Annotated in this window: 53 protein-coding genes (2 of these 53 cut by a window edge); 39 read left to right on the top strand and 14 right to left on the bottom strand. The window is 46.2% G+C overall.

Annotated features, from left to right (window positions below):
* The 3 genes in view from BM049_RS02375 to BM049_RS02365 are tightly spaced (at most 1 nt apart) and all read left to right on the top strand, a layout consistent with a single transcriptional unit that may run on beyond the window.
* Positions 1-99, top strand: the 3' end of a protein-coding gene (locus BM049_RS02375; protein WP_091528385.1) for a metal ABC transporter ATP-binding protein. 654 nt of this gene lie to the left of the window's left edge; 99 of the gene's 753 nt are visible here — the last part of the coding sequence; the start codon falls outside the window, past its left edge; it ends in the stop codon at positions 97-99.
* 1 nt (position 100) lies between these two features.
* Complete coding sequence (locus BM049_RS02370) at positions 101-1,027, top strand: metal ABC transporter permease (RefSeq protein WP_091528383.1); 927 nt, start codon at positions 101-103, stop codon at positions 1,025-1,027.
* Positions 1,024-1,932: a metal ABC transporter permease gene (locus BM049_RS02365; protein WP_091528382.1), complete on the top strand. Its 909-nt coding sequence runs from the start codon at positions 1,024-1,026 to the stop codon at positions 1,930-1,932. Before BM049_RS02370 ends, BM049_RS02365 begins: the two co-directional genes overlap by 4 nt.
* Positions 1,933-1,981: 49 nt before the next feature.
* Here BM049_RS02365 and BM049_RS02360 read toward each other — a convergent pair whose 3' ends face one another.
* The 3 genes from BM049_RS02360 to BM049_RS02350 all read right to left on the bottom strand — a co-directional run bounded on the left by BM049_RS02360 (position 1,982) and on the right by BM049_RS02350 (position 6,791).
* Positions 1,982-2,962, bottom strand: a complete 981-nt coding sequence (locus tag BM049_RS02360; RefSeq protein WP_091528380.1) for a LacI family DNA-binding transcriptional regulator — start codon at positions 2,960-2,962, stop codon at positions 1,982-1,984.
* Between the two features lie 128 nt (positions 2,963-3,090).
* The gene (locus BM049_RS02355) at positions 3,091-5,223 is read right to left on the bottom strand and encodes an RNA degradosome polyphosphate kinase (protein WP_091528379.1); all 2,133 of its coding nucleotides are present in this window, start codon (positions 5,221-5,223) and stop codon (positions 3,091-3,093) included.
* 2 nt (positions 5,224-5,225) lie between these two features.
* Entirely contained in the window at positions 5,226-6,791 is a 1,566-nt protein-coding gene (locus BM049_RS02350) for a Ppx/GppA family phosphatase (RefSeq protein WP_091528377.1), read from the bottom strand.
* A 325-nt stretch (positions 6,792-7,116) separates the two neighbouring features.
* Here BM049_RS02350 and BM049_RS02345 point away from each other — a divergent pair, with 325 nt between their 5' ends.
* From BM049_RS02345 to BM049_RS02335, 3 genes are all read left to right on the top strand, one after another.
* Positions 7,117-8,241 (top strand): 3D domain-containing protein, encoded by a 1,125-nt coding sequence (locus tag BM049_RS02345; RefSeq protein ID WP_091528376.1) that lies wholly within the window; start codon positions 7,117-7,119, stop codon positions 8,239-8,241.
* A 446-nt stretch (positions 8,242-8,687) separates the two neighbouring features.
* Entirely contained in the window at positions 8,688-9,488 is an 801-nt protein-coding gene (locus tag BM049_RS02340; RefSeq protein WP_091528374.1) for an AAC(3) family N-acetyltransferase, read from the top strand.
* Positions 9,489-9,504: 16 nt separating this feature from the next.
* Positions 9,505-10,254 (top strand): alpha/beta fold hydrolase, encoded by a 750-nt coding sequence (locus BM049_RS02335; protein WP_091528372.1) that lies wholly within the window; start codon positions 9,505-9,507, stop codon positions 10,252-10,254.
* 660 nt (positions 10,255-10,914) lie between these two features.
* On the opposite strand, the gene BM049_RS02330 is transcribed toward BM049_RS02335, so the two are convergent.
* The 6 genes from BM049_RS02330 to BM049_RS02305 form a co-directional block, all read right to left on the bottom strand.
* Complete coding sequence (locus tag BM049_RS02330) at positions 10,915-11,325, bottom strand: DUF4430 domain-containing protein (RefSeq protein ID WP_177188566.1); 411 nt, start codon at positions 11,323-11,325, stop codon at positions 10,915-10,917.
* A gap of 31 nt (positions 11,326-11,356) precedes the next feature.
* Entirely contained in the window at positions 11,357-11,911 is a 555-nt protein-coding gene (locus BM049_RS02325; protein WP_245751830.1) for an ECF transporter S component, read from the bottom strand.
* 33 nt (positions 11,912-11,944) lie between these two features.
* Positions 11,945-13,303 carry a glycyl radical enzyme family protein gene (locus BM049_RS02320; RefSeq protein WP_091528369.1) on the bottom strand — a complete coding sequence of 453 codons (1,359 nt, stop codon included), beginning with the start codon at positions 13,301-13,303 and terminating at the stop codon, positions 11,945-11,947.
* A gap of 242 nt (positions 13,304-13,545) precedes the next feature.
* The gene (locus BM049_RS02315; RefSeq protein ID WP_177188565.1) at positions 13,546-14,052 is read right to left on the bottom strand and encodes a glycyl radical enzyme family protein; all 507 of its coding nucleotides are present in this window, start codon (positions 14,050-14,052) and stop codon (positions 13,546-13,548) included.
* A gap of 296 nt (positions 14,053-14,348) precedes the next feature.
* Positions 14,349-14,780 carry a hypothetical protein gene (locus BM049_RS02310; RefSeq protein ID WP_091528367.1) on the bottom strand — a complete coding sequence of 144 codons (432 nt, stop codon included), beginning with the start codon at positions 14,778-14,780 and terminating at the stop codon, positions 14,349-14,351.
* Positions 14,781-14,969: 189 nt separating this feature from the next.
* The gene (locus BM049_RS02305) at positions 14,970-15,953 is read right to left on the bottom strand and encodes an aldo/keto reductase (protein ID WP_091528365.1); all 984 of its coding nucleotides are present in this window, start codon (positions 15,951-15,953) and stop codon (positions 14,970-14,972) included.
* Between the two features lie 185 nt (positions 15,954-16,138).
* Here BM049_RS02305 and BM049_RS02300 point away from each other — a divergent pair, with 185 nt between their 5' ends.
* Together BM049_RS02300 and uvrC are read left to right on the top strand one after the other, a co-directional pair.
* Positions 16,139-16,396, top strand: coding sequence for a hypothetical protein (locus BM049_RS02300; protein WP_091528363.1), 258 nt, complete (start codon positions 16,139-16,141; stop codon positions 16,394-16,396).
* Between the two features lie 18 nt (positions 16,397-16,414).
* The gene (gene uvrC, locus BM049_RS02295; RefSeq protein ID WP_091528361.1) at positions 16,415-18,196 is read left to right on the top strand and encodes an excinuclease ABC subunit UvrC; all 1,782 of its coding nucleotides are present in this window, start codon (positions 16,415-16,417) and stop codon (positions 18,194-18,196) included.
* A gap of 322 nt (positions 18,197-18,518) precedes the next feature.
* Here uvrC and BM049_RS02290 read toward each other — a convergent pair whose 3' ends face one another.
* From BM049_RS02290 to thiD, 3 genes are all read right to left on the bottom strand, one after another.
* Positions 18,519-19,103 (bottom strand): LURP-one-related/scramblase family protein, encoded by a 585-nt coding sequence (locus BM049_RS02290; protein ID WP_091528360.1) that lies wholly within the window; start codon positions 19,101-19,103, stop codon positions 18,519-18,521.
* Positions 19,104-19,237: 134 nt separating this feature from the next.
* Positions 19,238-19,405, bottom strand: a complete 168-nt coding sequence (locus BM049_RS02285; RefSeq protein WP_091528358.1) for a YvrJ family protein — start codon at positions 19,403-19,405, stop codon at positions 19,238-19,240.
* A gap of 57 nt (positions 19,406-19,462) precedes the next feature.
* The gene (thiD, locus tag BM049_RS02280) at positions 19,463-20,287 is read right to left on the bottom strand and encodes a bifunctional hydroxymethylpyrimidine kinase/phosphomethylpyrimidine kinase (protein WP_091528356.1); all 825 of its coding nucleotides are present in this window, start codon (positions 20,285-20,287) and stop codon (positions 19,463-19,465) included.
* 142 nt (positions 20,288-20,429) lie between these two features.
* Here thiD and BM049_RS02275 point away from each other — a divergent pair, with 142 nt between their 5' ends.
* From BM049_RS02275 to BM049_RS02265, 3 genes are all read left to right on the top strand, one after another.
* Positions 20,430-21,188 carry an NAD-dependent protein deacylase gene (locus BM049_RS02275; RefSeq protein WP_091528355.1) on the top strand — a complete coding sequence of 253 codons (759 nt, stop codon included), beginning with the start codon at positions 20,430-20,432 and terminating at the stop codon, positions 21,186-21,188.
* Between the two features lie 70 nt (positions 21,189-21,258).
* Positions 21,259-21,888 carry an NUDIX hydrolase gene (locus BM049_RS02270; protein ID WP_091528353.1) on the top strand — a complete coding sequence of 210 codons (630 nt, stop codon included), beginning with the start codon at positions 21,259-21,261 and terminating at the stop codon, positions 21,886-21,888.
* A gap of 13 nt (positions 21,889-21,901) precedes the next feature.
* The gene (locus BM049_RS02265; RefSeq protein WP_091528351.1) at positions 21,902-22,441 is read left to right on the top strand and encodes an acyl-CoA thioesterase; all 540 of its coding nucleotides are present in this window, start codon (positions 21,902-21,904) and stop codon (positions 22,439-22,441) included.
* A 69-nt stretch (positions 22,442-22,510) separates the two neighbouring features.
* Here BM049_RS02265 and BM049_RS02260 read toward each other — a convergent pair whose 3' ends face one another.
* Positions 22,511-23,395 carry a Cof-type HAD-IIB family hydrolase gene (locus BM049_RS02260; protein WP_091528350.1) on the bottom strand — a complete coding sequence of 295 codons (885 nt, stop codon included), beginning with the start codon at positions 23,393-23,395 and terminating at the stop codon, positions 22,511-22,513.
* Between the two features lie 119 nt (positions 23,396-23,514).
* Here BM049_RS02260 and BM049_RS02255 point away from each other — a divergent pair, with 119 nt between their 5' ends.
* The 4 genes from BM049_RS02255 (at position 23,515) to BM049_RS02240 (ending at position 28,749) form a co-directional block, all read left to right on the top strand.
* Positions 23,515-24,201 (top strand): uracil-DNA glycosylase, encoded by a 687-nt coding sequence (locus BM049_RS02255; RefSeq protein WP_091528348.1) that lies wholly within the window; start codon positions 23,515-23,517, stop codon positions 24,199-24,201.
* Between the two features lie 86 nt (positions 24,202-24,287).
* Entirely contained in the window at positions 24,288-25,268 is a 981-nt protein-coding gene (pta, locus tag BM049_RS02250) for a phosphate acetyltransferase (protein ID WP_091528347.1), read from the top strand.
* Positions 25,269-25,527: 259 nt separating this feature from the next.
* Entirely contained in the window at positions 25,528-27,057 is a 1,530-nt protein-coding gene (gene glpK / locus BM049_RS02245; RefSeq protein WP_091528345.1) for a glycerol kinase GlpK, read from the top strand.
* Between the two features lie 27 nt (positions 27,058-27,084).
* On the top strand, positions 27,085-28,749 hold the full coding sequence (locus BM049_RS02240; protein ID WP_091528343.1) for an FAD-dependent oxidoreductase: 1,665 nt from the start codon (positions 27,085-27,087) through the stop codon (positions 28,747-28,749).
* Positions 28,750-28,846: 97 nt separating this feature from the next.
* On the opposite strand, the gene BM049_RS02235 is transcribed toward BM049_RS02240, so the two are convergent.
* Positions 28,847-29,050: a hypothetical protein gene (locus BM049_RS02235; protein ID WP_091528341.1), complete on the bottom strand. Its 204-nt coding sequence runs from the start codon at positions 29,048-29,050 to the stop codon at positions 28,847-28,849.
* Between the two features lie 129 nt (positions 29,051-29,179).
* Here BM049_RS02235 and BM049_RS02230 point away from each other — a divergent pair, with 129 nt between their 5' ends.
* From BM049_RS02230 to BM049_RS02115, 24 genes are all read left to right on the top strand, one after another.
* Positions 29,180-29,596: an acyl-CoA thioesterase gene (locus BM049_RS02230; RefSeq protein WP_091528340.1), complete on the top strand. Its 417-nt coding sequence runs from the start codon at positions 29,180-29,182 to the stop codon at positions 29,594-29,596.
* A 19-nt stretch (positions 29,597-29,615) separates the two neighbouring features.
* On the top strand, positions 29,616-30,206 hold the full coding sequence (locus tag BM049_RS02225) for a DEAD/DEAH box helicase family protein (protein WP_091528338.1): 591 nt from the start codon (positions 29,616-29,618) through the stop codon (positions 30,204-30,206).
* Between the two features lie 925 nt (positions 30,207-31,131).
* The gene (locus BM049_RS02220) at positions 31,132-31,830 is read left to right on the top strand and encodes an NAD(P)H-dependent oxidoreductase (RefSeq protein ID WP_091528336.1); all 699 of its coding nucleotides are present in this window, start codon (positions 31,132-31,134) and stop codon (positions 31,828-31,830) included.
* Between the two features lie 18 nt (positions 31,831-31,848).
* Entirely contained in the window at positions 31,849-32,031 is a 183-nt protein-coding gene (locus tag BM049_RS02215; protein ID WP_091528334.1) for a hypothetical protein, read from the top strand.
* A gap of 102 nt (positions 32,032-32,133) precedes the next feature.
* On the top strand, positions 32,134-33,843 hold the full coding sequence (locus tag BM049_RS02210; RefSeq protein ID WP_177188563.1) for a DUF2207 domain-containing protein: 1,710 nt from the start codon (positions 32,134-32,136) through the stop codon (positions 33,841-33,843).
* A gap of 175 nt (positions 33,844-34,018) precedes the next feature.
* Entirely contained in the window at positions 34,019-34,921 is a 903-nt protein-coding gene (locus BM049_RS02205; RefSeq protein ID WP_177188562.1) for an AraC family transcriptional regulator, read from the top strand.
* 9 nt (positions 34,922-34,930) lie between these two features.
* Positions 34,931-36,097: a Gfo/Idh/MocA family protein gene (locus BM049_RS02200; RefSeq protein ID WP_091528329.1), complete on the top strand. Its 1,167-nt coding sequence runs from the start codon at positions 34,931-34,933 to the stop codon at positions 36,095-36,097.
* A 35-nt stretch (positions 36,098-36,132) separates the two neighbouring features.
* Complete coding sequence (locus tag BM049_RS02195) at positions 36,133-37,161, top strand: Gfo/Idh/MocA family protein (protein WP_091528327.1); 1,029 nt, start codon at positions 36,133-36,135, stop codon at positions 37,159-37,161.
* Positions 37,148-38,011: a sugar phosphate isomerase/epimerase family protein gene (locus tag BM049_RS02190; protein WP_177188561.1), complete on the top strand. Its 864-nt coding sequence runs from the start codon at positions 37,148-37,150 to the stop codon at positions 38,009-38,011. Before BM049_RS02195 ends, BM049_RS02190 begins: the two co-directional genes overlap by 14 nt.
* 35 nt (positions 38,012-38,046) lie before the next feature.
* Positions 38,047-39,123, top strand: coding sequence for a Gfo/Idh/MocA family protein (locus BM049_RS02185; RefSeq protein WP_091528711.1), 1,077 nt, complete (start codon positions 38,047-38,049; stop codon positions 39,121-39,123).
* 629 nt (positions 39,124-39,752) lie between these two features.
* Entirely contained in the window at positions 39,753-40,463 is a 711-nt protein-coding gene (locus BM049_RS02180) for a GntR family transcriptional regulator (RefSeq protein ID WP_091528326.1), read from the top strand.
* A gap of 262 nt (positions 40,464-40,725) precedes the next feature.
* Positions 40,726-42,237, top strand: coding sequence for an MFS transporter (locus BM049_RS02175; protein ID WP_091528324.1), 1,512 nt, complete (start codon positions 40,726-40,728; stop codon positions 42,235-42,237).
* 180 nt (positions 42,238-42,417) lie between these two features.
* Positions 42,418-43,128, top strand: a complete 711-nt coding sequence (locus BM049_RS02170) for a GntR family transcriptional regulator (RefSeq protein WP_177188559.1) — start codon at positions 42,418-42,420, stop codon at positions 43,126-43,128.
* 277 nt (positions 43,129-43,405) lie between these two features.
* The gene (locus BM049_RS02165; protein WP_091528320.1) at positions 43,406-44,932 is read left to right on the top strand and encodes an MFS transporter; all 1,527 of its coding nucleotides are present in this window, start codon (positions 43,406-43,408) and stop codon (positions 44,930-44,932) included.
* Positions 44,933-44,949: 17 nt separating this feature from the next.
* Complete coding sequence (locus BM049_RS02160) at positions 44,950-46,671, top strand: glycoside hydrolase family 3 protein (protein ID WP_091528318.1); 1,722 nt, start codon at positions 44,950-44,952, stop codon at positions 46,669-46,671.
* Positions 46,672-46,848: 177 nt separating this feature from the next.
* Positions 46,849-47,691 (top strand): HAD family hydrolase, encoded by an 843-nt coding sequence (locus tag BM049_RS02155; RefSeq protein ID WP_091528317.1) that lies wholly within the window; start codon positions 46,849-46,851, stop codon positions 47,689-47,691.
* 35 nt (positions 47,692-47,726) lie between these two features.
* Complete coding sequence (locus tag BM049_RS02150) at positions 47,727-50,021, top strand: glycoside hydrolase family 2 protein (RefSeq protein ID WP_091528315.1); 2,295 nt, start codon at positions 47,727-47,729, stop codon at positions 50,019-50,021.
* Positions 50,022-50,034: 13 nt separating this feature from the next.
* Positions 50,035-51,441: a glucuronate isomerase gene (gene uxaC, locus BM049_RS02145; RefSeq protein WP_091528313.1), complete on the top strand. Its 1,407-nt coding sequence runs from the start codon at positions 50,035-50,037 to the stop codon at positions 51,439-51,441.
* A gap of 50 nt (positions 51,442-51,491) precedes the next feature.
* Positions 51,492-52,535, top strand: coding sequence for a mannonate dehydratase (gene uxuA / locus BM049_RS02140; RefSeq protein WP_091528312.1), 1,044 nt, complete (start codon positions 51,492-51,494; stop codon positions 52,533-52,535).
* Positions 52,536-52,562: 27 nt separating this feature from the next.
* On the top strand, positions 52,563-53,408 hold the full coding sequence (locus BM049_RS02135; protein WP_091528310.1) for an SDR family oxidoreductase: 846 nt from the start codon (positions 52,563-52,565) through the stop codon (positions 53,406-53,408).
* A gap of 156 nt (positions 53,409-53,564) precedes the next feature.
* Entirely contained in the window at positions 53,565-55,526 is a 1,962-nt protein-coding gene (locus BM049_RS02130; RefSeq protein WP_091528309.1) for a fructose-1,6-bisphosphatase, read from the top strand.
* Between the two features lie 71 nt (positions 55,527-55,597).
* Positions 55,598-56,239 carry a bifunctional 2-keto-4-hydroxyglutarate aldolase/2-keto-3-deoxy-6-phosphogluconate aldolase gene (locus tag BM049_RS02125; protein WP_091528307.1) on the top strand — a complete coding sequence of 214 codons (642 nt, stop codon included), beginning with the start codon at positions 55,598-55,600 and terminating at the stop codon, positions 56,237-56,239.
* A 10-nt stretch (positions 56,240-56,249) separates the two neighbouring features.
* Positions 56,250-57,194, top strand: a complete 945-nt coding sequence (locus BM049_RS02120) for a sugar kinase (RefSeq protein WP_091528306.1) — start codon at positions 56,250-56,252, stop codon at positions 57,192-57,194.
* A gap of 426 nt (positions 57,195-57,620) precedes the next feature.
* A protein-coding gene (locus BM049_RS02115; RefSeq protein ID WP_091528304.1) for an MFS transporter crosses the window boundary here: on the top strand, positions 57,621-57,671 show its start. The gene runs 1,461 nt beyond the window's last position; 51 of the gene's 1,512 nt are visible here — the first part of the coding sequence; the start codon lies at positions 57,621-57,623; its stop codon lies off the right edge, out of view.

Below are 57,671 nucleotides of genomic sequence, written 5' to 3'. Positions count from 1 at the left end.
CAGGAAGTGATCGCCGCCGGACGGGTGGAAGATACTTTTGATAAGCAGACGGTCAAAAAAACCTATCACCGCGACCGTAATTTAGGGGAAGGTGAGTAGGATGCTGACTGAAATAGTTTCGGTTTTATCTGATTACACCTTCCAGCTCGTCGCCCTTGGTACGGGGATAATCGGGCTCCTCAGCGGAGTGATCGGTACGTATGCGACCTTACGCAAAGAAAGCCTGCTTGGGGATGCTTTGAGTCATGCCGCCTTACCAGGAATCGGCCTGGCTTTTGTCCTCATCCAGCGGAAAGAACTGCTGTTTCTGATGATGGGAGCCATTGTTTCGGGTCTAATCGCCACAGCGATCGTACAGCTTATTACAAAAAAAACGCTGGTCAAACTTGACAGCGCCTTGTCGCTTGTCCTGTCCAGTTTCTTTGGACTGGGGCTCGTGGTCCTGACAGCTATTCAGAACAATCCGAATGCCCAGCAGGCTGGTTTGAGCAGTTTCATCTTCGGTCAGGCGAGCGCGATGCTGAGTCGAGATGTACAGCTCATCGCTGCTGTGGGAGTAATCCTTTTAGCCCTTGTGGTCTTATTCTGGAAGGAGTTCAAGTGTTACACCTTTGATCCGATGTTCAGCCGGTCTCTGGGGTTTTCAAGCAAACTCATCGAATTTCTGCTATCGATGATGATCGTTTTAACGATCATCATCGGACTGGAATCCGTAGGGGTTATCCTGATCAGTGCCCTGCTGATCGGACCTTCGATAGCTGCCAGACAATGGAGCCACCGGCTGAGCAGTGTGATGGTCCTTTCCGGCCTGACTGGGTTTCTTTCCGGTGTGATCGGGACGCTCGTGAGTTCTATGGGCGAAAATATCCCGACCGGTCCGGTCATTGTGGTCGTCGTCAGCCTTTTTGTTTTTGGCAGTCTTCTGTTCGCACCTAAGCAGGGGTTAGTTGCCAGACGTATCAAGAAACGAAATAAACAGAAACAGTTTCTCAAACGATTGAACGAACTGAAGGAGGGTCATTCATGAGTATGATAACCGAAATCACCATGATCGCTGTCGTCGTGGCCATAGCCTGTGCGCTGCCCGGCGTATTCCTGGTACTCAGAGGTGTGACGATGGTGTCTGACGCTATCACGCATACAGTTTTGCTGGGTATCGTCTTGGCATTCTTTATCACTCAGGATCTGAACTCGCCCCTCCTGATGATCGGAGCGACCCTGGTTGGCGTCGCAACCGTATGGCTCATCGAAACCATACAGCGTTCCGATCTGGTATCCAACGATGCGGCGATCGGGATCGTCTTTCCCCTTTTCTTCAGCATCGCGATCATTTTGATCACGCTCTATGCAGGCGATGTCCATCTTGATGAAGATGCCGTTTTGATGGGAGATCTGGCGTTTGCCCCTTTTCGCCGCTTTGATGCATTCGGATATGATCTGGGACCCCAGTCGCTTTGGGTGATGTCAGTGATCCTGGTCATCAATGCTTTGTTCATTTTCTTTTTCTACAAGGAGCTGAAGATCACGACGTTTGATCCGGCTTTCGCTGCCGCTCTTGGGTTTACGCCATTGATCATCCACTATGCACTCATGACACTGGTATCGCTCACAGCCGTTGGCGCCTATGATTCTGTAGGATCAATCCTTATTGTCGGCTTCATGGTGGGACCGGCGCTTTCTGGCTATCTGCTGACGCATTCGTTAAAGAAAATGATCAGCATCACAGTGCTCATGGCTGTCATCAACAGCATCAGCGGAGTTCAGCTTGCTTTCCTTTTCGATACGACGATCGCCGGCATGATCGCGGTGGTAACAGGAGGTACAACTTTGCTTATCCTTGTCTTTTCTCCAGGAAAAGGCTTGTTCAAACAGCAGCTGAATCAGAAGCGGGCGCATAATAACTTAAATAAACGGATAGAAACTTTAATTTAAAAAAACATCCACCATTCCAGTAAAATCAGAATGGTGGATCTTTTTTATCTCAGCTGTCTTTCGTCGTGCCGCGCTTGATCAGCCGGAAAGTGAGGGGCGTTAAATCCTCGGACTTCTTGTCGAGCTGTTTCAGCAGGGAGCGGCAGGCGTTTCTGCCTTGTTCTTCGATGCCATAGTCTACAGTTGTCATGTTCATGACGTCGCTGACAAACAGATTATCAAAACCGATTATGGAAAGATCATCCGGTACCTTATAGCCTCTTTTCTTAAGTCTCGACACAAGCAGCGCAGCGATGTTATCGGAATGGGCAATGACTGCATCCGGACGGAGAGGCTGTTCTTCGATCCAGTCTACGACCCCGTCGACATCGTCCGGGGAAAGGATGCGCAGGAATGGACCGGAAGGATAGGGGGTGAGGTCCTTTGAGGCGCAGAAGTCAGTGTATGCCTTGATCCGGCGGGCAGTGTTCAGTCCGGCCGGTGTCCCGTAAACATTCAATATCCGCCGGCAACCGGTATTCCAGGCATAGGAGAGAGCCAGCCGGTTTCCTTCATAATGATCGATAAACACACTGGGGATTTCAGGCCTATCGACATTATGTAAGGTGACGATGGGGCCATCCTCGAGATATTTTTCCAGCACATCCCAGTCGTTGGCCCGGTAGACCAGAAAAATACCGTCCAGTTCTTTCGCTCTTAATAAATCAAAGGCTTCGCGCTCGCGTTTTCGATCGCCGTTGGTTATGAACAGTGTCGTCGTATAACCTGCTGTGTGAGCCTCAGCGATAAAAGAATTGATACGTGCCACAGCTGTTTCATTGAATTGTGTGCTGATGATACCGAAGTTTTTTGTTTCGCCGGTACGCAGGAGCTGGGCATGTTTATTGGGCGCATAATTGAGCTCCCTTATAGCCTGTTCTACTTTCCGGCGGGTTTCGTTGCCCACATAGCCGCTGGTATTGATGACGCGTGAAACGGTCGCAGACGAAACACCTGCATGCTTGGCGATATCCAGAATAGTGGTAGCCATTTGAGCACCTCCTTCTTGTTCAGTATAGCAGATTTAAGGGGATTAAAATCAGAAAGAAGGCAGCTGCCGCTAATTTTTCGTCCCGTCAATATTAAACGGTCCGAAAGAGGAGCGGAAAGTCTGCCTTTTTACTGTGTTCTTTTCGTCACGAATGAGCGGATCCGCTGCAGGACGCTGCGTTTCGTCGATGTCACCAGTGACCTTTCAAGATGCATGAGTTCTTTCTGGGCATGGATGGGTTTGCGTCCATCGGGCTCCGTTTTTTCATAAAGTCCGTCGGCCCTAAGGATCCATGCTTTGACGTTATCATACAGGTACATCTTGAGGATGGAAATGATGTGTCGTTTCCATTTTTCATCTAAAACGGGAAAAGCGATCTCCACCCGCTGGATCATATTACGGGTCATCATGTCTGCCGAAGAAAGATAGAGGTTTTCTTCGCCGTTGTGATTGAAGTAATAGACACGACTGTGTTCCAGGAAACGACCGATAACGCTGCGGACGGTGATATTCTCACTCACGCCCGGGATGCCGGGGATCAGACAGCAGATGCCCCGGACGATCAGTTCGATCTTCACACCGGCCTGACTGGCTTCATAAAGTTTCAGCAGCATCATTTTATCTGTCAGTGAATTCATTTTCGCAATGATATGGCCGTTCCCGTAACGTCTATGAAGAGTGATCTCCTTTTCGATATTTTCAATGAACGCATCGCGGATATCGAAAGGTGAGACATGCAGGTAGTGATAAGGCGGCTGTTCGTTATATCCGCTCAGATAATTGAAAAAGTCAAAGACATCCTGTGTGATCTCTTTATCTGCCGTGATCAGTCCCATATCCGTATACAGTTTGGCGGTCTGTTCATTATAGTTGCCGGTCCCAAGATGAGCATACCGTCTGAACCCGCGTTTCTCTTTTTTTATGACGAGTGTGGCCTTGCTGTGCGTTTTCAGCCCTTTGACTCCATAAAGGATATGGGCGCCGGCTTCTTCAAGCTTTCTTGCCCAGTGGACATTGTTCGCCTCGTCGAACCGGGCTTTCAGTTCGACCAGAACGGTGACCTGGATGCCTTTCTTTGCAGCATTTTCCAGTGCCCGGACTAAAGGAGAATCCTGGCTGACACGGTATAAAGTCTGTTTGATGGCCACGGTCCGGTCATCTTCAACCGCCTGTTCAATAAACTGAATGATCGGTTTGAAGGAATCAAACGGATGATGGAAGAACAAATCCTGATCGGCGGCCAGGCTGTAGACCGATTGGTTCTCATAGACTTGCGGATAAAAAGGATCGAAGGCTTCGAAGGAAAGACTCAGACCGGCATCTTCCAGTATGTCCACCGCTTCATGCAGACACGTCAGATCGATGGGACCGTTCAGATAATAGATATCCCGCTGCTTGATGGACAATTCTTTTTTTAAATACGCGATGTCTTTTTCTACGGACTGGCTGGTGCTGCGGTTGTCGACTTCCAGTCTGACGGCCATGCCGTTTTTCCGTTTTTCGAGATAGTCTTCGATAACGGACAGCAGATCCTCCGCCCCTTCTTCCTGTATTTCCAGATCAGCATTCCGCGTGATACGAAACGTAAAGGAGTACGTCACTTTATATCCCTTGAATAAATCTGAAAGAAAGGAATAGATCATGTCTTCAGAAAACAGCAGCAGGATCTCTCCGTCTTTTTTGAGAGAAAAGAGACGGTTCAGCCGCTGAGGCACAGGCACGATGGCGATGAAAGGCTTGCCGGATTTTTCAAGCCGGACGAACAGATGCAGCACACCGTCTGTCAAATGCGGAAAGGGACGGTAGGCATCGATACCGTAGGGTGTGATGGCCGGATCGATCTCATATTTGAAGAGGCCTTTGGCCCGTTCCTTATCGGCTTCTGACAACGCATCGATCGTTGTGAAGGAGATGGCGTAATTCTCAAGCTCCTTTTTCTTTTTTTCAAAAAGAGCATACTGGCGTCTGACTTGCTTTTGATTCTTTCTGGTTATTTCCTGAAGCTGTTTTTTTGGTGTCCATTGTTTCTTCGTATCAGGCTCACTGACGCCCATCTTCAGCTGATCCTGCAGCCCCGCCACCCGGACTTTGTAGAATTCATCCAAATTCGAACTGCCGATCGCCAGAAATTTCAGCTGTTCCAGCAGCGGATTGGTCGGGTCGTCTGCTTCTTCTACCACACGGGCATTGAAATCCAGCCACGACAATTCTCTATTCTGATAGTATTCCGGATTTTCCAGTGAATTATCTTGCCCCTGCATAGCTATACCTCCGTTTGGGGTGAGTCATTTATTTCTTTATTGAACGTGATCTCAAGTGGTTTCCCCAAAACCCGTTCGATATGATTTTTATGGCGATTGGCCCGATACTCTTCAGCGATCGCATCGCCGCTGTAGGTGACCTGAAGCACATAGCCGTCATCATCTGTTTCTTTAAGATCCATCTCCTGGACAAAGTTGACGTGCGAATCACTCAGAGCTTCTGCGAACTTGATGATGCTCCCCATATAAAGCAGCAGATCAAGTTCTTTCTCATCATACCAGTCTTTTACATCACTGGTGTACTGCTTGAACAGTGACCGGTTCTTGTAACTGGCTAATAAGGCAAGGCGCACACGATCGCGGTGATTGAACCCATGCAGATTCGTATTGGAGATGATATAAAAAGTATGCTGTGATTTCGAATCATCTTCGATGTAACTGCCCAGGTAATAGAGAGTAGCCCCGTAGTGCAGCAGATAGAGGTGTTCGTCCGCGACCTCCAGGATCCCTTTCTCTTTTATCAGTTCGATAAGCCGGTCAGCCAGGATGATCCGCTGATGGGCACTGATCGGACGGATATCGTATTGCTTGAACATGCGCTGTACCGTTTGACGTTTGATCCCGAACAGGTCATAAGAATCTTCATATCGCTGATTCAGTTTCTCAAGTATGATACCTTCCCGCAGACCTCGGTTACTGATGGCAAAGGTTTCAGAATCCATGACCTCAAGCAGTTCAGAGAAGACGATGCCAGCCGGAATGATGATATCCCGGCGGTCTTCACTCAGGCCGTCCAGGTCAGCCATGTCGTCCATAGAACTCTCTTCAAATAGTTCGAAGGTCTCATATAGGTCATTTCTGGACATGTAATATTGGTGGATGCCCGCGATCGGGTAGTCGTTCTGACGCTGGTAAACTTCGGCATAGTTGCGTGCTGAACCGCCGATCCCGACTAAAGTGACTTCCAGTCCTTCGAGCCAGTCCAGCGTTTTCAGCTGTTCATTTACCCACTTGCGGGCTTTTTTTATTGCCTTTTCATCATTGTGATCTTTTCCATCAAAAAAATCTTTCTGGAGAGAGACTGTGCCAAAGGGGAAACTGTGCATCTCTTTGACTTCCTTGTTTTTAAAGTAAGTGACTTCCGTACTGCCCCCACCGATATCGACACTGACACCGTCAATGACATCCATGGTGTGTCTTACGGCATAATTCCCGTAATAGGCTTCTTTTTCTTCAGGCAGTATGCCAAGGTCCAGATCCACTTCTTCTTTTACACGGTCGATGATCGCCTCTTTGTTCGTAGACTGTCGGATCGCAGCTGTTGCTATAGAAATGAGATCTTCGATATTATAACGTTCAGCGATATCCGTAAAGCTTTTCAGCACTTTTATCAATACCTTTATGCCGTCTTCGGACATTTTATTTTCACTGTCCAGATACTGAACCAGGCGGGCGGGGGTTTTTATGTTCTGAAGTTCCGTAATACCCTGATAATCATCTTTTTCAAAGATGACTAACCGGATGGTATTCGAACCGACATCTAGTAATCCAAAACGTTCTCTTGACATAATAGTCACTCCTCATAAATTTCAAACTAACGTAAAGGCGGGGTAAGTATCTTTCTCTTTAATCATACTATTTCTTTCTGCATAAAGTCTAAAAAAGCACACTTCATTACAATCATATTACAAAATGACGGAAAACGCTATCATAACTGGTTCTTTTACATAAAACAGCTGTTATCTATGTGAAACGCTCTCAATGTTCAAGTTTTTGTAACAAATTGTAAGAGAACCGAAATGTACAATAAAGGTTTTACCGGTATAATAACTGGGCATTGAATACTGATTGCGTATACAAACCCTTAATTCAGAAAGGATTGTCCGATAAATCATGAAAAAACGACTAGTGAGCTTGGCTGTGATTGGTTTAACATTCTTGCAGTTGAATAATGCTCAACCTGCTTCAGCTGAATCTTTAGATACGATCAAAGACCAGCAGGAACAGACTAAACAGGAGATCCAGTCACTTCAGGAGAATGTCAATACAGTTCTCGAAGAAGTCAACACATTGAACGAGACGCTGGTCACATTGGAAGAGACCATTACTGAAAAAGAGTCTGATATAGAAATGACTGAAAAGGACATCACCAAACAGGAAGCGATCGTATCAGCGCGTCTGGAACAGGCCAGCGAACGCCTGCATTCCCTGCAGGTCAATGAAATATCCCAGAATATCGTGCTGACACTGCTGGAATCTGAAAGCATCTCAGACATGTTCAATCGTGCGCTTGTTCTCATGCGTTTGACCGATGCAGGTAATGAACAGATCGAACTGGCTAAAGAAGAAGCGCAGAAACTTGTCGATCTGAAAGAGCAGCTGGTAGAGGCACGTCAGGAATTGAAGGGGCAGCAGGAAGAAGCTGTAGCGCAGAAAGAGGAGCTGGACGGTAAGGTCGCTTCCCTTCAGACAATGATCATGGATAATCAGTCAGAATTGTCTTCACTTGTGCAACGAGAAGCTGAAGAAGTGGCACGCATCGAAGAAGCACGTCGCGCGGCAAGAGAAGAAGCTGCTCGAGCTGCCGCTGAGAGAGACACAGATGCTCAGGATGTCTCCACTTCATCATCTGATAATCAAACGAGTGCCAGGCAGACAGTTAAGACCTCAGCACCCGAAAAAGTGGAGTCGAAACCTGCCGCTAAAAAAGAATCAAAACCAGCACAAACATCTGGCCGTACATTGAGAGTCGAGGCGACTGGGTATTCAACGAAGCAGCCGGGATTGAGCACACACACGTATATGGGTATCGATTTACGTATCAATCCGCGTGTCATCGCGGTCGACCCTTCAGTCATCCCGCTTGGCTCCATGGTGGAAGTTGAAGGCATGGGCGTCTACATTGCCGGCGATACTGGTGGAGCAATCAATGGAAAAATCATAGATATTCACTTCAAGACAGTAGCTGAAGCGCTGCAATGGGGCCGCCGCCATGTGACTATCCGAGTCCTGAACTAATAAATAATAAAGAGTCGATGGACCAGCGTGTGGGATCTTAACGGATCTCCCGCTGGTTTTTTATTTTTCTATTGTCAGGCTATAGGCTGAGTCACGGTTTGGCTTGTACAAATATGGATGTGTGCTGAACAAGCTGAACTTTCCCAAGTTCGGCTCATTCAGGATAGAATAATATCGGGAAAAGCTGAACTATGGCGAGGTTCGGCTCGTTCAAATCGAAGAGCGCTCCCTGTGCGTCCAAGACTTTCATGTTGGGTTTATTTAAATCTGTTGCATGTGCGAATAAACCGAATGCAGGCAAACTTTGGTCTGTTCTGCCAAGAGTGGAAACTGAACGGGCTGAACGTTGCTGCTGTCTTTAAAAAGAGTCATCCTGATCCGTTTGCATTTTCACCAACTATCCTGTTTAATCAGTAATATAGCGAATAGATAAAAGAGGTGAAAACATGCATACAAAAGAGTCACTGATTCCTGATTTAAAACAGCTGGATATTAATGTGGAAGGCACACTACTGGTTCATTCTTCCTATAAAAGCATTGGAGCAGTTAAAGGAGGTCCGGACGCGGTTCTAGACACCTTGAGTGCGTATATGAAGGCTGGCCTGCTGGTCCTGCCGACACATACATGGGAATACATCAATAAAGAGAATCCAGTTTTTGACGTCAGACGATCCCCCTCGAACGTCGGGATATTGACCGAGAGATTCAGACGGCGACCGAATGTCTTCCGATCTGAACACCCGACGCATTCGGTCGCTGCACTAGGCAAAGAAGCTGAATCATTTACCAAAGAAGAATACAGACACGATACGCCCTGTGCCCGGCAGTCTGTCTGGGGAAAACTTGTGGACAGAGACGCTAAGATTTTGCTGATCGGGGTCGACTTGACGAGAAATACTTTTATTCATGGCATCGAGGAGTGGGTGGACACTCCCGGACGGATGACCGAGTCATATGAAGACTTGTACAGTGTCCTTCGCACAGGAGAAAAAGTCCGTGTTCCGTCCCGCCGCCATTCCGGTTCACATGCGTCCGAGCATTACTGGAAAGTGGAAGAGATCCTGCTGGAAGAAGGGGCCATGAGCAGAGGAACGTTCGGCGATGCAGACGTGCGCGTCGTGGATGCAAGGAAAACGGCAGACCTGCTGACAGAACTGCTTCTGAAAAATTCTGATTTATTTTCAGATAACGAGCCGCTTGCTGATGAGTGGCGCTATTACTTTCAGAATAAACACAGTAAAAGCTGACCCAAGAGGTGAAAAAATGAAGTTGACGATACGCAAACGTACATTAGGAACGATTCCTTTGCTGGAAGTGGTTGAAGAGGCTAAGCGGAACGATATCCTGCCGTTGATCGTTTATTATCACGGCTGGCAGTCCTCGAAGGAACTCGTGCTGACCCAGGGCCGCTATCTGGCCGAGGCAGGATTTCGGGTCCTGCTGCCGGATGCAGCCAATCACGGGGAGCGGAAACAGCCGATCACCAGGATCCCTTCACTGACTTTCTGGCAGAGCATTCACACCAATCTATTCGAATTTGGTTTCATCGTGAACCATTTCAAAAAACTGGGCGTCGTGGATGACCGGCTAGCAGTGGGCGGCGTATCGATGGGTGGGATAACGACCTGCGCGCTGCTTACGCATCATCCCGAGATTAAAGTGGCAGCCTGCATCATGGGTTCGCCTCAGCCGGCAAAATACCGGGACCGGATCATGGATCACGCTTCAAAGCTCGACCGCTTTTTCCCGCATGACTATGAATCCCTGCTGGGCTGGATACCGGCGTATGATTTGTCCTATCATCCCGAAGCGCTGGGTGACAGACCTGTATTATTCTGGCATGGCATTCATGATGTGATCGTGCCCTTTGACCACGTCGAGGAATTCGTCAAAGAGAATCCTGACAGGAATCTGACCTTTATGGAAGAGGACGAAGAACACCTTGTCAAAGTGCCGACGATGAAAGAAATCACGGCCTTTTTCGTGAAAGAAATGCTCACGCTGGATGCTTAAGGGATGTTCATGGAAATATTGCAAGGACATTGTTTTGAATCACAGAGTTGGAGAAAAAAGAGCAGGCCACTGCTGAGTGGTCTGCTCTTTTTGTCACTTTTTATATGTAGAATCGGACCTTAGCGACCAGCTGCAGCATATCCTGTCAGAAATCGTTATTCAGCTTTTAGTAAAGGTCAAAAATGCGGGAATACCTGTAGGTTTTTACTATTAGATTTCCGACTTGTCCTGTTCGGTAGATAGGGTGCTGAGACTGTCACCTAAGTGTCGAAGAAGCGGGTATTCGGTAAGTAGGAGGAAGGGAAGGAGATGTAATGACCGAAACTGGGACAGGTTCGACAGTTTGAAAACCAGTTTCCTGCCCTACTAACCGAATGGACCTGCCATTCGGTTAGTAGGGTAAACCGACAGGGCGGTAAGTACCGAACCCATACCATGTTCGGTACTTAGGAAAGAATGTGACTATCCTAAGTGCCGAATATAGGGCTGTTCGACACTTACATGAAGATGTCGGTTCAGTAACTACCGAACTTGTTAAAAACGGTCATCTTTCAAACTAAATAGACGTTACTGAACACTCTAAACGGCTTTGACAATGAAAAACACCCCGGGAATCAGTAGTCACTGCTGATTCCCGGGGTGTTTCAGTAAGTCATTGAATTAAAAAGCAGTCAGGGCCCAGATAACGACATCTCCATCTTCTGGAATAAATTCGTCTGCAGCTTCTTCAACCATCTCATCATTAGCCTCGAAGATCCACCATAAATTTTCGTCTGGATTCTGTTCGTATCCTTCGATCGCTTCGACAAAGCCTTCATCCGATACAGTAACGTCAAAGTTTTCTTCCATGATCTCCATCAGCGTGGTGTCAGGATCGACTTCGAATGACTCATTCGCGATTTCTTCCTCATCCGCATAGATAACGATATTCACTTCGTTCGTCTCATCAGAAGTTACCGGACCAGCAGGATCGGCAGGGTCATCCGTGAACATACCGTTGAAAACAAGTGCTAAGACGACCAGGATAATACCTACCCCAATAGCAATTAACGACTTCTGTTTATTTTTCATAGTCATCTTCTCCTTTTTTTATATAATCTTCTTAACTGACGTTTGAAGTGTTCTGGTCTGCCCGCTGAAAGACCCGCATGGCTATAGGATAAAGCAGCGCAAAGAATACGATGTTCCCGCCGGCATGCATGATATCATAAGGCAGACCTGACAAGTAGTAGGGAACAAAAATATTCCATCCGAAAAACGGTGCCTGAACGAGCGAGATGATCAGTCCGTATACGATCCCCAGAAAGGCAACAAAGAACTGCATCACTGGCAGCGGGAGCGCTTCATAGGAATCCTCCAGCAGCCAGGTCAGGCCGATCAGTACGGAGTAAGCCGCAAACTGAGCGATCGTCCATGGCCCCATGCCAAGATAAAAGTTGGTGAGCAGAACGGATAAGAGGGAAACGGCCAGACCGTTTTTCCAACCATAATATAACGTGATGCAGACAAGCAGCACGGTCATCGGCTGGACGTTGGGAAGAAAGGAAAAGCTCAATCTTCCCACAGAAACAAGCGTGGTCAGCAGGGCGATACGTGTCAGTGTGTACGTACGGCCTCTCGAGAACGTGGAGTGTTTACTTAATGGTGCAGATTTCACTTTTCATTCTCCTTTCTATCATTTTTTATTTGATTATCTGATTGGGCAGACACCTGACGAACAGGCTTCCATCGTTTCCAGATCAGCTTCTGTTTCACTTTTCTCAAATTGATGAAGCAGTCCGGCGTCAAACGGTCGCATGGACGCTTTGAGTTCTTCATAGGCTTCTTTCGTGCAGGCTTCATAAGGTGCCAGCGTATACGTTCCGCCGTCATGGCTCAGGAAGGAGACTCCGACAAAGTCGTTCCAGCCATCCCAGACGCGTTGTTCGGCCTGGGCCCATTCGCCCGGCTTTACATCGATCGTATTGGATGCGTTGTGTTCCACATAGTTTCTCTGGAAGCGGAAGTAGGTATCAAACTGTTCATCGACTGACGTATCTTCTTTTGTACGTTTGGCACCGCTGGCGACAGGGAAGTCGATAACAACTGTACGGGCCTGTTCGATCACTTCAGGTTTAGCCAGTTCATTCTGGTCGTAAACATTATTCGTTCCGATTTCAGCATGGATCTTCCAGCCAAGTTCTTTCGCCACTTTGACAAGGGGATCTGTTGCATTGATACGGACACGTCGGATGTAGTATGGGCTGTGACTCATGTGGACACCAGGAGAAACGCCGCCGGCCACTTGTGACAGTGTACCTTCAGGTTTGACTGTCGTAGCCAGGAGCGGTGCATTTACACGGAGTGCTTTAGCGTACGCATCTGCAGCATTGCGTGAAGCATCGCGCAGTTCGTTCATCCATTTGATCTCATCTTCTTCCGAAGCACCAACAAGGGCCAGGGCATCTTTCCAGCCGGTGACAGACGTACCGATCAGACGGTCGCGCTGCTGGATCTCGTTCCATGAATCGATTTCGAGCGGTGTCAGGGTCATACGCAGACCGATACGGGCAGACAGCTCCTGTGCACGTTTCAGTCCGTCCAGATCAAGGCTGTGTGTGCCGTCTTCGTTTTCCTGAACAAAGGCTTTCACGTTGATGGTCGTCAGGTTGCAGACGCCTTTGGAATCCAGGATGATCTCGCCGCAGGGGTTAACACCTTCAGCATTCGGACGGCGGCGACGGGCTTCTTCCATGTTGAAGAAACCAGGTTCTCCTTCAAGCTGCATCATTTCAAAGACCAGGTGAAGGAAGTCGCGCTCCGGTTTTTTCTCGAAAGCGATCGAGTTGTTGCTCATACGCCGGTGATCCAGCCCTTCACGGCGGTCACCGACAGCTTTCAAGTTGTCGAACCAGCGCGGTTTCAAGCCGGATTTTTCTAATAGCTTACCGATTTTTTTGTGATGTTCAAGCTGCTCTTCGGTCCAGATGCCGTTCATGCCGTATTTAGCGAACATGGACTCATGATCATCGGCGTCGAACAGGAATATTTCAGCGGTTCTTCTAACCATGATTATATTAGCTTTATGTTGCCATAAAGATTAGACTATCTCTTCAATAAAGGCGTTACCCTTTAAAGCTCCCCGTTTCCACCATAAAGGTGTACTCTACTCGCTTCTTCACTCGTGCCCCACAGGCAGGAGCTATGCTTTCGATAGTCGTTACAGGTTCCCTGAATACTCAAGGCTTCCCTCGGGATCGTCCATTTAGGAGTTCTCCCGATAAAGAGGAGTGTTTTTTTATGTTGGAGGCATTAGAAGATTCGTTTACCACCAACAACGACATTCGCGCCGATAAGGTTTCCGATATCCAGGATATGTACCGGACGGACGTTACCGTAGCCTTTGTCGTCAGTTTCGATCGGAGCCAGATAGGGATCGATCTCGTTTTTCAGCACCTTGTTGATGCCTTCGAACATCTCACGCAGAGGTGAAGGACCAGAAGCTGTTCCGCCAAATGTTTTCAGGCGTTCGCCTTCCGGACGGACACTGTTGTAACTGATTTTGATCGTATGGATATCCTCGTTTTCCTTTTTAGTGAGCAAGTTAAGGTATTCGTTGAGGGATTCTACCCATCCTTCTTTGGAATCCCCAACGTAGATCTTGGCATAGCCGTTCTCCATTTTGACGACTTTCGTATTTTCCAGTCGTTTTTCGACGGGAACAGGCTTGTATTCAGAATGAAGCAAAGTCGTATTCGTTCTGATCTTCGTCAAGTGTTTGATCGTTTTTCTGGTTGCTTTAAATCCTACGCCAGTCAAGCGTATACTTGGACTATATCTTACTTATGAGCGTTACCTCATAAGTCCTTGCGCTTGGCGGCACGAGTTTCACGTGACCGCTACTCTACTCAGTTATCATATGATGTCCTCGCGACAGCGCATGATCTTTTCGATAGTCTCTACACCTTCCATATCCTGTCTGAAGTCTTTCCGTTCGACGATTAAAAAGACAGAACATAGCTTGGCACGATATCAGCTTTAAAGCCTTCATCGTCAGCACACTTCCGTGCACACCCTGTTAGTACAGGTTCACAAGGTTTAAAGTCGGCACTGGGCTATTTTACCTTACCGACCATAAGCAGATAGAAAAGTTCGCCTAAATCTTCCCATGTCTCGATCGACAGGAAGGAACAGTTGAAGTTTCCTAAGGCAAAATCTTTATTGACTTTCTCATTGGCATTTCCCAGCCACAGGGTCCGTCCGGAAGTAAACTGTTTGGTATTGTAGATGTTTTCAAACAGTTCTTTGGCTTCCTTGCGCATCTGTTTCAGGTGGATGGAATAACCAATCTTTTTCAAGTGTTTGTACTCAAGGGCCATATTGTATTCGATCGCACGCTTCACTGTTTCATGCCAGTATTCTCTGCGGCCTTTGTCTTCGAGCCAGCGGGAATAGGTACGACTGTAGACGAATTCTCCGAGTTCGTTGAGCGGGTTGGGACGCGTTGCTACGTATTCTTCTACGTAGGAAGTAGGTAAAAATTCCATGTGTATAACTTCCTCTCAAATGTTTTTTTACACTATATATGGTATCAGATAAGGAACATGCATACAACATATATGTATTTATTAAATTTCTATTACAATGGATGTTCTCTATTGACATGGCTCAATGGCAATGAAAAAAGCCCTTGATCAGAAATTATGACTAAGGGCTTTTGTCAGAAAAATTAAATTTTAGTAAGGACCACGGATATGATCATGAACATTTTCCCAGTAAAAGTCATTCAGGCGTTTCAGTTCATCCTGACTGAAATCTTTGACTTCCAGCGACTTCAGGTTATCGATGACCTGTTTTTCATTCTTGAATCCGGGGATCACACTGGTCACGGCTTCCTGCTGCATGACCCATTTCAGGGCCGCACGCACGCGACTGCCACGGTCATCAGCCATCCAGGCCAGCTCCTCGCTCAATTCCACACCTTTTTCAAATGGCAGACCGCCGAACGTTTCACCGACGTTGAATGCCTGACCATCTTTGTTGAAGTTGCGGTGATCGTCTTCCTCAAAGGTATGGTCTTTAGAGAACTTGCCGGTCAGCAGGCCGCTAGCTAAAGGCACGCGGGCCAGGATACCGACGTTTCTCTCCTGTGCTTCTGGAAACAGCTCCTTGAGCGGTTTCTGTCTCAGCACGTTGAAGATGACCTGCAGCGCACTGGCATCCGTGTTGTTCAAAACGTAAAGGCCTTCTTCGTCCGTCTCGACGCTCACGCCATAGCTTCTGATCTTCCCTTCTTTCTTGAGTTTGTCAAGAATAGGGAAGACGTCTGTTTCTTTCAGCATCTGAAGGGGGGCACAGTGGATCTGGTACAGATCGATCCGCTCGCGGTCCAAACGTCGCAGACTGTCTTCCAGATAAGTCCGGATCTGCTTCTCCGAATAATTCGCCGGATCATTGACATCGCCCTGACGGATGAATTTTGTTGCGATATGGATAGAATCTTCTTTTCCTTTTGTGGCCTTGGCCAGAAGTTCTTCACTGTGTCCGCCGCCGTAGACGTCAGCGGTATCGAAAAAGTTCACGCCCGCTTCCATTGCACGATTCAAGCCTTTTAGAGCTTCTTCATCGTTATGGGAGCCCCAGCTGCCGCCGATAGCCCATGTGCCGAAACCGAGCTCGCTGATCTCCAGGCCTGAATTGCCTAATTTGTTGTATTTCATTCTATCTACTCCTTTTGTCAGTCTATGGGTAGTATACCACACAAAAAGTAAGCGGTTAACTTATTTATCTTTATTCCTGGAAAAACCTTTTCAGTATAGTCGGGCTTTTCCAGAGGCTGACAAATGTTCCCGTTTTTGGTAAAATAACGATGACTATAAGGAATACAGGAATGGGGGAGGGGAACATGGAAGAGGTCATGATAGAGTTTTATAAAGGAAAAGATGAGCAGGACTTTCTGGATAGATGGCAGGAAGAACATGACGCATTGAGTGAAGATCAGATCGATGAGCTGTATGCGGATATCGCTGATGCCATCGATGAAGCAGTGAAAAAAGGTGAACACGAACTGGGGGAGAGCTATACCTACAAAGGCGTACCGGTCGGACGATCGGACTTCAATGCTTTTTATTCCCTGTATCTATTTGAAGCGACAAAAGACTGAATGGAAGGAGGTGTTTTTTTGTCGAACGAACTGATCGAGAACAAGCTGAAACTGCTTCCGGATCTGCCGGGGTGCTATATCATGAAAAATAAACAGGACGACATCATTTATATCGGTAAAGCCAAGAATCTCAAAAACCGGGTACGCTCTTACTTCCGTGGTGAACATGAAGGGAAAACCAAGCGTCTGGTCGAGGATATCGTCGATTATGAAACGATCGTGACAGGTTCAGACAAAGAAGCCCTCCTTTTAGAAGTGACACTGATTCAAAAGCACCAGCCGAAATACAATATCCGCTTGAAACGCGGAACGAGTTATCCTTACCTGAAGATCACGAATGAACGGGATCCTCAGCTGGTTATCACATCAGAAGTGGAAAAGGATGGCGCACATTACTTTGGACCCTATCCCGATGTCTGGGCAGCGTCTGAAACCAAACAGCTGATTCAGAAAATCTATCCGCTGCGTAAGTGTAACGGGCATCAGAAACGGGCGTGTCTGTATTATCACATCGGCCAGTGTATCGGTCCCTGTGACCACGAGGTGCCGGTGGAGGAATATGAAGAGCAGATCAAACGCATCAAATCCTTCTTAAATGGCAATGTCTCGGATATCAAGCGGGATCTGAAACAGAAAATGCAGGAAGCGGCTGAAGAAATGAACTACGAACGGGCAGCTGAATTCCGGGATCAGATCTCTTATATCGAACGGACGGTAGAGAAACAGTCGATCATTTCCAATAATTATACGGCCAGAGACTTCTTCAACTATTATATGGATAAGGGCTGGATCTCCATTCAGGTCTTTTTTGTACGTCAGGCAACCCTGATCAAGCGGGAAGCGACGATGTTCCCGATCATCGATACGCCGGAAGAGGAACTGATGAGTTTCATCCTTCAGTATTATGAAGATAAAAATAATCGGAAGCCTAAAGAGGTCTATGTACCAGAAACGGTCGATACGGATCTTTTAGAAGAAGCTCTGGAAACAAAAGTCATTATTCCTCAGCGCGGACGTAAAAAAGAGCTGCTGGACTTGACGGGGAAAAACAGCGAGATTTCACTGAAGCAGAAGTTCCGTCTGATCGAGATGAAAGAACAGAAAACGACAGGGGCGATCGAAGAGCTTTCTGACGTGCTGGGTCTGCCTTATATCGAACGCATCGAGGCCTTTGACCATTCCAATATTCAGGGGACCAACCCTGTTTCAGCGATGGTCTCGTTTAAAGACGGGGTCCCGGACAAAAACAATTACCGAAAGTATAAAATCCGCACAGTGGTGGGCAGCAATGAGTTCGCGACCACTCAGGAAGTGATCCGAAGACGGTACTCGCGTCTTTTGAAAGAAAGGAAAGATATGCCTGATCTGATCCTCATGGACGGCGGAAAAGTGCAGGTCAATGCGGCGCGTGATGTGCTGGCAAACGAGTTCGGACTGGACATCCCTGTTGCTGGGATGGTCAAGGACAAGAAACACCGTACAGCTGGGCTTATTTTTGGGAACGAACTGGAGCCGGTCGTTCTGGACCCGAGAAGTCAGGCCTTTCACCTTGTCCAGCGCATACAGGAGGAAGTCCACCGGTTCGCGATCACCTTTCACAGAAATGTGAGGGGGAAAAACAGTTTCACGAGTCAGCTTGATGAGGTCGAAGGGGTCGGTCCAAAAACACGGACGAAAGTGCTGCGGCACTTCAAGTCGATGAAACGACTCCAGGATGCAGAACTTGAGGAGATTACAGCTTTAGGTATTCCTGTAAAAGTGGCGGAGCGCATCAAAGATACAGTAAAACAGAACAGCTAGAACGTGTATGGAGAGGACCTGACCTGATCAGAGCGGCACAAAAAGAGGATGCGGAAGCGGTCATCGCGTTACTCAAAATCATACTGAGGGATAGGCAGCTTCCTGTCGTGCTGAAAGTCGCCTGGCAGGATCTGGAGACGACATGCCGGTCGGGGTAGCCCGCGCGCCCAGGCCCTTTCCACATGCATGGGATTCAAAAACGGATGAGGTCGTTCTCGCAGATCACCACGATGACCCCTTGCAGAAACAGCTGTAAAAGAGACCTTCATGACCTGTCGAGGCGTATTGAGCGCTCCAGCAGTAGTCATGAGGGTCTCTGTGTTTAATCCAGCTTCTCTTTTTGAAGCAGCTTCTGTTTTAATCGCATCCAGATCGGGTGCATGAACCCGAGGCTGTATTTCTGCTGCTGTCTGCGCTTCCACACAAGTTCTCTGTTTTCGGCGTAATGATCGAGCAGAACAGTCACAGCACAAGCAACGGGCACTTCCTCTTCTTTAAGAAAGTTGACGGTATAGAATTCACCCAAATATGAAATGTTCTTGTCTATTGTCCCTATCTTTTTACCCAGATGTCTGACAGTAAAGCGTTTCTTTTCGTAATCACCAGTGATCACCCAGTTCAGTCCTGTGAGAGTGAAAAAAGGATTTTTAATCCCTCTGATCCCGGGCCGTTTTTTCAGGCTTCCGATTTTTTTGGCCTCGACATAGAAGTGAAACTTCGGAAAAACGGATAATGCCACCTGTCTGACATCGAGTAACCGCGAACCATCTATGGCAAAGACAGACAGTTTGTCAGCTACGCGTCCCCATTTGCCGACGATCAGATAAACCTCTTTTCCCGTGGGATCTGAGACGACCAGTCGGTCCTGTTTCGACATGAATTCCTGCTTTATAAATAAACGAACCATTTCTAATCACCTCGAGTACGTTTAGAATCATCCAGCTTTTTCTTTATTATAACACTAGTTGCTCAAATTATGAAAGAAGTGTGAGGACCGAAAAAGAGTGCAGCGGTTATGATACGCTGCACTCTTTTTCTTTGTTATTCGCTGCTGTGAGACATGACGGTCGTCAGTTCTTTCAGGGCAACGACGATCGCATCGATCTTGTTTTCCATCCGGTGGAGCAGAAACAGCGAAATGAAGATTGGAAAGCCGACATTCGCTATCATGTCCAGCGCCGTTGTGAACAAAGTCAATTGAGTGTCCATCGTCTTCCTCCTCTCTAACTACAATAACGGAAAAAGAGGAGCAAGTGTTACCTCCGTTTAAATGGACGACTGTCTGTTTAAACGGTAGCCGCTGTGGAAAACAGGGCCCACAAACTGATTGTATTCAAAGCCGGCTTTAATAGCTTCTGTAACGAAGTCTTTTGCTTTTCTGATAGCCTCGATCGGCTCGAGCCCCTGAGCGATACCTGCCGTGATCGCTGCGGCAAAGGTACAGCCGGCGCCGTGGTTATGGGCATTTTCAACTTTTCGGGATGTGAGCGTGACATACTCATTTCCGTCATAGACGAGATCGATCGCTTCATCGCCGGCAAGGGCCTTGCCGCCTTTGATCACGACAATTTCCGCGCCTTTCTCATGAATGATCTTGGCGGCTTTTTTCATATCATCAAGATCGAAAAGAAGCCCCAGATCGGCCAGCTGACCGGCTTCAAACAAGTTAGGGGTCGTAACGGTTGCCAATGGGATAAGCCTGTTCTTGATCGCTTCCACATTCTGCGGGTTAAGGACTTCGTCTTCGCCTTTGCAGACCATCACTGGATCAACGATTAATGGTGTCTCCGGGTGCTGTTCCATTTTATCAGCGATAACATTGACGACATCTGCATCAGGCAGCATGCCCGTCTTGGCTGCACCGATTGTCGGACCGGCAAAAGCAGTGATCAGCTGGTCTTGGACCACCTGTGCACTCATCGCGGTCACCCCGTGGCTCCAGTTGTTTTCAGGGTCCATTATAGCAATCGTCGTTAAAGCAGCGATACCATAGGTGCCGTATTCGGCAAAGGTCTTCAGGTCAGCGGCGATCCCTGCGCCCCCGCTTGCATCGTTCCCGGCAATAGTCAATGTTAAGTTTGGTTTGTTCATGATTTAACCTCCAAAATTTGATGGTAAGATACTAAATAGTAGTCAGTAATCGTATGATTACTTTACACTATAAGTATAAGGCTTATAGTGAGGATCCGCAAAACATTCAGGAAGTTTCTGCTTAAGAACAGGAGAGGATAGTATGGATGCAGTTGAATGCGCAGCAAAGTGGTTCCAAACCAGTCAGAAAGTCGCAGTGATCACCGGTGCAGGAATATCCACAGAGAGCGGGATCCCGGATTTCAGATCTGGGGAGGGATTGTACAATGAAGAAACGGAACAAGGGATTCCCATGGAAGACGTCCTCAGCTGGTCATTTTTTTCGGAGCACCCCAGAGAATTTTATCGTCTGTTCAATGAAAAACTGCTGTTTCCGGATGCCAGACCCAACACCGGTCACTTTTTTCTGAAACGGCTGGAAGACGCGGGGCATGACGTGACGATCATCACGCAGAACATCGATGGCCTCCATCAGAAAGCCGGCAGTACACGGGTGCTGGAACTGCATGGCAATGCCGGGAAAATCATAACAGAATACGGCAGCGAAAAATCCCTGGATGAAGCCGTGAGAGATGAGAAAGAAATGCGTGTGGATGGCGAATGGGCCCGTCCGGCTATTACGCTTTACGGGGAGGCATTAGACCGAAAAGTCCTGCAGGAAAGTGTGCAGGCCATAAGCGAAGCAGATATTCTGCTGGTCATGGGGACGAGTTTAAACGTGTATCCGGCGGCAGGTCTGATTTTCGAGTATAATGGAAACAGAAGTGTTTTGGTCAATAGAGAGGGTACACCGTTGAGTGATGGCTTTGCGTGCGTGTTCAGCAGACCGATCGGCGAATGGGTCGAAGAGGTGCAGCAGTACTTGGATGCTGATCAGCATACGAGTGATCGGAATGAGTAGAATATGATTGAGAGGAACAGCTGGACTGATATAATAGACTCTTAAGAAAGCTGATTAGGCAGGTGAGAATGTGATAGAAAAAATCAGTAACATTATGGCCGGGCACGTCCCGGATGCCATTACCAAACAGAGTAAATATGCTGTTTTATTACCCCTCGTACGGGTGAATGATGAGATCCATATTTTATATGAAGTGAGGAGCCACCGTGTGTCTCAGCCTGGAGAAACATCTTTTCCCGGCGGGGCTCTGGAGGCTGGAGAAACTTTCAGGGAAGCAGCGCTGAGAGAGACGGAAGAGGAGCTCGTCCTGGACCGGAAAGCCATAACCGTGCTTGGAGAAATGGACTATATAGTGAAGCAGAACCACATCATCAAGTGTTTCGTCGGATGGCTGCCAGAAGTGGATGTAGATAAACTTGAACCGAATGAAGAAGTGGAAGGGGTGTTCACGATTCCACTGACGTACTTTTTGACAATAGAGCCCAAGTACTATGAGGCACGGATGAAAATGGAACAGGATGCTGACTTTCCGGTCGAACTGATCTCCGGCGGTCAGAAATATAAATGGCGGAATGTCAACCAGCAGATTCCTTTTTATCATCTGTCAGACCATTATCTCTGGGGCTATACTGCTCACCTGACACACCGGTTCAGTGAACTGATAAAAGATGAAACAAACGAGTCAGACAATTATATATAGAAGGATGATAAAAATGACAAATGACAACCGGAAAGTATTGACCTGCAATGAGACCAGAGTCGTCCAGACCCACCGGATCCTGCCCCCTGATCTGAATGACCATCAGACCCTGTTCGGAGGTAAACTGATGAGCATGGTCGATAATACGGCCTCGATATCAGTTTCACGCCTCGCACGCACTAACGATATCGTAACGGCATCGATGGATGAACTTCATTTTATACATCCGATCAGATCGGGACATTCTGTTTGTGTGGAGTCTTACGTCACAGGAACAGGACGCACATCAGTTGAGGTCTTTGCCAAAGTTCTCGGAGAGGACTTGATAACGGGGAAACGCTACATAGCGGCGACCAGTTTCATCACATTTGTCGTTGCTGGCCTGAGTCAGGATGAGGCATTGCCGCTCATCCAGCCAGTAGATAAGGAAGAACAGATGATCTGCGGCAATTATCAGGACCGCCGGCAGAGACGTCTGGCAGACCGTCAGGCCAATGAAAAACTAGTCGAAGCCATTTCGATTTTACCACCCTGGATCAAAGAAAAAAGTTAGTGACTCGAGCAAACAAAAAAGGCCACGATAAGAAGTGGCCTTACGTCAATATTTTCTCCGATAAGGATATTACTCTGTAGACATTTTTCCGCTCAATACACGTGAGATGGCTTCAGCCACCCCGTTCTGACGATTGCTGGACGTCTCGAAGCGGGCTGCTTCTTTCGCTTCAGGTTCAGCATTCGCGACAGCAACTGAATAGCCGGCCCATTCAAGCATGGAGAGGTCATTGAGGTTGTCGCCGATCGTCATGACTTCATCGGCTTTGATGCCGAGCTGTTTAGCCAGCTGCGCCACAGCAATACCTTTTTGAGCCGCTGCGTGATTGATTTCCAGGTTACGTTTACTGGATGCAGTAATGGCCAGATCTGGTATCTCGCGATGCAGCTCTTCTCTGAGCGGACCTAACACCTCTCGCCCCTTGCTGGAATGAACGGAGACCTTGAGAATGATGGCACTGTTGTCACTGATGATCTCCTGATAATCATCGACAAAATTTATCTGCAGTTTTTCTGCATAACCAGCTGCATTTTCCAAGGCTTCTTCATAAGTCGTGTCCGGGTTCATGTCATAAATCATCATGGCAAGCATTTCCAGCCGTTTGTCTTTATTATCAGAAAAGATCCCTTTGTTTGTCATGAGTTCTTCATGTATATCGTTATAGTCGGAAAAAATCGACAGCATCTTTCTGACGGTACTTTTTTCCAGTCCCCGATTGTAGCGGTTATTGCCGTCTGCATCAAAGTACTGAGCCCCGTTCTGGGCGATCAGGGGACACTTTATCCCATTTTCTTCCAGCACAGGAGAGGCAAGCGGATAATCCCGTCCGGTCGCAATGGCAAAGTGGATGCCCTGGCTTTGTACCCGTTTGATGGCCGAGACATTGGCCTGGCTGATTTCCATTTCTTCATCAAGTAAGGTACCGTCCATATCTGAAACGATCAATTTTATCATGTGTGTGCTCCTTTTCTTCTTCATAATCATCTAAGACTAGCATACCAAAAAAAGAGCGGCAGGGCATGAAGATTATCTATTATTTGAACAGAATAATGAAAAAAGAAAGGAGAATGACAATGGCGATACCTGTAGAAAATGACTGGAAACCCATTCTGGAAAGAGCGGCAGAAAAGGAATCATATCGGGCGCTGAGAGCGTTCCTGAAAGAAGAATTTGAAACGACATCGGTCTATCCGAAAAAAGAAAACATCTGGCAGGCCTTTCAGTGGACGCCTTACCACAAAGTAAAAGTCGTCCTGCTGGGGCAGGATCCTTATCATGGTGAAAATCAGGCTCACGGTCTCAGTTTTTCCGTCAATCCGGAGGCAGCCATTCCACCGTCCCTGCGCAATATGTATAAGGAACTGGAAAGTGATCTGGGTATTCCGCCGGCTCCGCATGGGTATCTGAAGAAGTGGGCAGAAGAAGGGGTGCTGCTCTTAAACACAGTCTTGACTGTCCGAAAAGGCGAAGCGCATTCGCATCAGAAAAAGGGCTGGGAAGATTTGACAGATGAGGTGATCCGGGCGTTGAATGAACGTGAAAAACCGGTCGTCTTCCTGTTATGGGGCAACGCGGCCAAAGCGAAACAAAAGATGATCGATGAAGATAAACATGCCGTCATCACTTCAGCCCACCCCAGTCCCTTGTCCGCCTACAGGGGGTTCTTTGGGTCAGAACCCTTTTCTAAAACGAACGAAGCTCTGAAAGAAATGGGAGAAGAACCGATCGACTGGAGACTTCCTGAAAAAGCGGAGCTATAAGTAAAACTTCAAGGAGTATACTGTAAATTATTGACTGAAAGTGGTAAGATTGAATATGTAGAAAAACAACAATGGAGGGAAAACCCGTGGAATTATTTGACAGTTTAAAAAGCAAGATCAAAGGAAAAGACCTGAAGATCGTCTTTCCTGAAGCAACGGATGAACGTATTTTAGGAGCAGTCGTTCGTTTGTACCACGATGAATTACTCACACCTATTCTGATTGGAGACAGGGATGAAGTATTAGGCGTAGCTAAAGAACACGGCTTCGACTTGACCGGTATCGATATCGTGAACCCGCATGCCTATGATGAATACGATGAAATGGTCAATGCCTTTGTCGAACGCCGCAAAGGCAAGGCAACAGAAGAGCAGGCAAGAGAGCAGCTTCGCGATGTCAACTATTTTGGAACGATGCTTGTTTATATGGATAAAGCAGACGGTCTTGTCAGTGGAGCGATCCATTCGACCGGTGATACAGTCAGACCTGCCCTCCAGATCATCAAAACTCGTCCAGGCGTCAGCCGTACCTCCGGCGCATTCATTATGCTGCGTGGCCGCGGCCAGGAAAAATATGTCTTCTCTGACTGCGCGATCAATCCGAACCCGGATGCTCAGGTGTTGGCAGAAATCGCTGTGGAGAGTGCCCGTACAGCTAAGATGTTCGATATCGATCCAAAAGTCGCATTATTGAGCTTCTCTTCTAAAGGGTCTGCCCAAGCTCCGGAAGTTGAAAAAGTACAGGAAGCCACACGTATCGCTAAAGAAATGGCTCCTGAATTCGAGATCGACGGTGAACTTCAGTTTGATGCTGCCTTTGTTTCTTCAGTCGCTAAGCAGAAAGCTCCTGATTCAAACGTCGCCGGCCAGGCAACTGTCTTTGTTTTCCCTGAATTGCAGTCAGGAAACATTGGCTATAAAATCGCTCAGCGTTTCGGTAACTTTGAAGCCGTCGGACCTATCTTGCAGGGTCTGAACAAGCCGATCTCCGACTTGTCCCGTGGTTCTGTAGAAGAAGATGTTTATAAAACAGCCATCATCACTGCCAACCAGGCGATCCAGGACTAAGCTGTCTCAGTAGAATGAAAATTTAACAGATATAAAATCACAAGTGCCCCTTTATCATTATTGGTGATGGGGCACTTGTGGTTTTATATATAGGCCGTTTAAGAAGTCGTTCAATAAAACAGCAACAGTTGGCGGTCTAAGGTCTCTTGTGTAGGGGGAAAAATCTGTGTGTGCAGGCCAAATAAATAGCTTGTCTTTTTTTTATAGTGTTATACTGAGTTTAAACTAACGTTTCTCATAAAAAGGAGTCGATAGCACAGTGGCCGATTATATTATGGCAATAGATCAGGGAACGACCAGTACACGCGCAATTATTTTTGATAAAGAGGGAGATCCGAGATGGACCTCTCAGAAAGAGATCACGCAGCACTTCCCAGAGCCCGGCTGGGTGGAACACGATGCGAATGAGATCTGGCTGAAAACGCTTCAAGTCATCGCCAGCGTTATGATCGAAGCAGAGCTGGAACCTGAAGAACTGGACAGTATCGGGATCACGAACCAGCGGGAGACCACCATCATCTGGGACAAGGAAACAGGCGAGCCGATCTATCATGCAGTAGTCTGGCAATCCAAACAGACCTCAGGGATAGCTCAACAGCTGATCAAAGACGGACATAAAGAGATGATCCATAAAAAAACAGGGCTGATCGTCGATTCCTATTTCTCGGCCACAAAAATCAAATGGATACTGGATAAAGTGGAGGGGTCAAGAGAACGGGCTGAAAAAGGTGAACTGTTATTTGGAACGGTCGATACCTGGCTGCTCTGGAAACTGACAGGCGGTGAAGTCCATGCGACCGACTACTCGAATGCCAGCCGGACCATGCTCTATAACATCTACGAGATGCAGTGGGACAGAGATATTCTGAAGCTCCTGGACATCCCGGAGAAAATGCTGCCTGAAGTAAGGGAGTCTTCGGGGATATTCGGTAAAACGATGGAAGCCGTCTTTAAAGGCCACCGGGTGATTATTGCCGGAATGGCCGGGGACCAGCAGGCTGCCTTGTTTGGACAGACAGCTTTTGAAAAAGGGATGGTCAAAAATACGTATGGCACCGGCGCGTTTATCATCATGAATACCGGCAAGGAGCCGATTCAATCGGAGAATGGGCTTTTGACGACGTTAGCGTATGGGCTGGATGGGGAGATCACGTATGCCCTGGAAGGGGCTATCTTCGTGGCCGGTTCGGCGATCCAGTGGCTGAGGGATGGTCTGCGTATGTTCAGGGAGGCCCCTAAATCAGAAAAGTATGCCATGCGCGTAGCCGGCACAGATAACGTTTATGTGGTCCCGGCATTCACTGGACTCGGTGCACCCCACTGGGATCAGGATGCACGGGGGGCTGTCTTTGGTCTGACGAGAGGCACATCGAAGGAACACTTTGTCAGGGCTACACTGGAGTCGCTCGCTTATCAGACACGAGATGTCGTTGATGCAATGAATGAAGATGCCGGGCTTAAAACGAAGACCATGCGTGTGGATGGCGGGGCCAGCATGAACGAGTTTCTCATGCAGTTCCAGGCAGATATCCTTGATGTCACCATCGAACGCTCGAAAATCATGGAAACGACAGCCCTTGGCGCCATTTACCTGGCGGGGCTGGCTACCGGTTTCTTTAAAGATCTGGATGAGATCAAGGAGAAATGGGAAAAGGCCGGAACCTACGAGCCGCATATGTCAGAAGAGGAGCGGGAAGATCTTTATGAAGGCTGGCAGGCTGCCGTAAAAGCGACCCGTGCCTTCAAGTTCAAACCGAAAAAATTCGATAAGAAAGATGACGCGCAATAAAATTTGAGAGAAAGGGCTGACAGCCATATGACTTTTTCAGCTCAGACAAGAAAATCGACGATCGAACAATTAAAAAAACAAACGCTGGACCTGCTGATCATCGGAGGCGGAATCACAGGCGCAGGCCTGGCTTTACAGGGGGCCGCACGGGGAAGCCAAGTAGGCCTTGTTGAAATGCAGGACTTTGCCGGAGGAACGAGCAGCCGGTCAACAAAACTGGTCCACGGCGGTCTGCGTTATCTGAAGAAGTTTGAAGTGGAGCTGGTAGCGGATGTCGCAAAGGAACGGGCGGTCATTGCCAGGAATGCCCCGCATATCGTTCAGCCGGATTATATGCTGATGCCTGTGTATGATGAACCCGGGGCCTCGTTCAATACCTTCTCTGCCGAAGTCGCTTTGCACTTGTATGATTATTTGGCTGAAGTGGACGAGACATGGCGGCATTATCTAACTGAGAAAGCAGAAGTGATGGAAGATGAACCGTCACTGAAAGCAGAAAACCTCTTGGCCGGCGGCTATTATCTGGATTACATAAATGATGATGCCCGCCTGACGATAGAGACAGTCAAGAAAGCCCATGAATCGGGGGCCTGGCTGGCAAACTATGTCAAAGCGGTGGGGTTTGTGTATGATGATAAAGGTCAGATCAAAGGGATCAAAGCCATGGACACCTTGAGTGATGAGAGTTTTGACATCAAAGCTTCCGTGGTGGTCAATGCAACGGGGCCCTGGTCAGACGAACTCCGAAAAAAACAGAGGGATGAGAACGAAAAGAAAATGTACCCGACTAAAGGGGTGCACTTTGTCGTGGACCATGAGAAACTGCCTGTGAAACGGGCGATCTACACGGACACGGGGCTGGGTGACAATCGGATGATCTTCGTGATCCCCAGAGGGAATAAAACGTATTTTGGGACGACGGATACCCCTTTTGAGGGTCCGTATGAAGATCCTGAGATCACACAGGAAGACATCGATTATCTGCTCAAAGCTGTCAATCACCGGTTTAATGTGGCTGATCTGTCCCTTGCCGACATTGAATCGAGCTGGGCAGGGCTGCGGCCGCTGATCAGGGATGAAGATAACAGTGACCCTTCCGGTATATCCAGAGGCCATGAGGTCTTTTTATCAGATGACGGTCTGATCACCATCGCGGGAGGGAAGTTGACTGATTATCGTGGAATGGCAGAAGATACCTTTACACTGATCGACCAGCAGTGGCAAAAGGAGGGGATAAGCTATCCGGCTAAAGATACAAAAGAGATCCGGCTTTCGGGTGGAGACGTGGAAGGAACGGTGCCCGACTTTATTTCTGCAAAACGGGCTCGTGGGGTGTTTCTGGGTCTGGATGAGGCAGAAGCGGATTACCTCGCTGACTGGTATGGGTCGAATATCGACAAGGTGTATGACTTGGCGGATAAAGCAAAAGCCATGGACATACCGCTCCTGGATGCCCTCCAGTTAGCATACGGACTGGCGTATGAAATGGTCATGACGCCCGAAGACTTTTTTGGGAGACGAACGGATTCTCTGCTGTTCAATATCGACAAACTGGAACGTCTGAAAAGACCGGTCCTGTTATACATGGAAAGTGAATTGGGCTGGAGCCGTCAGGAGAGAGAAAGCTGGTCAAGTCATTTGACTGAACAAGTCGCAGCAAAAAAACTGGTGCACTTAAAAAATAATAAGTGAGAAAGTATGCCAAAAACCGTTTTAAATAACCTTTTTCTTACCTGAACATAAAAATAACGGCAGAGTCAGTTTAGAGACTGTGCCGTTTGTATATGAATTAATAAGAAACACTGTCGAAAAGCAGTGCAATAATTGCCAATCCCACCGCAGTGATGTTCATTTGCTTGGTGTCTGCTTTCAAGAAGAAACCGATAATACCTAACACGATAGCGACGATCGACATGATCGTTGCCTGCCAGAAAAAACCGACGATGGCAGCAAGGATCGCTACCCAGCCTATAATTGTTCCCATTGTATTCATTCTTTTCGCCTCCTTACCTTTTGATAGTGATAAGTTACACAAATCATTCTCACTGTAAATTTTACCATAAAAGACCCGTTTTGTGCTACACTAGGATGCAATAATATATAAAAGTTAGGGGATGCTGTAATGGATATTTACAGGCATAAAGTACATTATTACGAAACAGATCAGATGCAGATCGTGCATCATTCCAATTACATAAGATGGTTTGAAGAAGCCCGTACGCATTTGATGGACAAGATCGGCTTCAGCTATCAGCGGATGGAAGATGAGGGTATTGTCATTCCTGTGCTGGGCGTGAATGCAGAATACAAGACCATGTCGCGCTACGGTGAAACGGTAGAGATCGAAGCCACAGTCAAGCAGTTCAGCGGTGTCAAGCTGATCGTGGCTTATGTGGTAAGAGATCAGAAAACTCAGGCTGTCCGTGCTTTGGGAGAAACAAAGCATGCGTTTCTGGACAAGGCGACCTATCGCCCGCTGTCACTGAAACGCAAACATAAGGAACTCTACAACTTGTTCAACGGGATGGTCAGAGAATAAAAGAGAAGGGGGGCGGGAGATGGAACTGATTTTGATCGTAGGACCACAAGCAGTAGGGAAAATGACAGTCGGACTGGAGCTGGAGAAACTGATCGATGCGGAGCTCTTATTCAATCACCAGACCATAGATTTATTTGCCCGGTTTTTAGGCTACACATCAGACACCTTTCAGTTGTCCGAAAAGGTCCGGCTCGATTTGTTCAAGGCGTTCACCTCTAATGAAGAGACGAATGCAGCCAAAGGGATCATCTTTACGGTCGTGGCCGGCTTTGATCTGGACAATGACTGGAAAGTGATGGAAAGCTGGATCGAGCTGTTCAAACACGCCCAGGGTCGTGTTTATTTTATCGAATTAGAGGCTGATCTGGAAGAACGACTGAAACGCAACACGCATGAAGAACGGCTGTCTGCCAAACCATCCAAACGGGATATTGCCTTCTCAAGAAACGAACTCCTGGAAAGTTCCAGGAGTCACCGCTTGAATTCTTATGAGGGGGAAGTTGAAAAGCGACTCCCGTTCGTCAACTATATAAAAATAAATAACACCTCACTGAAAGCTTCCCAAACAGCAAAAGTGATCCACGAGTGGATGCTAAGTGTGGGCTACTGATTCTTAAGAGGTACTGTGCTGACTGAGACGGATCATCCTGTCAGCAGGAACAGAACTGTATTGCTTTATTTTTCTGATTGTTTAAAGCGCAGAGAACAAACGCACCTCTTTCTATGCCGAGATTATGTTTTCTCAGAGTGAAAAAGACAAAGTCACGATAAGAAACCAGCTGAGCTTGTCATTCCAGAAAGAAAACGACGAGGCCGCATAAGGAAAGTACGCGGGGCCTGTCTTACGGAGAAAAAGTACTTAATTTTTATATGTAGAATGCGTGAATCAGTCGGTTTGGGAACAGAAATGTCGCACTCAGGCAAGCGGAGACTCGCGAGTGAACAGTTTGAGAACAGAAATGTCGCACTCAGGCAGGCGGAGACTCGCGAGTGAACAGTTTGAGAACAGAAATGTCGTACTCAGGCAAGCGGAGACTCGCGAGTGAACAGTTTGAGAACAGAAATATCGCACTCAGGCAAGCGGAGTTTCGCGAGTGAACAGTTTGAGAACAGAAATGTCGTACTCAGGCAAGCGGAGACTCGCGAGTGAACAGTTTGGAAACAGAAATGTCGCACTCAGGGAAGCGGAGACTCGCGAGTGAACAGTTTGAGAACAGAAATGTCGCACTCAGGCAAGCGGAGTTTCGCGAGTGAACATTTCTGGGCCGAGGATGTCATACCCACTCATACTGACCTTCCTGAGTCGACATTTTTCCATAAAAAATCGATTCTAAAGCAGTAAATTTACGAAAAATCAAAATGACGTATCAAAAGGAACAAACCGGAAAGTCCTGTTCATTTATGGGGCCTTCCGGTTTGGTCTGTTTATAAATCTCTTTTGCCAGGCGACTTCTAATGATTCACTTCTCTAATATAGATTTGGTATACTTAAGTTGCTTAATAAAAGACTAATCAGATATACAAGGAGAATTACTTTGAAAACTTTGATTATTGTCTCTCACCCGACGGTTGAAGAATCGGGCAGTCAGCAATTCCTGATTCAGTCATTGCCGGACGATGGAGAGATCACTCTACACGTACTTGAACAAACCTATCCTGAAGGTGAAATCGACCTGGAAAAAGAACAGGCACTCCTTCGCGAACATGATCGGATCCTTTTTCAGTTTCCGTTTTACTGGTACTCCTCGCCGCCGCTGTTAAAGAAATGGCAGGATGACGTCTTGACGGATCATTTTGCGTTCGGCTATCGCGGGACCAAACTTCACGGCAAAGAATTCGGTCTTGTCCTGATCATTGGCCTGCCTGAGAAAGAATACCAGACAGGTGGGGAGGAAGGTTTCTCTATCAGTGAACTCACCAAACCCTACCAGGCCATGGCTAAAAAGACTGGGATGACATATCTGAAACCTTTGACGATTTTTCAATTTCCTTATTTGACGGAGCCAGAGAAAAAAGCACTGCTTATCGCCTATCAGCAGTATATCAGTCTGCCTCAGCCCATATCATTGAAGAGAAAGGAAGACTGGGTGCTCGACCAGCTGGCAAAGACATCGAAAGAAACCTTGCCGACTGAAGGTGCCGCATTCGTTCTTGAAGCGGCTGCGGAGGCGATTGAAGACAACCGGATGGAACTGGACGAGCTGCGTCTGCATATCGACAACTACGATGTATAAAGGAAGAAGAGGGATAGCATGCAAGAGAATCAGTGGCTGATAAAACAGCTGGAACAGCTGGAAAGTGACAGTCGGGACTACAAGCAGAAAGCGCTGCTTCAGGCGACGATCGCTTTGCTCGAAGAACAGGAAAAACGGAGAGGACAGCTCCAGGGAGAACTGGACGGAACACTCTGGAGCCCTGGAAACTGGAATATTTAAGCATTTATAACTGACAAAATGAAAAATCAGTCCTAAGACCGTTATCATTCAGACCTGTCTTTTATATACTGGTAACAAGAGTAAAAAATGGAGGACGTACTAATGAAAAAAAGTTGGGTAGGTTGGTTGCTGGTTGTATTATTCAGCTCAGTAATTGTCAGTGGGACTGTTCATGCTCAGGAAAATGAAATGACTGAGATGCGTGTATCGGTCGAGCTGCTTGAGAACGGGACCGGTATCATCACGGAACAGAGAGACATTGTCCTGGAAAGCGGCACGGAACTTTATATCGTCATCAATGAGGAAGATGGACTGGAAGTTCTTGATTTTCAAGTGGATGGTTTGAGGGAAGTCGAGGACTGGGATTCTGATTTATCTCGAGAAGAAAAGGCCGGCACTTATGGAGTGATCCAAACCAGAGAAGGTGTCGAACTTGTCTGGGGAATAGAAGCATACGGCGAGCAGTCGTATACACTGTCTTATACTGTCGCTAATGTAGTGAGACAGTTGAATGATGGGCAGGCTCTGTTCTGGGATTTCAACACTTTTGGTGACCTTGAACCGGAAAATCTTTTTATTGAAATAGGTGGGCCACAGCCTTTTTCTGAAGAAGATACCCGCCTCTATGGTTTTGGATATGAAGGACAAGTGGATCTGGTGGACGGCGTCCTGCGCTCAACTTCAGAAGGCGGGGTCGAAGAAGACCGGCCGGTAGCAATCTTGATGCAGTTTTTAAATGATCCGTTCATACCTTCTTATTATGTCGATGAAACGCTGGAAGAACAGATCGAACGCGCTGAGGCGGAAACCAGCCGGGGCGGCGAGGGGACTTTTGACAGTTCCGTGCTTGTGACAGCCCTCGCTTTTATCGTTGCCGGTTTTCTCGCTTTTGTCTTTGCTTTGTATAAAATCGATGCCAAGAAAAAAGAACAGGGAAAAGTCCCGTCAGCCCATGCACAGCGCAAGCGCAACAAGGGGCTGATGTTCACTGCGATCCCTTACAAAGACGGGGAACTGACGGATATTGCCTTCTTCCTGCAGCAGCTTCAAAAAGGGACCTATGAACAGTATATCTTTGCCTATTTACTTAAATGGTCAAAAGAGAAACTTGTGTCAATTCAAACAGAAGCAGATGAGTCAGCTGATGCAGAAACAACAGTCTTGACCTTCGCTCCACACACTTTCCGGAAAAAAAGAGAGAACAGTCTGAATACGTCCCATTTCGAACTGGAACTGTGGGAGATTTTCATGAAAGCAGCGGATGACAAGAATCAGCTGACGAATGAAGAAATGACGAGCTGGGCAGAAAAGAATGGGAAAGACCTTCAGGCGCTTCAGCAAAGCCTGATGGATGAATCGCAGGCTGTACTGGTTAAAGAAGGCTATCTGAAAGAGAAAACGCTGAGATTCATGACAATGAAGCTGCCCTTTCTGGGTATCACTAAAAAAGGGCAGAAGTTGTACGATCGGTTGACCCAGTTTGAAAATCATATCAATGCGCTGAAAAAGGACCCCTCTCTTTCTTACCGTCAGCTTATTGAAGAAAAAGATTTTCTGATTTGGGCAAGCCTCTACGGTAAAGAAGAGGACCTGATCAGCCAGTTGGAAGAGGTTGTACCTGAATGGCAGACTCAAGAAATCGATGGTCTTCCTTATTTTTACACAGGCTATTATGGGCTTCATATGATGTCGACCAGCGTGCATACCGGATTGTCCAATGGCGGCTATACTCATACAAGCGGCACGGTTGGTCCGACGTCGATCGGCGGTGGCGGCGGCGCGATCGGAGGCGGAGGCGGAGGTGTCCGCTAAGCGGGCACCTGTCCGTTTGATCAGTAGAAAAAAAGAGCAGAAAGGAAGTTGAACGATCTAAGTTCACCTCCTTTTCTGCTCTTTTTCCTTGCACCCATTCAGTGCTTCCCGTATGATAAAAGCAGTTTCAGTCAATTTTACATAGAAATGTTTACAGAAAGAGGCAATGATAATCATGAAGAAAAACTCTATAATGAAAGGGTATCCAAAAAAGGAGGAGCATTTCAGTTTCGCCCCTGACCTTATTGCACAGGCAAATGTAAAGGGTTTAGCGATTCCGTATGAGTTTCACTCCCATCAGCAGTTCGAAGTTTACGTTCTTCAGGAAGGAAAAGGACAGTATCTTATCAATAACCAGATAGTCGAACTTCATCCTGGGATGGTCATCCTGCTTGATGGGACGGAGCTGCATAAAGTTCAAGTGACCGGGAACGAGAAAGAGTACGTCAGAAGTCATATTCACTTTGACCCGAAGTGGCTCGAGGATTTAATAGCCGGCAGTAACTCTTCGTATCTTCTCGATTATTTTAAAGCGTTTCACCACAGGATATTCACCTTCGACAAGCAGGAAGACTTGAATGAAGTCATCTCCCTGATCGAAAAGCTGAGCCATATCACTCAGAGCGAACAGTCCGGGGTGGATGAAGCTGATGGCAGGATCACCCTGCTTTATCTGCTGATGAAAGTTTATCGTTCAGAGAAGTCGGATGTGATGAAAGACAGTTTCGCCAAGACAGACAAAGCCATAATGGCGGAAGAGATCGCTTCTTATGTCCAGCAGCATTTTAATCAGAAGATGACCATAAAGGGCATAGCCCAAGCACTTAATTTAAGCGAGTCATACGTTTCGCACCTGTTCAAAGAGGTCACAGGCTATACGGTGATGGAATATCTGATGAACTATCGGCTGATTCAGGCTAAAGCCTACATGGGTCTGGCTCCGCTTGAGTCGACGATCAAGGAATGCGCGCTGGAATGCGGATTTGAAAGCGATGCCCATTTTAATCGCTTTTTCAAGAAAAGAACGGGAATGACTCCAAAACAATACAAAAAAAAGATCATAACTGAAAGGGAATAGGTGAATGGAATGAGTAAAAAAGTAAGATTAGGTATTATCGGTTTAGGCGCACAAGGAGGTATGTATGCCAAGTTCATCAAGGACGGTATGGTACCGAACATGGAGATCGGTGCGATCTGCGACATCGACACGTCTAAGAAAGACGTCGTTGAATCAGACTACCCAGATGTTCCATTTTATGAAGACTATATCGAAATGATGGAGAGCGGCGATGTTGATGCCGTTGTAACAACAGTCCCACACTACCTGCATCCGGAAATGGGTATCGAAGCACTGAAACGCGACATTCATGCATTAGTAGAGAAACCAGCCGGCGTTTACACCAAACAGGTCAAAGAGCTGAACGAATTCGCTCAGACCAAGCCGGAAGTCACATTCGGGATCATGTTCAACCAGCGTAACAATCCATTATACAAGAAAATCAAAGAGATCGTCGACAGCGGCGACATCGGCAAGATCCGCCGTACCAACTGGATCATTACGACCTGGTGGAGACCTCAGCCTTATTACGATCAAAGTGCATGGCGTGCAACTTGGGGCGGCGAAGGCGGAGGCGTCTTAGTCAACCAGGCACCGCATCAGCTGGACTTATGGCAGTGGATCTGCGGTGTGCCGGAATCTGTGTATTCTAAAGTGTCTTATGGCTTCCGTCGCAATATTGCTGTTGAAGATGAAGTGACAGCAGTTGTCGATTACGGTGATGGCGCTACAGGCACATTCATTACGGCTACGCACGACCTGGTCGGGACAGACCGTTTCGAGATCCTTGGAGATAAAGGTAAGATCGTCGTAGACGGCAGTCAAGTGGCTACAGTGACTCGACTGAAGAAACCTGAACAGGAACTCAGTGAAGAAATGGACTTTGAAGACGTTAAGAAGCTCTTCATGGGTCAAATGGACACCGATGAGTTATACACTCAGGAAAAAATCGAATTTGAAAGTTCCTGGGGCGAACAGCACTCTGGCGTACTGGAGAACTTTGCAGCTAATATCCTGGACGGCACACCGCTTCTTGCCCCCGGTTCTGATGGGATCAACGGCGTACGACTGGCCAATGCCATCCACTTGTCAAGCTGGACTGGCGAAGAAGTCAGCCTGAAAGACCTGAATGAAGAGGTTTATCTGGAAGAATTGAACAAGCACATCAAAGAAGAAGGAAAGTTCGAAACTAAATAGTCAATAAGCCAAACGAAACGGGAAGTGAGTGTTTTATGTTAAGAGTAGGATTGATCGGTCTGGGCGATGTGTCGCCGGTACATGTTCATGCGATTCATGCCAGTGACTATGGTGAATTAGTGGCAGTCTGTGATACGAATATGGAACTCAGTTCAAATTTTCCTGAGATACCTTTTTTTGCCAATGTCGACCGAATGCTTGAAAAAATGAATCTGGACGTTGTGCATCTCTGCCTTCCTCATGACTTGCATTATCCTATCACACAAAAATGTGTGTCACACGATGTCCATGTTTATCTGGAAAAACCTGTGGCGATGACTTATGAAGAGGCACTCAAACAGCTGGAAGTTATGAAGCAGACTGACAAAAAGATCTGTGTCAGTTTTCAGAACCGCTATAATGCCAGCTTTATCCGCCTGATGGAAATACTTGAAAATGAAGATGTCGGAGAAGTGACCTCCATCAAAGGACTGGTCACCTGGTTCCGGCCGGAATCTTACTATACGTCCAAGCCTTGGCGCGGTCAGAAAGACAGAGCAGGCTATGGTTCGATCATCAATCAGTCGATCCATACACTGGACCTCATCCAGCTGATCGGCGGCGATCTGAAGAGCTGTAAAGCCGTCCTGTCTAACCTGACTGACTATGATATCGAAGTAGAAGATACGGCCAGCGCGACCTTTACCTTTACATCCGGAGTCAAAGCCTTTTTCCATGCGACGAATGCCTATACGGAGAATTCGTCTGTGGAGATCCAGGTCATTACTGAAAAAGAAAAATTCACGATCAAAGACAGCCGGTTGTACATCACCAATGATGAAGGCAGAAAAGAAGTGATCATTGAAGACGACAAGCTGCCGGGCTCCAAGTTCTATTACGGTGCCGGCCACATGCATCTGATCGACCGCTTCTATGAAAGTATCCTGAACGATACAGATGATTATGTAACGATCGAAGACTCGATACCTTCTATGCAGATGATCAAGCTGATGGATCTGTCTTCCAATAATACGAAACGACCTGAACGAATCGAACTGGAGGAGATAAACTATGTCACAAGCTAAAATTGGCGTGCAAGCCATGATGTTGAAAGAAAAATTTGAAGAACTCGGTGCGTACGATACGCTGAAGAAAGTCAGCGAACTGGGGTACCATTCGATCGAGATTTCTCAAATCCCGATGACACCTGAAAATGTTGAAGCGATCAGAAAGGCTTCGACGGACTTCGGTATGGAGATCGCGTCCATGTCAGCCGGTCTGAAGCCGATGACAGAAGGACAGGAGTCATTGAGCACACACTTTGATAAAATCGTTGAAGACTGTAAGGCTGTTGGCGCAGACATCCTGCGTATCGGTATCCTGCCGTTTGACGCTATGGCTTCTTTAGACAAAGTCATCGAATTTGCCCGCGAAGCAAACAGCTATGCCGAAAAGCTGGCTGAACATGGAATCAAGCTTTACTACCATAACCATCATATCGAATTTACAAAATATGACGGCAAGTTCCTTTTGGATATCATCCGTGAAGAAGCACCGCTGTTAGGATTCGAACTGGATGTTCACTGGATCCAGCGCGGCGGCCGCAACCCGATCGAAGTCCTGAAAGAATATGAAGGCAAAGTCGATCTGGTCCATCTGAAAGACTACCGCATCTCACAGCTTCCGGACGAAGCGTTTGAGGCACTTAACAATGGAGACATGAAAGCCTTCATGCAGGCCTTCACGAATATTATCCAGTTTGCTGAACTCGGCGAAGGGACACTGGATCTTCCAGGTATCATCGAGCAGAGCATCAAGAGCGGTGCCCGCTATCTGCTAGTCGAACAAGACGACCAGTACGGCAGAGATCCGTTTGACTGCCTGGCAACTTCACGCGACTACTTGTACGAAAACGGCTATAAGCATCTCTTTTAAAACAGCTGAAATAATTTTGAGAAGGTGAAATGGATTTGAGTAAACAAGATGGAATGAATTATGCACCGAAAGGGAAAGTGAACCGTGTCGTCGATGAAGGCGAATTTACCTTCGGCGTGGCGGCTTTGGACCATGGACATATCAACGGGATGACAAATGGTTTGGTTGAAGCGGGTGCGACGTTGAAATGGGTCTATGATCCTGATCCTGAAAAGGTCAAAGAATACAGAGAACAGTTCCCTCAGGCAGAAGTCGCTGAATCGATCGACCAGATCCTGGATGATCCGGAAGTGAAATTAGTCGCTGCTGCTGCGATCCCGAATGAGCGCAGTGCGTTAGGAAACCGCGTGATGAAAGCTGGGAAAGATTACTTCTCAGACAAGACAGCTTTCACGACCATGGAACAACTTGATGAAACGAAAAAAGTCGTCAAAGAAACCGGCCAGAAGTTCTGGGTCTATTTCAGTGAACGTCTGCACGTGGAAGGCGCAATCTTTGCCGGACAGCTTATCGAAGACGGTATGATCGGTGATGTCATTCAGATCACAGGATTCGGTCCGCACCGCTTGAACAAGGAAAGCCGTCCAGACTGGTTCTTTAATAAAGAACAGTACGGCGGTATCCTCTGTGATATCGGCAGCCACCAGATCGAGCAGTTCCTGACTTTCACAGGTAATAAAGATGCAGAGATCCTTCACAGTAAAGTAGGGAACTACGCCAATCCGGACAAGCCGGAACTGGAAGACTACGGCGATGCGACGCTTGTCGGCGAAAACGGTGCGACCTTTATCTTTAAAGTGGACTGGTTCACACCGGACGGCCTGAGCACCTGGGGCGATGGCCGTATGTTCATCACAGGAACTAAAGGGACGATCGAAGTGAGAAAATATGTGGACGTGGCTAAAGAAGAGAGCGGCGACCATGTTTATCTCGTCAATGAAGAAGGTGAAAAGCATTATCATGTCAGCGGAGAAGTCGGTTTCCCATTCTTCGGGGAAATGATCAAAGACTGTATCGACCGCACAGAAAATGCGATGACGCAGGAGCATATCTTCAAAGCACAGGAACTGTGTATCCTGGCTCAGGAAAAAGCTATCCGCGTCAAAAACTAAAAGATTTATTAGGAAACGAGATAACGATGCCGTTATCTCGTTTTTTCTATACAATGAAGGACAGTGTTAGTTATCAGAAGAGATCGCAGAAAAAGAGATGAGTGGGCCGGAGACACATCGAATAGGGCTTATAGCTGTGTATTTGCTTAAATTAGTTTTGTTCTTTTGACTTTTTTGCTCAAGTTCAGTGTACAATCTATGGAAGATGAATGAATAGACCTATGGCGGATCGATTTCGATTTAATGAAATATGTGGAAGGAGCGAACAAGCCGAACCCGGGGAGACTTCGGGTTATTAGATACAGGTCGTCTTATGAATAGACTGAACAGTGCTAGATTCGGTTCATAGAAACTCATGTACAGACTTGAATAAACTGAATATCCCAAACTTCGGCTTATAGAAACGATAGATGAAAATGAATGAACCGATGCTGACTGAATCAAGCATTCCCATATATTTTCTTAGACAGGAAGAAGGGAACAACTATTCAATAAGAAAAAATGCCGATAAAACCCATCGATTTACGCTAAATTTCGATAAAGTCTAACATTTCCCTCTCTTTTGTGTTATATTTTAAGATATTAGTATATAAGACAGCGATTACATAAAAAAAGAAGGAAGATAAAAAATGATGCAGAATATTACCCTACAAGATCAGACGTACGAAAAGTTACGTGAAATGATCATAAAAACAGAACTCTATCCCGGACAGAAAATTTCGGAATCCAGCCTGATGGAAATGCTGGAGGTCGGCCGTACGCCGATCAGAGAATCTCTGAAACAGCTGAAAAAACAAGGCCTGGTCTATACCTTCCCGCAATCCGGGACTTATGTTTCCAAAATCGATATGGAGCAGGCGATCCACTCACGCTTCGTCAGAGAATGCGTGGAAAAAGAAGTGATGGTCGAGTTGAGTGCCAATATGGACAAAAAAGCCGAACAACGACTCCAGACTATTCTGGATGAACAGAAAGTGCAATTTGAGAAAGGTAATATTTCAGGTTATCATGATCTGGATAACGAATTTCACCGCACCTGTTATGAGATCGTCGGGAAAGGTCAAATCTGGAGCTGGATCAAAGAGTTCAGTGTCCATTTGGATCGTTTCAGATGGCTGCACCTGAAAAACATCACGTTTGATTACAATCAGATCCTGGAAGAGCATAAAGATATCCTGGCAGCAATAAAAGCCAGGAAAACAGAAGAAGTAAAATACCTTGTCGTTAATCATATCCACTTTATGGTGAAATCTCAGACAAATATTATTGACAAGTATCCTGAGTTCTTTTTAAAAGAAAAGGTACAACCGCTAAATGAAGCTGAAGATGCCATATTGTGATAAAAAGTACAGATGGACATTACTTCAAATTCTCGTCAAAATTAAATGATTAAACAAACCTATAACAACAGCCTTGAAACTGATTTCTTCAAGGAATAGTTGTTGTAGGTTTTTTTATTTGAAAAGGGTGTAGACTTATCAAAACATGTATGCTAGTATACTAGTATACATGTTAGCGGAAACGGTTTTTTAGAAATAGCACTTATTTTTTAAACGTTTATGTAAGCATATACAAATAATGAAAATAGAAGGAGTTTTAGTCATGGATATAGCACAAGAAAATAACAGGGCTCAAGCCGAAGCAAAAGTGAAATCGGTATCAGGAAAGAAAAGAGAATTCAATAGAGCGAAGGTCTGGCAGATCGGATTTTTTGCGGCTAACAATACGGCTACGAACGCTTATATGTTTTTAATGATGAATGTGGCTTATTTTGCAACCGGTGTCGTTGGCTTAGGAACAGTACTTGTCTCAACGATTATTACAGGGAGCCGAATCTTTGATGGTATCACAGATCCGATCATCGGAATGTGGATCGACAAGACAAACGGCAAGTTCGGTAAATTCAGACCTTTTATGGCTGGGGGCTATTTGCTAATGACTGCAGTCATGCTGCTGCTCTTCTTTACGAACCAGTTGGTGCCTGATCCATTGAAAATGCCGTATTTTATTGCGCTTTACGCGTTGTACATTATAGGTTACACCTTCCAGACAGCCGTAACGAAATCAGGCCAGTCAGTTATTACAAGTGATCCGGAACAGCGTCCGCTTTTCTCTACATTTGATATTTCAATGACGTCGATCTTTTTTGCCGGCGCAGGCATCTACTTGTCAAACTACCTGGTACCTAAATACGGTGGATGGAACAGTGAAGGCTTGTTTCGCGAGTTTGCTTTGACTTTTATCATCTTCTCAGGCGTACTGACGACTTTGGCTGTGATCGGGATTTGGACGAAAGACCGTCCGGAATTCTTTGGGACGGGAGAAGTCAAGAAAATCACGTTCAAAGACATGTGGCAGATCCTCAAAGGAAACCGACCACTGCAGATGCTGGTCATCACCGCTTCCACAACGAAATTAGGTCAGCAGGTCGCAACAAACTCCATCGTTATGGTCATGCTTTTTGGGATCATCATCGGTGACTACGGTATGTTCGGTATCCTTTCGGCAATCATGCTCGTACCTAACGTGGTTATTGCGTTCTTTGGTACACGTATTGCCGGAAAATATGGTACGAAACAAGGGTACGTCCTGTCGACCTGGGCTGCGATCGCCACATTCGGCGGCATGTTCCTGCTGTTAGTTCTAGGCGATCCAAAAGCGATCGCGATGGACAACTGGGGCTTCATGACGATTGCCTTCGTTACGCTTTATGTCATCGGTAACGGTGTGCGTACACTATCAGGCGGACTGGTTATTCCAATGATCCCGGATGTCACCGACTATGAAACGTATAAGACAGGACGCTACGCACCAGGCGTGATGGGGACGATCTTCTCATTCGTCGACAAGATGATTTCATCTTTTGCACAGACGATCATCGGATTCTCATTAGCCCTGATCGGATACGAGCAGCTCTTCCCGGATGTGAATACACCCTATTCCGATAATATCTTGTGGGTGACTATGTTCCTTTTCGTGGGCACATTGGTCTTTGCGTGGGTCGCTTCACTGATTGCCATGTACTTCTATGATCTGGATAAAGATAAAATGCTCAAGATCCAAAACGAACTGCAGGATAAAAAAGATGAATTATCTGCTAAAAATAACCAGTAAGCAGTGTCTGGATTTTAAATGACATGTTAAGGATGTGAAAAAATGAGATAGCTGAAAAACTATCTCATTTTATTGAAAGAAAATGTAAGCCTTACCATAACAGCGCCAAAAAAATTCGGATCATTCTGTAAGGAAAATCAATGAAGTCTTGATATTTTAAATCGAAAGGAAGGCATGATCATGCTCAAAAATATAACGATTCAGGACCAGATATATGAAAAATTGAATGAAATGATCATAAAAACTGAGCTGTATCCAGGCCAGAAATTATCGGAGTCACGATTAATGAAACGTATGGAGGTCGGTCGTACCCCGATCCGGGAATCGATCAAACAACTAAAGAAGCAAAATCTGCTGTATACTTTTCCGCAGTCGGGAACCTATGTGTCAAAAATAGACTTGGATCAGGCGAACTATTCCAGATTTTTGCGGTTATATACGGAGAGAGAAGTGATGGCTGAACTATGCGACGTTCTCGATGAGAGCTCTGAGATAAGCCTGAAGGCTATACTCGATCAGCAGAAGCTGGAGTTTAAAAATGGGAACATATCAAAATATCATGATCTTGACGATGCATTTCACCGTACCTGTTATGAAATCCTGGGCAAAGGTCAGATCTGGAAATGGATCAGAAAGACCAGTGTCCATTTGGATCGCTTGAGATGGCTGAACTTGAAGAATATCACCTTTGATTACAATCAAGTTCTAGAGGAACATCAAAATATCCTCGCAGCGATGAACTCCGGAAATAAAGCAGAAGTAAAAATCCTTGTCGAAAAACATATCAACTTTATGGCCAGTTCTCAAACACACATTATTGACAAGTATCCCGACTATTTTCTGGAAAAAACAAAACGGTCTGTACAAGCTACGAAAGATACTGTGTTGTGATACAATCGCAGTAGATAGAAGCATTCAAATTGTTGTCACAAAATCATCAGCCGTTGGAAACCTCTTGACTAAAGACTTGAACTGAGCTGGTTTATAACAGAATTAAGGCAGGGCATCATTTTTTAAAAGAAAATATGAAAACGGTGTAGATTTATCTCTCCGCATATGCTAGTATACTAGTATACATGTTAGCGAAAACGCCTTATCGTAAAGAGCATTTATTTTTAAGCGTTTTTGTAAGCACATACAAATATAGATATAGAAGGAGTTTTTCACGATGGATGTAGGACACAGAACAAATGAAGCTAAAGCTGAATCAGATGTGAAAGCGGTAGCAGGAAAGAAGCGAAATTTCAATAGAGCTAAAATATGGCAGATAGGGTTCTTTGCGGCTAATAATACGGCAACAAATGCTTACATGTTTTTGATGATGAATGTAGCTTATTTTGCAACTGGTGTCGTGGGCTTAGGTACAGTGATCGTATCAACGATCATTACAGGAAGCCGAATTTTCGATGGCTTTACGGATCCGGTCATCGGGATGTGGATCGACAAGACAAACGGTAAATTCGGTAAGTTCCGTCCCTTTATGGTCGGTGGTTATCTCTTGATGACGGTGGTCATGCTGCTGCTCTTCTTTACGAACCAGCGGGTCCCTGATCCAATGAAATTACCTTACTTCATCGTTTTGTATGCCCTTTATATTATAGGTTATACTTTCCAGACCGCTGTAACAAAATCCGGTCAATCAGTCATTACAAGCGATCCGGAACAACGCCCTATTTTCTCTACTTTTGATATTTCAATGACATCTATTTTCTTCGCAGGGATCGGCATTTATCTCGCTAACTATCTGGTGCCGAAATATGGCGGCTGGAACAGTGAAGCGCTGTTCTATGAATTCGCTTTAACCTTTATTGTGTTTTCGGGGATTTTGACTACTCTAGCCGTTATCGGTATCTGGTCAAAAGACCGTCCCGAGTTCTTCGGTACAGGTGAAGTGGTCAAAATCACATTCAAAGACATGTGGCAGATCCTTAAAGGAAATCGTCCGCTTCAGATGCTGGTCGTTGCCGCTTCTACAGATAAACTGGGACAGCAGGTCGCAACAAATTCGATCGTTATGGTCATGCTTTTCGGTATCGTTATCGGTGATTATGGCTTGTTTGGGGTCCTTTCGGGGATCATGCTTATTCCGAACGTTATCATTGCGATATTCGGAACACGGATCGCGGCAAAATTCGGTACGAAACAAGGGTATATTCTAGCAACGTGGGCATCTATTGCCGCTTTCGTCGGTATGTTCCTGCTCATCGTTTTAGGTGATCCAAGCGCTATCGCAATGGATAACTGGGGATTCATGACGATTGCATTCGTTACATTATACGTTGTCGGTAACGGTGTACGCACCCTTTCCGGTGGACTGGTCATTCCGATGATCCCGGATGTTACAGACTATGAAACGTATAAATCCGGACGTTATGCTCCGGGTGTCATGGGGACCATCTTCTCATTTGTTGATAAAATGATTTCATCATTTTCTCAGACTGTTATTGGATTTACTTTGGCATATATCGGGTTTGAACAAGTTTTCCCTGATGTCGATACACCATACACAAGCGAGATTTTATGGGTGACGATGTTCCTGTTTATAGGGATCTTATTATTTGCCTGGATCGCTTCGTTGATCGCTATGAAGTTTTACGACCTGGATAAAGATAAAATGCTGATGATCCAGAATGAACTGCAGGACAGAAAAGATGAAGTTCTAGCTAAGAAAGAAAAAGCGAAACAAAACCAATAAGAAAAGAGCAGATTTGAATGCCTAGATTAGTCGACTTAACAAAGAAACCTTATCAGCTTGATGAAAGTCAAATCAGCTGGGTCGAAGAAACAATAAAAAATATGTCTGATGAAGAAAAAGTGGGTCAGCTCTTTACTAACCTCTTTTTCTTTGGAGAAGACAAGTTCAGCGGGAATGATTTCACCAATGAAGAAATCATCGAACGGTTCCATATCGGAGGGGCCCGCTATCACGGAAGTACCTCAAAAGAGATCCAGGAACTCATCAATTCGCTGCAGAAAAAATCTGATATTCCTCTGCTGGTAGCTGCCAACTGCGATGCGGGCGGGAACGGCGCCACGAGCGATGGAACGTATATTGCCTCAGGGGCTCAGGCTGAGGCTTCCAGAGATACCAAAGTGGCTTATGATGCCGGTTATGTCTCGGGACGAGAAGAAACAGCACTTGGTGCCAACGTCAACTTCGATCCCTGTGTAGATATCCTCAAAAACTGGCGCAACACGATCGTCAATACGCGCGCTTATGGAACGAATGCGGACGATGTCATCAAATACACCACAGCCTACTTGGAAGGACTGACCCAGAGTGAAGTCATCCAGTGCATCAAGCACTTCCCGGGTGACGGCACGGAAGAACGAGATCAGCATCTAGTATTAGGCGTAAATGAACTGTCAGTCGACGAATGGGAAGATTCTTTCGGGCGTGTGTATAGTCATCACATCGACAACGGTGTCGAAATGATCATGGCCGGGCATATCGCTTTGCCGGAGTATCAGAAAGCTCTTGATCCATCACTGGAAGACAAAGACATCCTTCCGGCCACCTTGGCTCCTGAACTGATCCAGGATCTTTTGAAAACAAAGCTGGATTTCAACGGCATGGTGATCACGGATGCCTCTCATATGCTCGGGATGACAGCTGCCATGCGACGCGAAGACTACGTGCCGCAGTCGATCGCGGCCGGCTGTGACATGTTCCTGTTCTTCAATAATATCGAAGAAGACTTTAACTTCATGCTTAAAGGGTACCAGAATGGCGTGATAACTGAGGAACGTATGACTGATGCGTTGCGTCGTATCCTGGGATTGAAGGCGAAATTGAACCTGCACGAGAAAAAAGAAGCAGGCACACTGCTGAAGTCAGAAGAAGACCTCAAAGTGATTGGCAGTGATGAACACCTTGAGATGCGAAAAGGTGCTGCAGACAAAGGGATCACGTTAGTCAAAGATACCAAGGACAACCTGCCGATCAGTCCGGAAACGCACCGACGTATCCGCCTGTATTACCTTGAAGGAGAAAAAGGCGGCATGATGGCAACCAGTGACGAAACAGTAACCTTCATTAAAGAAGAACTTGAACATCGCGGTTATGAAGTCACATTCAATGACGGGAACTCCCGCGTTAAAGGACGCACACTCGACTACCGTGAAAATGTCGATCTGGCGCTTGAAGTAGCTAATGTCGTGGGCTATGGTGCCCAGAACAACTACCGTATTCAGTGGACGGTAGCGATGTCCAATGAAGTCCCTTGGTTCGTTCATGAAGTGCCGACAGTGTTCGTGTCGTTGAACTATACGACACACCTGCATGACGCAACGATGGTCAAGACTTATATCAATGCTTATCATGATAATGAAGAAACGATCAGACAGCTGATCGACAAACTAGAAGGGAAATCTGAGTTCAAAGGCGTTCCTAATGAAAATGTCTGGACTAACAAGTGGCAGGCTAAACTTTAAATCAAATTAGGAATAACCTCCAATAATTAGAAAGGGTCTAATTTATTGGAGGTTTTCTTTCTGTGATATCATAAATAAAGAGGGACTATGACTTTTCTTTAAATAAGTGTTGTAAGTGAAGGGGTTTCATGCTAGTATACTAGTATACTAGTTATAATGATATTATGAGGTGAAAAAATGAAACAACGTTTAGAAGAGTTCGAAAAAAAGCATGAGTATTTAGTTTGTGTAGACTCTGATGGCTGTGCCATGGATACAATGGATATCAAACATTTTCATTGCTTTGGACCTCGAGCCGTTGACGTATTCGAAATCGATTCAGTAAAAGACGAATTTTTAGAAATCTGGAATGAAATCAACTTGTTCTCGATGACACGAGGCATCAACCGGTTTAAAGGACTGGCATTATCTTTCGAGATCGCTAACGAAAAAGGCCTTGATGTTCCTGAACTTGCGCATGTAAAAAAATGGACCGAAGAATCAGATGAATTATCCAAACCTTCACTGCAGAGAGAAATCGAGAAAACCGGTGAAGAAGAGCTGAAGCTAGCGCTGCTTTGGAGCGACCGTGTGAATGAGTGTATCGAAGGACTTTCTGGAGAAGACCATCCGTTTGACGGCGTTAAAGAAGGTCTCGCAGAACTGAGCAAAGTCGCAGACATCGCGATCGTTTCATCGGCCAATGGTGAAGCCGTTTACAACGAATGGACGAAGCATGATCTGGCCCCTTATGTTGAAGTGATGCTTGGACAGGAAGCCGGTTCGAAAGCGTTCTGTATCTCTCAGCTGAAAAAACACTATGAATCAGAGCATCAAGTCGTCATGGTCGGTGATGCGCCCGGGGACCTGGACGCGGCTGAGCAGAACGGCGTACATTATTACCCGATCGTTGTCGGTAAAGAAGCAGAGTCATGGGAACGACTTAAAACAGAAGCAAAAGATAAGCTGGTCAATGATGACTTCGACAAAGCTTATCAGGAACAGCTGATCAGAGAATTTAAAGCAGCATTAAGCAGATAAATCCTTAACTCACTCATATATGGAGGACTATTATAATGCGACAAATTTTATCATTAAATAAAGACTGGAAATTCACCAAAGAATCAGTCGACAGCAATAATCCTGAGAAAACATCAGGATGGACAGACGTCTCCGTCCCGCACACGTGGAATGCCGTAGACGGAGCGAACGGCTTTGATTTCTACCGCGGGGCCTGCTGGTATGAAAAAACACTGTCCCTTCCTATAGAGAAGAAAGACCAGCGTGTGTTTATCGAATTCGAAGGATCGAACAGTGTAACGAATGTGTACATCAATGGCCATCACTTAGGTGAACACCGCGGCGGCTATTCGACCTTCCGTTTCGATCTGACCGAACACTTTACATTTGGTGAAGAAAATACGCTGCTGGTCGAAGTGGACAACTCAGCATTTGAAGATGTCTATCCTCTGATGGCAGACTTCACTTTCTATGGTGGTCTCTATCGCGATGTTAATCTAGTACTCACAAGCGCTGTGCACGTGGACTTGATGGATCACGGTTCAAAAGGCGTCTACATCAAGCAGCAGGATGTATCAGACGACGAAGCCAGCTTTGAAGTGGAGACCGGACTGGCAAACGACTTGACAGAAGATAAAAAAGTCCGTTTATGGATCGATATTCTCGATCAAAACGGACAGGTCGTCAACAGTCGAGCCAAGGATGTACAGATGGAAGCGAACGGGAGGAAAACCGTCACCGTTCCATTCAAACTGAACGAGCCGGTGCTATGGAACGGTATCGCAAATCCGTATCATTACACGGCTAAAGTTACGGTCCAGAAGTTCAACGATACGATAGATGAACTGACGATTCCTTTTGGTCTGCGTTATTTCCACGTCGATCCGCAAAAAGGCTTTTTCCTGAACGGCAAGCGTGTGCAGCTGAATGGTGTGTCACGTCATCAGGACAGAAAAGACATGGGCTGGGCGATCACTGAAAAAGAGCACAAAGAAGATATGGAACTGATCAAAGAAGTCGGCGCCACATCTATCCGACTGGCTCACTATCAGCACGATCAGTATTTCTATGATCTCTGTGATCAGGAAGGCATGGTCGTCTGGGCTGAGATCCCATTCATCTCACGCATGTCAAAAACAGACTTGGAAGGAACCAATGCCGTCAGCCAGATGACAGAGCTGATCCGTCAGAACTACAATCACCCGTCCATTATTTTCTGGGGCGTCCAAAATGAGATTCAGATCGGCGGCGAGTCTCAGGAAGTTAGAGACGTTGTTAAAAAACTGTCTGAATTGACCAAGAAAGAAGACCCGAGTCGTCTGACGACACTGGCGAATGTCATGTTCGTGGATGATGAGGACGACTATAACTACATGACTGACGTTGTCGGCTATAACAAATATTACGGCTGGTACATGGGTGAAACGGAAGACTTCGGACCGTGGATGGACACTTTCCATGAGAAAAACCCTGACACGGCACTTTGTATCTCGGAATACGGCGCAGAAGGCATCATCGAGTATCACACGGATGAGCCGAAAGTCAAAGATTACACCGAAGAATACCACGCACTCTATCACGAAAAGGTCTGGAAAATGTATTCAGAACGTCCTTATCTCTGGGCCACTTATGTCTGGAACATGTTCGATTTCGGTGCAAACATCCGTGATGAAGGCGGTGTGAAAGGGCGAAACAACAAAGGCCTGATCACCTATGACCGCAAGCTGAAAAAAGATGCGTTTTATATGTACAAAGCCAACTGGACGACTGAGAAATTCGTTCATCTGACCGGCAAACGCTACATCGAACGTGTGGGAGACGAAACAAACTTTAAAGTGTATACGAACTGTGAGTCGGTCACCCTAGTCGTCGACGGCAAGGAAGTCGAGACTCAGAAAGTTGTCGATCACAAAGTCGTATTTGAAAATGTTGCTCTAAATGATAATGAGACTTTTGTAAAAATTGTTGGAGACGGGAGCTGTACCGACCAGGCTGTGTTTGAAAAAGTTTCGGAACTTCCAGAATACTACAAGGCACCTGACAGCGAAGAAGGCGGACTTGTATCCAACTGGTTCTCTATGCCTGAAGAAGAGGATATGGATGATAATGAAGAAGAAGTCGTTATAACTGATGATGTGTATTCGTCAAAAGACAAGATCGCTGAGCTTATGGAAAACGAAGAGACGAAAGCTGTGTTATCCAAGTTCTTCGGCGACATGGAAGCTTCACCGATGTATGAAATGATGTCAGGTATGAGTCTGGATATGCTGGCCTCTATGGATGAAGAAACATTGAATCGGAAACTGCTCAACCGACTGAATCGACAATTGACCAAAATCAGTAAAAAATAAAGGAGACGAAATCATGACTTTTATACATGACGATTTCATGCTGCAGAATGATGTAGCCAAGCACTTGTACCACGACTATGCTAAAGATCTGCCGATCTTCGACTATCATTGTCATTTGGATCCTGAGCAGATTGCAGAAGACCACCAGTTTGAAAACCTGACTGAACTGTGGCTGGCCGGCGACCACTATAAGTGGCGAGCCATGCGTGCGAACGGTGTATCAGAAGACAAAGTGACAGGAAATGCTTCGCCTGAAGAAAAATTCGAAGCATGGGCCGGGACAGCTGAAGCTGCTATCGGGAACCCGCTGTTCCACTGGACGCAGCTTGAACTGAAAAAATACTTCGGTATCGAAGATCTACTGACCAGCGAAAACTGGAAAGACGTTTATGACCGTGCCAACACGAAACTGCGTGATGAAGGATTGACAGCCCGCAAGCTCGTTGAAAACTCAAATGTTGCTTTCATTGGAACGACAGACAACCCAACAGATTCTCTTGAGTATCACGACCAGATCAAAGCCGACGACTCTTTTGATGTCACTGTAGCACCTTCTTTCCGTCCGGATGAAGCCTTCGCGATCGGCGAAGAGAAATTCACGAATTTCCTGAACAAACTGAAAGAGGTCACAGGGAAATCAGCTGACAGCTACGCTGAACTCGTTTCTCTGCTCGAAGAACGCGTGGAATACTTTGACGAGCGCGGGACACTGGCTTCAGACCACGGCCTGACAGAACTTCTCTATGCAGAAGCAACAGATGAAGAGATCGATACCATCTATGTCAAAGCTCTGGCAGAAGAAGACGTCACAAAAGAAGATAAAGCCAAGTATCTGACACGTTTGCTGACAGACCTTTCAGCGATGTACGCGAAACGCGGCTGGATCATGCAGATCCACTTTGGCGCTATCCGCAACAACAATGCCAGATCATTTGAAGCGATCGGACCGGATGCCGGTTTCGACTCGATCAATGATCAGACAGATGTCGCCTACGCACTGAACAACCTGCTGAACAGCATGCACAAAAACGGCACGCTGCCTAAAACGATCGTTTACAACCTGAACCCTATGTACAATCACATCGTGGCAAGTACGGTCGCAAACTTCCAGGGCAATGATGAAGGCATCAAGGGCAAGGTGCAATTCGGTGCCGGCTGGTGGTTCAACGATACCGAACAAGGCATGCTCCGTCAGATGGAAACACTTGCTGACCACGGACTCCTTATGCACTTCGTCGGTATGCTGACAGACTCACGCAGTTTCGTCTCATATCCAAGACATGATTACTTCCGTCGTATCTTATGTAATTTCGTCGGTGAACAAGTCGAACTGGGCAAATTCCCTGACGACGAAAAACTCCTTAAGAAACTGATCGAGAATGTTTCTTATAACAATGCCATTGAGTACTTTAAAAAATAATTTTGAGATATTAATAAAATAGAAGGTAACTAATTAGGAGGAAAAGAACTATGCAAATGTCATTCCGCTGGTACGGGACTTCAGATCCAGTATCGTTAGACTATATTCGTCAAATTCCAAACATGAAAGGGATCGTATCTGCTATTTATGATATACCGGTCGGTGAGGTTTGGCCCTTGGAAAAAATCCAGGAACTGAAAAAACAGGTAGAAGATAAAGGTCTTGAGCTTTCAGTTATCGAAAGCGTACCTGTTCACGAAGATATCAAGTTAGGTAAACCAAGCCGTGACAAGTATATCGAAAACTACAAGCAGACGCTGCGCAACTTAGGTGAAGCAGGCATTCCAGTTGTATGCTATAACTTCATGCCTGTCTTTGACTGGACACGCTCTGACTTGAACTATGAACTGGAAGACGGTTCACACGCATTGATCTTTGACGAAGAAGAAGTCAACAAAATGGATCCACGTACACTTTCACTTCCAGGCTGGGACGAAAGCTACACATCTGAAGAAATGAACCAGCTGATGGATGAATATAAAGAAGTCGATACTGAGAAGCTTTGGGAAAACCTTGAGTACTTTATCAAAGCGATCATGCCGACTGCAGAAGAAGCAGATGTCAAGATGGCGATCCACCCGGATGACCCTCCTTACAGCATCTTCGGTTTGCCGCGTATCATCACCAATAAAGAAGCTCTTAACCGTTTCATCGGCTTATATGATTCCAAATACAACGGTGTAACTGCCTGTGTCGGTTCCTATGCCTCAGATCCGAAAAACGACGCCGTCGCTATGCTGAAAGACATGCTTGAAAAAGACCGGGTAAACTTTGTGCATGCACGTAACGTCAAGCTGACTGGTGAAGGAAAATCGTTTGAAGAGTCTGCACACTTGTCTAAGATGGGATCGATCGACATGTACGAAGTCGTCAAGGCCCTGCATGAACATAACTTCGAGGGTGCGATCCGTCCGGACCACGGCCGCATGATCTGGGGAGAAACGGGCAAGCCTGGCTACGGCTTATACGACCGTGCATTAGGCGCAACGTATTTAAACGGCTTATACGAAGCCGTAGAAAAAGCAAGCAACTAAACTACAAACCCATAGGAGGAAAATAATATGACTAAGCAACACGCACATGATTTTAAAGATAAAGTGGTCGTTTTGACAGGTGCCGGAGGCGTTTTAGTTTCTGAATTCGCCAAACAATACGCTCAAGCAGGCGCTAAAGTAGCGCTTTTAGACTTGAACGAAGAAGCAGCACAGGGCTATGCGGACGAAATCAATAATGCCGGTGGAACAGCCCGCGCATACAAGTGTAATGTTTTAGAAAAAGACAGTATTGTAGCGGCTAAAGAAGCAGTAGTCAAAGATTTAGGCGAAGTGGATATTCTTGTTAACGGTGCCGGCGGTAACAATGCCCGTGCAACGACAGACAACGAATTCCACGAAACAGAAGGACTGGAAGACATGAAGACGTTCTTCGACCTTGATCAAGACGGTATTTCATTCGTATTCAACTTGAACTTCCTGGGCACACTTTTACCAACACAAGTGTTTGCTAAAGATATGGTCGGCAGAAAAGGTGCCAATATACTGAACATTTCAAGTATGAACGGATTCACACCGTTGACGAAGATCCCGGCATACTCCGGAGCGAAAGCAGCAATCTCCAACTTTACTGAGTGGCTGGCTGTACATTTCTCACACGTGGGTATCCGCGTCAACGCAATCGCACCTGGCTTCCTGGTCAGCAACCAGAACCGTGCTCTACTGTTCAACGAAGACGGTACGCCAACGGCCCGTGCGAACAAGATCTTGAACAACACACCAATGGGACGTTTCGGTGAAGCTGAAGAACTGATCGGCGGTCTCTTATTCTTGACCGACGAAAACGCAGCCAGCTTTGTCAACGGTGTCGTCTTACCGATCGACGGTGGATTCAACGCGTATTCAGGCGTTTAATAGGGTACGTGACATCTTCATGCTGCAGGAAATGCATTATAAATTCTTCTTTTAGTATGGATTTAGGAGTAAAATGAAGATGGATTGAATGAGGCAGCTTTCTGAAACTGGAAGCTGCCTTTTTTAAAACATCTTATATCAATGGGGAGGATAATGATGGATCAGTACTATTTGAATTTGCTCAGAGAAAAATATTCGACACCTGAAGCGGTTTATACGGAGCTTATCAATCTAGAAGCGATACAGAATCTGCCAAAAGGGACAGAGTTGTATCTTTCAGATGTCCACGGTTCTTCTGCAGCGTTCGAACATATCCTGCGTACTGGAGCGGGGAATGTACGGGAAAAACTGGAGAACTACTACGGAGACGAGTGGACAGCTGAAAAGAAAGACTGGTTCAGTCTGCTTATCAGCTACCCGGAATATGCATTGAAACACGAGCCTTTCGAATCTGTAAAAGACAATGACTGGTATGCAGATACGATCATTCATCTGGTGAAGTTCATGGGCTTCTGTGCAGTCAAGTATACCCGTTCGAAAGTCAGAAAAGCTCTGCCGCAAAAATATACCTACATTATCGAAGAGCTCCTTTATACAGACTTAACTCAGCGAAAAAAGAATTTATATTACAAGAATATCCTGAACCGTCTGATCAGTCTGAAACAGGCAGAGCCTTTCATCATTGCGCTGAGTGAAGTCATCCAGCGCCTGGTGATCGATCACCTGCATCTGGTGGGGGATGTTTTTGACCGTTCGAGTGGGGAAGAACAGGTGATGGAAAGGCTGATACAGCACCATTCCGTTGATTTGCAGTGGGGGAATCATGATCTGCTTTGGATGGGCGCTCATTTCGGTTCAAAAGCGAACCTGATCACCCTCCTGCGCATCGCCGCCAGATACGGCTATCTATTTGAACTCGAGAGAACGTACGGGTTGAATCTGCGTCCACTTTTTCTCTTTGCGGAGGAAAACTATGACGTGACAGAAGCCTTCAGACCTAAAGGGGCAAAACATTCATCTCTGCTTCAGGAAGAAAGTGAAGAGCTGCTGGTAAAAGCCCATCATGCCCTGGCAGTGATCCAGTTTAAACTGGAGGAACAGATCATTGAAAGACGTCCCGAGTTTCAGATGGCTAACCGGAAGTTCCTTGGAAAAGTGGATAAGGTGAATCAACGGGTCGAGATCGATGGTAAAGTCTGCGAGCTGACGGACTTTCCCTATGACCGGATCGATGAAAACGATCCTACACTGCTGTCATGTGAAGAAGAGCATATCGTCGACACCCTGATGGAAAGTTTTCAGCGGTCCGAAAAGATCCGCAAGTATATGGCCTTCCTGCTTGAAAAAGGGCGGATGTACCTGGTTTATAATGGTCATTTACTTTTTCATGGCTGTCTGCCGATGGATGCAAACGGTGATTTTCAGTCAGTTGAGCTGGAAGGCCGGAAGGTTCACGGAAAAAGCATGCTCGATGCCTTCGATATGTATGTCAGAAAAGCCAGTCAGTCTCCGGATTCCAGTGAAGATTATGCGACCGATGTTCTCTGGTATGCCTGGGCCGGTGACAAGTCTCCGTTATTTGGAAGAAACAAAATGACAACGTTTGAACGGTACTACATCAAAGATAAAGAGACACATAAGGAAAAGCGGAATGCTTACTTTGACCTGAGAGAAAACGAGGACACAGTGAAAAAAATATTGCACACCTTTGGACTGGAACATAAAAGTGCCAGGATAATCAACGGACATACACCCGTGAAAGTAAAAAAAGGGGAAAGCCCGATCAAAGCAGGCGGACGTCTGATCGTCATCGACGGCGGCATGAATGAAGCCTACCGGGCGGCTACGGGCATCGCGGGTTATTCACTCTTGAACAATTCCTACGGTTTCCAGATCGTGACCCATCAGCCCTTTGAGTCTGTCTCCGATCTATTTGAACGTGGAAAAGATGAAACCAGTCTGAAACATGTGATCGACGGGAAGCTGGAAAGAACACTGATCAAAGATACAACGATCGGGACGGCTATTCAGAAACAGATCGACATCTTACTTGAAGTCGTGGAATATATTCAGTCGCAGGAAATCTTGAATGAAGATAAGTTCAGCTTTGACATTTAAAGTAGCTGTTGAGCTGAAATAGAGAAAGCGGTATGCTAGTATACAAGAGTATGGAAAACAGGAGGAATATTATGACTAAAAAACATGGGATTTTATCTCAATTAAAAGAAAACTACTTATTCGCGGTCATTCGCGGTAAATCAGCTGAAGATGCAACAAAAATCTCAGAAGCAGTCTATGATGGCGGGATCAAGAACATTGAAGTGACTTTTACGACCCCTCAAGCGGATGAATCGATCAAAACACTGGCTAAAAAATATGCCGATACAGACATGGTGGTCGGTGCGGGGACAGTCATGGATGCCATCACTGCTCGTCTGGCGATCGTAGCCGGAGCGGAATTCATCGTCAGCCCGAACTTTGTACCTGAGATCTCAACAGTATGTAACACGTATGCTGTTCCATACCTGCCAGGATGCGGTACTGTGACAGAAGTAGCGAGCGCTATGGCTACAGGTGTCGAAGTCGTCAAAGTCTTCCCGGGCGGTATTTTAGGCCCTGCTTTCATCAAGAATGTACATGGTCCTATTCCGCACGTGGAAATGATGCCTTCAGGCGGTGTGAGTCTGGATAATATGAATCAGTGGATGGCAAACGGTGCATGGGCAGTCGGTATCGGCAGTGCACTGACTAAAGGACTGGAAGGCGACGATTACAGCAAAGCAACAGAAAATGCCAAGGCATTTGTAGATAAATACAATAACTTAAAATAGGATGTGCGAAATGGCTAGCGTTGTATTAATTGGAGAACCAATGGGTTTGTTCAGAGCACAGGAATACGGAGCGGTCAAAGATGTTTCACGCTTTACCCGATCTGTTGCAGGTGCTGAACTTAATGTAGGGATAGGGCTGTCACGTCTCGATCACAAGGTGAAGTATGTGACCAAGTTAGGCGTAGATCCTATCGGAGAACATATAGTGGATTATTTGAATAATGAAGGTATGGACACAAGCAGCGTGCTGTTTTCGGATAACCATGAAACAGGGCTCATGCTGAAAAACAAAGTGAGTGATGGGGATCCAGTCACCGCTTATTACCGTCGCTACAGTGCATTTACGACATTATCAGTTGAAGAAATCAAAAATCTGGATGTCGAATCGATCGAACTCCTGCATATTACCGGAATCCCGCCTGCAGTGAGTTTTTCTGTAAGGGAAGCCATATTCTATCTAATGAAAAAAGCTAAAGAAGCCGGGACGTTTATTACTTTTGATCCCAACATCCGTCCATCGATATGGGAATCGGAAAAAACGATGATTTCAGTTCTCAATGAACTGGCCAGTTATGCGGATGTCGTGCTTCCAGGCATTGCAGAAGGCAAGCTCCTCATGGGGTCGGACGATGTCGAGGAGATCGCTCAGTTTTACCTTGATCAGGGAGCTCAGGTCGTCATCACAAAAAGTGGGGCACACGGCGCCTATGTGACAGAAAAAGGCAAGGAAACCGTCAACGTTAAAGGATTCAAAGTAGATAAAGTCGTCGACACAGTCGGAGCCGGAGACGGCTTTGCTGTAGGCGTCATTCATGCCTACTTGAATGGCCGGTCATGGACAGACGCGGCCATCTATGCTAATGCGATCGGATCGCTGCAAGTCCAGCATTCCGGAGACAATGAAGGCTTGCCGACTAGAAGTCGACTTGAAAGTTACATCGCCAATTATAGTTAAAGATTAAAAAAAGCCAGTACTGTTGACCCAGTGCTGGCTTTTTTCTAATATATCAGTTTTTTATGTCGGATTGTATTTCAAAAATGGAGCTGTCTATTTCTAAAGAGCTTAACAGAGTTGACCCCTTATACAACAAGGGTGATTGCTACTGATATACTAATTAGTCACAATTTAGTCACAAAAACAACAGGTTAGGCATGAAAGTTTTTGCATCAACGACTAAGTTAACTTTTTAAATTAAATAGTGGTTAATTTTGGAGTAAAATATTTCATGAAAAGGATTTATAAAATCCTAGCTTATCCTTTTTATATATGCTAATATACTAGTATACAGTATAAGAAAGCGCTTTTATATGTATGGGTTAAAAAGTTGGAGAAATTATTTTATGTTTACTGGCTTTAAAACAAAAAAAGGAGTGTTATATCATGCAAACAACGCACAAACCAACTGAAGCTGTAGCGGTAGACAAAGTCCTG

The sequence above is a fragment of the Alkalibacterium subtropicum genome (genome assembly GCF_900112455.1).
Classification (GTDB): domain Bacteria; phylum Bacillota; class Bacilli; order Lactobacillales; family Carnobacteriaceae_A; genus Alkalibacterium; species Alkalibacterium subtropicum.
This window is presented reverse-complemented; position numbering and strand designations above follow the sequence as displayed.

Bases quoted from the DNA above. Each gene is read 5' to 3' on its own strand.
- BM049_RS02205 (WP_177188562.1), top strand. From the start codon at position 34,019: ATGAAGAAAAACTCTATAATGAAAGGGTATCCAAAAAAGGAGGAGCAT.
- thiD (WP_091528356.1), bottom strand. From the start codon at position 20,287: ATGAACAAACCAAACTTAACATTGACTATTGCCGGGAACGATGCAAGC.
- BM049_RS02290 (WP_091528360.1), bottom strand. From the start codon at position 19,103: ATGGTTCGTTTATTTATAAAGCAGGAATTCATGTCGAAACAGGACCGA.
- BM049_RS02265 (WP_091528351.1), top strand. From the start codon at position 21,902: ATGACAAATGACAACCGGAAAGTATTGACCTGCAATGAGACCAGAGTC.
- BM049_RS02225 (WP_091528338.1), top strand. From the start codon at position 29,616: ATGGAACTGATTTTGATCGTAGGACCACAAGCAGTAGGGAAAATGACA.
- BM049_RS02305 (WP_091528365.1), bottom strand. From the start codon at position 15,953: ATGAAATACAACAAATTAGGCAATTCAGGCCTGGAGATCAGCGAGCTC.
- BM049_RS02340 (WP_091528374.1), top strand. From the start codon at position 8,688: ATGCATACAAAAGAGTCACTGATTCCTGATTTAAAACAGCTGGATATT.
- BM049_RS02210 (WP_177188563.1), top strand. From the start codon at position 32,134: ATGAAAAAAAGTTGGGTAGGTTGGTTGCTGGTTGTATTATTCAGCTCA.
- BM049_RS02125 (WP_091528307.1), top strand. From the start codon at position 55,598: ATGACTAAAAAACATGGGATTTTATCTCAATTAAAAGAAAACTACTTA.
- uxaC (WP_091528313.1), top strand. From the start codon at position 50,035: ATGACTTTTATACATGACGATTTCATGCTGCAGAATGATGTAGCCAAG.
- BM049_RS02180 (WP_091528326.1), top strand. From the start codon at position 39,753: ATGATGCAGAATATTACCCTACAAGATCAGACGTACGAAAAGTTACGT.
- BM049_RS02255 (WP_091528348.1), top strand. From the start codon at position 23,515: ATGGCGATACCTGTAGAAAATGACTGGAAACCCATTCTGGAAAGAGCG.
- BM049_RS02195 (WP_091528327.1), top strand. From the start codon at position 36,133: ATGTTAAGAGTAGGATTGATCGGTCTGGGCGATGTGTCGCCGGTACAT.
- BM049_RS02370 (WP_091528383.1), top strand. From the start codon at position 101: ATGCTGACTGAAATAGTTTCGGTTTTATCTGATTACACCTTCCAGCTC.
- BM049_RS02215 (WP_091528334.1), top strand. From the start codon at position 31,849: ATGCAAGAGAATCAGTGGCTGATAAAACAGCTGGAACAGCTGGAAAGT.
- BM049_RS02230 (WP_091528340.1), top strand. From the start codon at position 29,180: ATGGATATTTACAGGCATAAAGTACATTATTACGAAACAGATCAGATG.
- BM049_RS02170 (WP_177188559.1), top strand. From the start codon at position 42,418: ATGCTCAAAAATATAACGATTCAGGACCAGATATATGAAAAATTGAAT.
- BM049_RS02345 (WP_091528376.1), top strand. From the start codon at position 7,117: ATGAAAAAACGACTAGTGAGCTTGGCTGTGATTGGTTTAACATTCTTG.
- BM049_RS02350 (WP_091528377.1), bottom strand. From the start codon at position 6,791: ATGTCAAGAGAACGTTTTGGATTACTAGATGTCGGTTCGAATACCATC.
- BM049_RS02275 (WP_091528355.1), top strand. From the start codon at position 20,430: ATGGATGCAGTTGAATGCGCAGCAAAGTGGTTCCAAACCAGTCAGAAA.
- BM049_RS02160 (WP_091528318.1), top strand. From the start codon at position 44,950: ATGCCTAGATTAGTCGACTTAACAAAGAAACCTTATCAGCTTGATGAA.
- BM049_RS02190 (WP_177188561.1), top strand. From the start codon at position 37,148: ATGTCACAAGCTAAAATTGGCGTGCAAGCCATGATGTTGAAAGAAAAA.
- BM049_RS02175 (WP_091528324.1), top strand. From the start codon at position 40,726: ATGGATATAGCACAAGAAAATAACAGGGCTCAAGCCGAAGCAAAAGTG.
- BM049_RS02300 (WP_091528363.1), top strand. From the start codon at position 16,139: ATGGAAGAGGTCATGATAGAGTTTTATAAAGGAAAAGATGAGCAGGAC.
- BM049_RS02335 (WP_091528372.1), top strand. From the start codon at position 9,505: ATGAAGTTGACGATACGCAAACGTACATTAGGAACGATTCCTTTGCTG.
- BM049_RS02355 (WP_091528379.1), bottom strand. From the start codon at position 5,223: ATGCAGGGGCAAGATAATTCACTGGAAAATCCGGAATACTATCAGAAT.
- BM049_RS02330 (WP_177188566.1), bottom strand. From the start codon at position 11,325: ATGAAAAATAAACAGAAGTCGTTAATTGCTATTGGGGTAGGTATTATC.
- BM049_RS02320 (WP_091528369.1), bottom strand. From the start codon at position 13,303: ATGGTTAGAAGAACCGCTGAAATATTCCTGTTCGACGCCGATGATCAT.
- BM049_RS02130 (WP_091528309.1), top strand. From the start codon at position 53,565: ATGGATCAGTACTATTTGAATTTGCTCAGAGAAAAATATTCGACACCT.
- BM049_RS02165 (WP_091528320.1), top strand. From the start codon at position 43,406: ATGGATGTAGGACACAGAACAAATGAAGCTAAAGCTGAATCAGATGTG.
- BM049_RS02360 (WP_091528380.1), bottom strand. From the start codon at position 2,962: ATGGCTACCACTATTCTGGATATCGCCAAGCATGCAGGTGTTTCGTCT.
- BM049_RS02135 (WP_091528310.1), top strand. From the start codon at position 52,563: ATGACTAAGCAACACGCACATGATTTTAAAGATAAAGTGGTCGTTTTG.
- BM049_RS02200 (WP_091528329.1), top strand. From the start codon at position 34,931: ATGAGTAAAAAAGTAAGATTAGGTATTATCGGTTTAGGCGCACAAGGA.
- BM049_RS02240 (WP_091528343.1), top strand. From the start codon at position 27,085: ATGACTTTTTCAGCTCAGACAAGAAAATCGACGATCGAACAATTAAAA.
- BM049_RS02365 (WP_091528382.1), top strand. From the start codon at position 1,024: ATGAGTATGATAACCGAAATCACCATGATCGCTGTCGTCGTGGCCATA.
- BM049_RS02235 (WP_091528341.1), bottom strand. From the start codon at position 29,050: ATGAATACAATGGGAACAATTATAGGCTGGGTAGCGATCCTTGCTGCC.
- BM049_RS02260 (WP_091528350.1), bottom strand. From the start codon at position 23,395: ATGATAAAATTGATCGTTTCAGATATGGACGGTACCTTACTTGATGAA.
- BM049_RS02120 (WP_091528306.1), top strand. From the start codon at position 56,250: ATGGCTAGCGTTGTATTAATTGGAGAACCAATGGGTTTGTTCAGAGCA.
- BM049_RS02285 (WP_091528358.1), bottom strand. From the start codon at position 19,405: ATGGACACTCAATTGACTTTGTTCACAACGGCGCTGGACATGATAGCG.
- BM049_RS02310 (WP_091528367.1), bottom strand. From the start codon at position 14,780: ATGGAATTTTTACCTACTTCCTACGTAGAAGAATACGTAGCAACGCGT.
- BM049_RS02150 (WP_091528315.1), top strand. From the start codon at position 47,727: ATGCGACAAATTTTATCATTAAATAAAGACTGGAAATTCACCAAAGAA.
- BM049_RS02155 (WP_091528317.1), top strand. From the start codon at position 46,849: ATGAAACAACGTTTAGAAGAGTTCGAAAAAAAGCATGAGTATTTAGTT.
- uxuA (WP_091528312.1), top strand. From the start codon at position 51,492: ATGCAAATGTCATTCCGCTGGTACGGGACTTCAGATCCAGTATCGTTA.